Consider the following 54,634-nt stretch of genomic DNA (forward strand, 5'->3'; position numbering starts at 1 on the left):
GATTGTGAAAACAATACCGCCTGACGAGGCGCATTCTGGACTGTGACGGAATCAACAACCGCGTTCGTCGTCTGGTAGCCTTGAACAACAGGGCTGGTATTGCTTCCATCCACGCCGCCACCATCGAGGATCAGGCCGTAAATCCGCATATCCTGTGCAGCCGATGCGAATTGCACCAACGGGCCAGACAAAGAAGACGTAGCCTTGATGGTCGCTGCGTTCAGCGCTGAATAGAATGCAGTACCTGCTGGAACAATCAGCGTCGATCCGACCATGCAGGCCGTGACTGACGGCGGAACAAGGACCGATGGAGTGCCGGAAGACGATGCGGCCGATAGGGCTGCGTTGATCGCCGTCGCGTCGTCTGTCGCCCCGTCGCATTTTGCGCCAAAATCCCGGATGGAAAGCACTTCGTGCAGCTTGGCAGCAAGTGCCTGGGCAGACGTGCCCCCTTGCGCTGTTGCCACCGCTGCATTGAGATCAGTGCTGGTCAGTTCGCCGCCCTGGACCTGTAGGCCACTGGCCTGACCGTTGACTGCATCCACCTTTGTTCCGATTGCCGCAGCAACGGTGGGAGATGACACGATATCGGCGGGATTGTCGGTCTCCTTGTATGATTTCCAGGGGGGAATGGAGTTGGACGGCGCAGCGCTCGCCGGGACAGCGAGGCAGGCCAATGCTGTCAGAATGACACGCTTCATGAGCGGATCGCCTCGCGGAAGTGGGCGACGTTTGCGACCGGATCAGCCGCGCCGAGCGCCGAGTTGTAAAACTGCTTGTGGTATTGGCTCAGGCCGTTGGCATCGTCGAAGCGGGGCAGGTCAGCACGGAGATCCTTTAAGTCGCTGACGATCAATTCCTTTAGTTGCTTGAGTTCCGCCGCGGGCTCGTCCTGCCGCGCCTCCGACTTATCTTGCCGCGCTTCAACTTTACTTACGCGGGCACGCATAGCTTCGCGTTCGCGCTCAAATTCGGCACGCGTGACGTATTCATCAGTGCTCATGTTGCCTCCGAATCAAAAATGGCTGGCTGAATGATCGGGGGCCGCCCGCCAAGGCGAACGATCCGCGCTGATGGGCGCCATGTCACAAACGATTACTCCGCTGCGCCGCTTGGTGTCGTGTCAGCGGTGAAGGTGCTTCCGATCGGATATTTGCAGTCAGGATCGGTAATGACCGCCTGACCCGAGGGAGGCGCCCATTTCGATACCCCATCCCACAGGATGTTGTTGAGCACGTAGCCCACTGGCCCTTCATGCGTAGCCTCGGTGAGATAGACCGCATAGTTCTGCGCAGCCGACATCATGAATACTCCTGGATCTCAGCAAATCCGGGGCTGCCATTGCCGCCGGCTAGGGCCGCTCTGCCTGTAATGTCGCCGGTGCCCCCACCGCCTGCGGCATAGCCTGTTGCATTGCCACCTGTTGCGCCCGCAATGTTGGAGCCTCCCCCGCCCCAAGGGGACGAGCCGCCGAAGCCCGGCATGACTACGAGCGCCGTTCCCCACATCTGACCATTGGTGCCCACCGAACCGCCGCTCTGCGAAAGGCTTCTACCGGCATTGATTATCGGTATGGCACCCGAAGGGCCGGTCGTTGAAATGCCCGCACCCGTTGATGACGTGATCTGGTTTGTGCCTCCAAAACCGCCGCCTGCTACGGCAATCAGGGAGCCAAAACTCGTCGTGCCTCCCGGATTGCCGCCGTTCACAACGCCCAGGCCGCCAGATCCAATCGTGATCGCGACACCCGCCGAGAAGCCTGAGGTCAGGATGACCTTCGCAAAACTGCCAGAGGCACCGCCAGAACCTACCGATATCTGAGAGGAGCTGTTCGCGGGCGATCCACCGCCACTACCGCCGCCGCCAGCGAGGGTTAAAATGATCTGCTTCGTGCCAGGCGTTGGCATATAAAACCCGGACGCAGTGAACATCTGCGTGCCGAGCCAGCGACCGGAGGTTACCGGCGTGAATAGGTTTTGCCACGCTGCGTTGGGTGCGCCAGGTGTCGTTAGGTTATTATCGGCCGTCGAGATCCAGTAAGTACCAACGGTTGTGGGGTCAGCAACGATGGATTGTGCGGGATAGCCATTGACGGCGTCCGCGAAGTCACCGTCCCATTGACCCACTAGACCCAACTTACGCGTGGCCAGCAGCATTTGATTGTATGCGGTCTTACTCGGGATCAGACCAGCAGCCTGGACAAGATTGATCGCCTCCATCATTTGCATGTTGAAATAATCGGAGTCGAGCAAAGTCGCATCACGCCCTGCTACGGGGTCACCACGATCAAAATACCCCGGTGTTCCCGCTGCCAGGGGTGCAGGCAGGATGGTCACCGCATCGTTGGTGTCAATCTGATACATGCGTGTCCCCAATCATTGAATATCAACCCCGAAATCCATGAGCGCGTTCACGTTGCTCTGTGCAAACTGGACTATCGTGTGGGCGGGAGATCTTCTTCTGATCTCGCATTCGAAAGCGAGATTGCCCCAGCTCATGAGGCGTTCGCCGATCCTTGCGACACCTGCACGCGCATAGACCGGCGTGTATCCCGGCCTGATAACCCGCCACACGAAGGCCCAGACCCTCCCGTTGATCGCGTCACCGATGCGCGCTGATGAAGCGCGAGCAGGCTTGAACTCCATGATGGTAATCGCAAATCCCATTCCCGCGGCCAGATCGACGAAGTCTTGACGGGAGATAACCCTGCGTCCGACCCAGCGGGCTTGGGCCATTGCTTGCCTCTGGGCGAAAGTAAGAGCGTCGTTATTAGCGTCGCTGCAAAATCTGCCCAGGATTTCTTCGTAATCGGACAGGAGAGCGACAGACGTTCCTGGCGCGATCTCCCTGGAGAGGCTCGCAACGTCACTTTCAAGCGTTGCCCTGCCAATAGCGATTGCCTGAATAAAGCTGGCCAGGTTGGACGAACGATCCTTAGGCCATGCTGCCCCCTGGGGAAGCAGCTGCTCGATCATTTCCTCACGGATCGCGTCAGCGCCTCTATTCATGCCGTCACCCATGTGATCGTACCAAGCTGAGCGATCTCGTTCGACTGGAGGATAATGTCTGTGCTGGGCGAAACGAGATCGTTCGTTGCTCCATTCACCGAGGCGATCGCGGCTTCGATTGCTTCCCGATAGAGGGTCGCCCCCATTCCTGCGTTGAGGAAGAGTGCCGCGAGCGCGATCGTTACTTTCGCCCGCGCCGCGACATTGTCCGGGCGCAACTGGATTGTGACATTCTGAGTGGCGACGGTGCCAGCATAGAGTGTTGGCTGAGCCGTCACTGGACGCTTCGAGTCGACCCGTGACTGAGCGAGCTGGACCTGGGCGGGTGTTGGAACTGCGCCGGATGCCATCATGATGAAGACGGCAAGCGTGCCGCCGCCAACGGCGCTTGGAACGACGCTTACGAAGGCAGCACCCCCTTCCTTGGACCATTCGATGTAGTCATCGACGGTTCCAGCACCTCCGGGAGTGCGGATGGACGCGATGATACGCGCGCGCCAGCTTTCGACATCCTCGATCGCAGCCCCGCCTGCAATGCCGTACTGGTCGGCGGTCACGGAGAGAACACCGGCGATCGGAGAGACCAGTTGGGCAGCTATATTTGCGTCGAGATTGCCGCCTGTCCCTACAGCGGTCGCCGTCACGGCGACACTGATTGAGGCGCCAGGGGCAATCGTAACGGTCGTGTCAACCTGCCACTGGACGGACCCATCGATGGTGATCAGCGTACCGGCAGGGACTGATACGGCCTGAGTGACAGCGCTTGATACGGCGAAGATGAAAGAGCCGATCGCGGCCGTTGCCCCGAGACGGGGAACGCCCCACATCACGGCATGCTGAGGCAAGAGACCTCCGGCGCTTGCCGTGGTGACCATGAGTTCGAGGCCGATATCACGAACGTAAAGATAGACCTGATACAGGTCGAGGGCATTAGCGATCGAGATCGCCTGCTCGAGCGTCTGGGGTGCCGTTGCATCCAGCCGCACGGTCGTCCCGTCCGATGCGCTAAAAGTCTGTTGCGCCAGAGCAGACGCGAAGCGCTGGGCCAGAGTTGAGGGTGTAGGGATAGGGAGCGTCATAGCGTCGTGACCGGAGCGTTGACGCTCAGCCCCGAGGCAGAGGCAGTGACAAGTAAAATGCCGCGCGACTTGTCGTACCAGCTGGCTGAGGTCTGAATATCGATGCCATGATAATCGGCGATCGACGCAACGGCCTCATCGGTATAGCTCTCGGCCGCAACGCGCGTCGCTTCCGAAGCGCGCGCTCTGGACAAAAGCCACGCCCTTGAACCGTAGCGTTGGCCGGACTCGAGCAGAATATCTCCGACCCATCCGCGACGTGAGAAGAGGGGGGCTTGCGTCCCTGGCAGTGCGGTCTGCATCTCCGGAACAATGTCATCGGGGGCCGCAAGACGATCCGAGCATAACGCGATCAAAAGGGGGGTGGCGGGCGTGCGATCAATGGCAATACGGCCGCGCCCGTCCCCGGTAGCGTCGATCACCAGATCGATGCCGCCCGATACGGGATTGATACCGAGTTTCATGCTGGAAAAGGATGCGGCCGACATGTGACAAGACTGCCGTGCCGAGAGCTACACAAAGAGGCTGAAGGATTTCAGCACGTCCTATTGCTGAGGCGTTCCGCTCGTTCCGGAACCGGCCTGCACACCCTTATGGACGTGGTTTTGCAGACTTACCGTTCCCGCGACGACATCGCCCTTGGCAGTGATCTTGCCATCCGTCTGGATATCGAGCGGCGTGTAGATCCGGTCTTGAGTGACATCAAACACCGTAGTGCCCCCGATACGGACCTGCAACTCACTTGCGCAATCGACCCTGACGATCTTGCCGCCCTGAAAATAGAGCTTCTGCCCCATGGAATCATAGAGACAGACCTCACCCTCGGCGAGATTGCCCATGCGGGCAACTGAAGGGTTCGCTGGCGGCAGGGCCACAAGATCGGCCGGGTCGCTGCCATTGGCGACGACATGGGTCACAGCCCCGTCATGGGGGGCATGGGCTGCGAGACCAAAGGGGTGATGTACGGGCACGCTCGATCGCGTCACGCCGTAATGCGTGTCGAGCGTCACGGTCTGATCGCCGCCCGTATCATCGATATCGGCGATCACGCCGCGTGAGAACAGACTGCGCAGAGCCATGTGAAAGGCCGCAAGCATCAGCTTCGTCCTATGAGGGATCGCGCGGTGAGATGTGAGGATTTGCGGGCACCGGCACGGGTGTGATCCTCATCCCCCTTGAGATTATAGGCATCGGGCGCCACGACCGAGATCCGCGTCTCATAGCCCTGGTCGGAAGCCACCCACGTTACGGCACCGATCAGCATGTCCTGGGTGAGGCCACTATAGAGATCTGTCACCGAGACGAGCTGATTGGGCAGCCAGAGATCGCCTTTGCTGTTGCGAAGACCTGGCACGATATAGACATGGGCCGTTGAGCCCGCCCGCGTCGTGCGACCACGCCATTCTGCCTGATCCTGCAAGGTCCAAGGGTCAGCATCCTCGCGGGGCTTCGTCGCCTTGCGCTGCTTATGACGCGTGCCGGCATGAAAAGCGAGCGGCGGCCCGACCTCGTCGCTCAGGCCCTGCGCGGTGCTGTCCAGTGGGGGATTCGTCGTTTGCTGGGTGGCCACCGAGCCGCCGCTTTGCGTCTTGGCCATCCATACCCGGGGGCGATAGCGCTGAACCTCAGGATCGACCCAATGTCCGTAGCGCGTCGTGCTGGCGAGTTCGACTTTGCGGTGCGAGGGTGCGGCCGGCGGTTGTGACGGGGCTGCAGAAAGCGGCGCAGCATTCGCATCAAGCGTGGTTTTGGCGGGTCTTAACTGGCTCTTGAACTGGCCTTTGACCCAGACATCGGAGTGGCGATTACGCGAGGAAATCCGCACCTCAATGCCGCGCACATTGCCTGGAAAGCTCAGACTGTCACTGGCCCTTGTCGTGCCAGCCTGTGTCAGCACGATCTTGCCAATTCCATCGGATGTCACGAGCACGCCGCGCTGCCTGGCATGATGCTCGATTGCATCCATTACCGTGTCGCCCGGCTCCAACGCCACCAGGGTAAAGGGCGCTCCCGTCTCGATCTGCTGATCCAGGGTGATCTTGTAGGGATTGGTCAGATGGCCCACCAGACTTTCGAGACGGATCTGCCGATACTCCCCCGGCCCCGTTGGGTTGGCCGAGCAATCCACGAGATCGCCTGTCACGTCTCTTCCGCTGATGATGGCCTCTGCCGTATGCTCGTCGGCCGTCAGGTTGATATCGTCCACCCATCCTTTGAGCACCACCTGGCCATTGATCGAGATTTCCACCGGGTCACGAGGATGGATAGCCGTAATTTCAGGCGTACCTCCGCCGAGCAAGGCGGCAGAGCGCACCTCGTCCAGGTAACGAATGCGAAAAAATCCGGCGATATCAGCGAGGTCTCGCCCCACTTCGCAGCTGGTCCAAGTTGCGAGGGTGCGCCCTGCGATCTTTACCGTCATGGGACGATGGGAGACGGTCTTGGTATCGCTCATCAGCTCAGGTCCAAAACTTGCAACGCGCCAGGACCGGCGAGGGCCGGGTGGATCAGATTGTTGCGCGCCACCATGTCATCGAACGTGGTCTGGACATTGGCGGGTGTGTCGCCAGCGAGCGCATAGGCCAGCGTCCAGGCACTCATGGGACGTGTCGTCGCAATCGATATGACGGGAGGCAGTCTTCCGATCGTGGTCGAGAAATCGGCGAGGATGGCAAGTCGCAGATCCCGAAGCGCGCCCCACATGGCCGACATGGGAAGCGGAGCGCCTGCGGCGGCGGCATTGCCCATATCCGCACCCAGAGCATCGACGGCCGCAATGAGAATATCGCGTGCGGAAAGGGCATCGGGCTGGCTGACATAGGAGACTGATGTCGAAGCGGCCACGGCCTGGGCGAGCGTGACCATACGTGCCACCACACCCAGGGCCAGAACGGAAGCGGGTGCCTGACTGGTCTGGGACATGTTAAGGGCAACCGCCCCGATCTTCGATGCACCCTGCAGAAGGATAGTGACGATCGTAGCCGGCGCGACGGTGAGCGTCACACCGTTCGCGACGATCGAGGCCGGGGCTATGGCCGCTGTCTGAGCCGGCATGGCCACCGAGGCTATGGCAGCGGGAACCACGGCAAATGCCGTCGACACAGCATCGGCGTAGCTCGTATCGTCATTGACCAAAGGCGGAGAAACACTATTGGCGAGCGTCGCCTGTGCGGTCGCGGTTGCGTCTTGCAGGGGTTGGGGCGCATTCCCCAGCAAGCCATCCCAGACCCCGGATATCTGGCTGATCAGCGATCCTACAGCGCCCGACAGCGCAAGAGGGATAGCCAGCACTGACAGAACACCCTGACAGGCGAGGATACCTTCATCGACCAGCCCATCGGCCTGGCTCATCAGATTGGTGAGCGTATCCGTGATCGACGTGAAGAGCCCGGATGCGCCCGATGTCTCCGGGTCTCGATAGAATGAGGCGGTAAACCGTGCAACGCGGATCTCGCGATCGGAGAAGGAGATCTCGGGCGGCTGCTCGGCCAGGCGAACGCGCAGGCGACCATACCACGGATGCACTAGTGTGGCCGGGCCCGCAGCCAGGAATGCCTGGCGCAGACGCTGGGCGCGGATGACATAATCATCGCCGATGATCAGGCCGGTGATCTGGATCGGCCCCTCGATCGCCCCGAAATCCTGAAAGCGCTGAATGTCGCGCCCGGGAAAAAGCCAGCGAACCACGCGTCGGCCGCCGGCTTCACGTACATCGGGCATGAAGAACGTGACGCCCCGGAACGAGGCCGTGGTGAGAATGCGTCCCAGCGCCGAGCCGGCAAGCCCCGCAATGCCGCCCAGGCTGGAGAGCGTGGAAGCGCCGATCTCGCCGAGACCGGCCGTGGAGAGAGAGCCACTCATGGTCTATCCATCATACGACCGGTGCCTGCCACCTTGGTGACCTGAACCTTTGGATGGGGCTCGGCTTTTACTTTGACGCCGCGATCTGTCGTCACGTGAAGCTGTATGGGTGGCATCATATTCGCCCCACCCACCATAGCGACTTGCTTGCCTGTCGATCCCGGCGTGCCGTGTGATCCCAGATGCAAGAGCCAGCTTGCCCAGGACTCGAGCCATCCACCGAATGAGATGAAGGCTTTTTTGATCGCGTCCCAATGCTTGTAGGTTTCATAGGCCACAAAGCCGAGTACAGCGACGCCGGCAAGAATGCCCACCGACAAGGCAGCAAACGCGCCAACCGAGATCTCCAGCGCGCCGGCTACCGCACCGATCACGAACCGCAAAGGTGACAGCACAGCCCCAATCAGGCCAAAACCCGCCTTGAGCGGGATCAGAACCGCCCCACACGCCGCCATGACGGCGGCAAAAGCGATGAGGCCGCTCGTGATCCCAAGGATCACCGGCAGCACGCCAGGCGTGTGCTTTTGCATCCATTCCATTACATCGATTACACCGTGCAGCCCGATCGTAAGCATATGCAGCGTCGGCACAAAGCCTTCGCCGATGATGCGCAGAACCTGGCTTAGCGCCTCTTCGAACGCCGTTAATTCGCTCAGGGTCGAATGCTGGCCCGTGTTGAAATCATGGTCGATAACGCTTTGATCAGCGCCCGCCACCTTCTGCCGGATCGAGAAATACTGATCCATGTGCTTGAGAATGGCCGTGACGAATGCGCGATCTTCCTGATTGTTGAAGAGGGTGCCCAGGGCCTTCGCGTCAGTGCCGCCGTGAGTGATGCGGTTGACCTGCTGAAGCACGGCGATCATGGGATCGATGCCCTTTGCGCGGGCATTTTGTTCTGTGCCAAAGAGATCAACGCCGAACTCTGCGAAGCGCTTTGCGGTATGCGGGCTCGTAATGGCCTGAAGGAAGGCACGCGTATTGGTGACGGCTTCGCCTTCTGTGCCCGTTGACTTACGAGCAACCGCTAAAAGCGCTGCCAGATCATCAACCCCCGACCGGCCTTTAACACCGAGCATCCCGGCCTGAGCCGCAACCTGAGGCAGCAAGGGCGCCAGCTTTTCGAAGGGCAAATCCGCCTGCTTGCCCGCAATGGCTACCGAGGCAAGAGCCCCTCCTAGTGCCTTGTCGCTGACGCCCAGGTTTTCCTGCAATGCAAAGGTGCTTTTCGCTACAGCTTCGGGCGCGGCGTTATAGGCAGTGGCGATATGGGCAACTGTGGGCAGGACCGCATCGAGCTTGACGCCTGTATAGCCTTCACGACTGAAGAAGCCTGCCGCATCGGCCAGATCCACACCACGCTGGGACGTGGCGCGTGCCAGCTGGTTGATCTGCATCCCGTAGCTTGCTGCGAATTTCTGGTTCGCGTCACCATCATACCCAAGGCCGATGCCGATATGGGTGAGTGTGTTGTCGAATTCGGCTGCCGCGTGGACCGGCTCAATCAGCCCAAAGCCCGCGGCTGCGGCGCCGAAGGCCCGGCCCATGCCTTCCTCGACCGAGCGATGCACATTCTCCAGGGAGTGATGAACATTCCCGAGATAAGCCCTCGATCCAGTTGGTCCCGACGAAAATCCACCTCCGCCGTTGCTCGATGCGCCATAGCCTGAGTTCAGCGTACCCTGGACCGCGCGCATGGCTGACATTGCCTGCTCAGCGGCACGTTGGGCGTTTTGACCCATGCGGTTCAGAGCATCGCCCGCCTCTGTCGCGCCGCTAGCGGTAGCGGCGAGGCTTTCATCGAAAACCCGGGTGTTCCCCTCTGCCGAAGCCATGGAGGCATCGGTGCGTCTGAGCGCTTCATCGAGCGCACGTGTGGCCTTGGCGGCACGCTCGACCGGCTCATGCAGTCTGTTAAACCCGTGCGCCTGGTTCCCTTCAGCAAATGCCTGATCGACACGATCGGCCGCGCCTGCCAATGCCCCCATGGCTTCGGCCGTTGCTGTCGCGCTAGCATCCGTGCGCGATAGCCCCTCGCCCAATGCACTTGTCGCCCCCATGGCAGCTTGCATGGACGCCTCGGCCCGGCCGATCGTTTCTGAGAAGGTATTGGTGGCGCGTGTGGTCTGCTCAATTGGCTCCCACATCTTGTCGAAAGGGTCGGTTCCTCCGACGCGGCTGAGCGCCTGGTCGATCCGCGCCAGCATGCCGATGATCTTGTCGATCGGCCCGGAAATGCCGTCTGCCAGGTCGATCCGGAACTGAGTGTGCAGGGAGTCCGACATCAGTTCCGGGCCTCATTCTCTTTTCTGATACGCTCGCCGAGCGCGTTGGCCGCGTTATTCCAGAACAGCGCCCGCCTTGGGCTCATGCGGCACAGGCTTGCCTCGTCGAAATGGAGCGTGTGCGCCAGAGCCGCCAGAATTACCGGCCAGTCTTCTGGCCACGCCGTGTAAAAACGCCAAGCACCTCGACCAGGGTCAGGTAATCAGCATGGGACAAGGCGCGGATGAACAATTCACCCTTCATATCCTCAAGCCCGGTCATACGCTTGAGAAGGAACAGCTGCCGCCCCGACGCGCCTTCAGCATCGACGGCATCGATCATGTCGCCGCCACGCAGACGGCGGCAGGTGATCTCGCGGATCTGCTCGATATCCTCGTGCTCACCGGAGCGACGTGTGATTCCGGCCGGCTCATCGAGTGCGATCGTCACCGTTCCATCCGTGTTCCAGCGCGCGCCTTCTGGCAGCTTCGGGCGCATATCGACGGTAACGGGCTTGTCGGCGCGTTCGCTGGCATCGAGCACCTGAGGCGTCACATGGGCGTGTTCGTGATGCACAGAGGGGCGGGTCGGGTCGAAATCCATCAGCTTGCGTCCAGTTCGATGTAGGAGGAGAAATTCCAGACGACGGGTGCTTTGCCGCCGTCATCGCTGAGCACGGGCGCATCCAGAATGAAGGCGTCCGGCGAGGTGTAGAGCTGGCCGGTATCGGCCTGCCACTGAAGCTCCTGCTCTTCCCCAGGCATCAGGGATGAGAGCTTCATGCCTTTGGCGATGAGCAGGGTCGCGCGGACTTCGCCAGCCTGGAATTCAGCGCTGCGAAATGCCTGATACCCGGCCACCTGCGTCACATTCCTGATGCCCGACAGCCGGATCGAGGAGCCCTTGACCACATTATATTGTGTGCCCGCCCACCAGAGGCGGACGATGCCGACGGTTGCAGCCATGGTCGTTTACCCCTGAACCTGAAGAATATTGGCATCAATGATCAGCGCGCCGATCGGCTTGATCGGCAGCACGGCATTGAGCCGGTTGCGATCGGTGGCATCGATGCTGAACGAGGCGAGGGCCGCGAGCGTGTCCACATCCTCGATCCAGCCATTGGTCTCGTAGAGCTTGCAGCGTGCCGCCCAGGCCCCAAGCATGGTCTTGGGCGTCACCACGTTGGGTACGTTCGCCGAGACGGCATTGTTCTGGGCCAGCTTGGCACGTGGATAGGTCGTGACGACGTAATCGTTGAAGTCGTAGCGAACGCGGCTCGCGATTGCGGGCACCATGATGTCCTGCGGCAGGCCTGTGGGAACACCTGTGGCCGCGTTCTGATAGGTGGTCACGACGCGTTCGAGCGAGACCGTACCGTCAGAGCCGATCGTAAACGTGCTGATACCAGAGCCCAGGAGCACATTGCGCTGCGCCGGGATGAACGCATCGAGACCCTGCGGCCCCATGCCGGCGACTGCGTCCAGCGTGAGACCGCGCAGCTGCACGGAGGGGTCAATATTGAGCGACATGCAGCACTGGCCGGCAAAAGCGCCGGCGATCGCGGCCTGCGTCCACATCGGATTCTGCGCCCCGATCACATTAAGCAGCATCGAATTGAGCTGGGCCGTTACCGCCAGCAGGCTGCCATAGCTGCCGCGCAGGGCGGCATAGACGCGGGCATCCTGCTTGACCATCGCGCCATAACGACGCTGCGCCTCCTGGGCGAGTGTCTGAAGATTGGGCGTGTCATAGAGCAGTGTGACGATGTCCGTGTACCAGGTCGCCGAGATCAGCCCGAGAGCGGCAGAGATGCTTGGTGCCCCCGCACCACCACTGGCGGCCGTGATCGTGACTGTGGCGCCGGCGACGGAATCGCTGACATAGGGCGAGTCCCGTACATCGATGTCGTCGCCATACTGACTTTCTTCGAGTGCCGTCAGGGTGACACTGTTCGCAACCGTGCTCTTGCCGTCCGACGAGAGCGTGGCAGACGCGATCAGGCCGGTCTGAGCAAGTACCGACGAGGTTGTTCCTGCCCCATAGGCGGAGAGAAAGTTCGCAGCCATGATTGCGGGCGTATCGCCGGATGACACTCCAAAGGTGATGCGCTGACCGCCCACATAAAGCGCACGCGTTCCGGAAGCGGTAGCTGGCCCGTTGAAGACGATCGTTGCCGCTGACGCCTGCGCACCAGCGCCGGGAGGAAGAGCAAGAACATCCATCGCGACACCCGGGCAGGCGGCAGTGAATGCGGCGATCGCGATCGAGGCGGAAGAACCGATCCCCATCGTGGTTTGCATCTGGCTGGCAGACACGTTCTGATAGAGCGTGGCCGCTGCCAGTCCCTGCTGGATGGCGATGAACAAAACCCGGACCGGCATTGCGAAAACAGTGTCGGGGGGCGTGAACTGCACCTCGGTAAAGGCGCCCGGAACATTGTAGATGCCGGGGATCTGCGTGAATGCGCTCACGAGCCGCTATCCTTCTTGGCTGGGCTTGAGGCCGCGCTCGCTGCGGATGCGGCCGGGCTGGGTGTCGTCGAGGCACTGTTCGACGGGGCGGTGGTCGAACTGGCCGTTGAACCGGCGGCCGGTGTGGCGCTGGACTCTGACGGCGTCGGGTCTGCCTTGATCTCGACGATATCGCCGGCAGCGATCAGCCGCGCCCAGAACGGGTCGGTCGGATCGACCGAGAATTGCGCAGGAACCGGCTTGCCGCTCAGATCCTTGACCACACGATCCTTGGCCGTGCTGACGTTCATGGGGCTCATTCTTCTCTCACGGTGATGGTTGTGGTGCCGAGATCGGTCTGGTCGCTGATCAGCTGCTCCTGCAGGCGCAGGAAATCATTGAGCGTTGCCGTGACAGTCGGCAGATCGAGCGCGACGTCGGGGATCGTGATTTCGAGCACGACCGTTGCCTTGCCGTCCTGATTCCAGTCAGCCAGCTCGGTGCTGCTTACCTGCGTTACGCGGCACGTGCCGATATCCTCGATCGTAAAGCCTTGGAGCGCTGCGATCGCATATTCCTGCAAGCCCATCATGCCGGGCAGGTAGGCGCCCGATCCGATCTGCGCGCCCAGATAGCGCTGCTCGGGCTTGTCGAATGAGACCATCAGGATCAGCGGAAAGGATAGCGTGCCGCGGAAGGTGCCGGCGTTATCGCTCTCCGGCGACCAGTGCGACCAGCCCAGGCCGATCAGGTTCTTTGTTCTCGTGATGTCTTTCCAGGTGGCCTGCGACACCTTTGCCGGAATGACCGCATGGGAGAACCAGGCCGGATCGAAAAAAGCCTTGAGCTGTGCCTGGATTGCCTGAAAAGCCGCGCCTGTTACGCCGCCCGAGATGATCGCCTGGAATGCCTGGATTTCTGTCGCGTCGGGCGCAGGGTTCATCACCAGCATCGCACGGTCCTTTCGCGTCCCTGGAATTCCGCCCAGTTCGGGCTTGTGTTGGGCAGAAGCTCGCCATCCAGCGTCACGGAGCCGTCCTGGACCTTGCGAAGCCAGGAGAGCGCAGCCTGATAGGCATCCTTGACCTTCTCGGCGCTTGTCGTGCCGCCCATCTGGCAGAGCATGAAGCGCGCAATCGCGCAGCAGCTCTGCGTCAGGGCCAGAGGAGGCGTTGCGACGGGTGTCACGTAGCGACGACGCAGATAGCTGTCGATCATGTCCGAAGCGTCATTGATCGCGATCGTGACCAGGGGCGTATTGACCTGATCCATCGCCTGCCCGTCCGGCGTGGAGATCTGGATAATCTCCACTTCCCCGTATCGGGCAATCAGATCATCTGGCGTGGCATAGGCCATGATCGCGCGCGCTCCTTTGCTCAGCCGATCTCGACAACCGTCAGCTTGCTCTCATTACGGAGCAGGTCGATTTGGTTCGGCGAGAAGCGGCCTTCGTCATGGATGGCAAAAGCAGGGTGCGCGACACCCGCACGGCGGAAGCCCGGCTCCTGGCAGGTGATCACAAGATCGCCGGCAAAAAGAGGGCGGGAGCGGCCTTCAGGAAGAAGGATGCGCCCGACTACCTTGCGTTCACCGTGGGGATGTCCATGACCGATGGTCAGCGTATGTCCGTCTCCGCCGAATTCATGGGTCTGCGTGTCGCGCAGAGAGTCGTGAAACCCTCCCGCTGCACCGGCACCGCCGATGATCCTCGCCCCGCCTTCATCAGCGGGAGGATGGCTTTCGGCCTCCTGATGCATCGGCACGGGAGTTTCGGCGCCGGGAGCATTCGCGCCCTGGATGGGAGCTTCCTGATCAGGGGTCTTGTCATGGGCGTCCGACTGGACGCGCGTGGGTGTCTTGGCCATGGGATTATCCGTTCAGCTGGGAAAGACGCTCGGCGACCATCAGATCGGCGGCACCGATCCACGGGTTCGTACCGGTCGCGAAGTTGTTGCCCGCCGAAAGCGGTGCCAACTGCGCCTTGAGCAGCGTGCGTCCAGCCTGTTCGAGGTTGCTCGGCACCATGAGCAGATCCGGCACGATCCCGTAGGGGGTGCCATCCGCACGACACAGTGAGGCCATGGCGGCCTTGGCATCGCCGAAGCTCTGAATGGTCAGCGGACGGGTCGAGCGATAGGCGAACTGCCAGAACCCGACACCTGCTGCGCAACGACCATCCACGCCCCACTGGAATTCGCGGTTCTCGAACACATTGTCCGAGTCCAGCCGTGTGCGTGCCGTCACCGTAAACGGGCTGCGGTTCTGGAAGATGATCGGCTTGAGCGCGCGCGTCGTGCAAAGCAGATACCAGGCGGCACCGCCCGTCTCACCTTCGAGAGGAGTGCCCATGTTGGAATAGGTGAAGAGCTGTCCCTTCGCATTCACCGCCTGATGATCGGTGTCGAAGAAATACTGCCCATCAAGACAGGTCGTCTTCGTGCCGTTCTCCAGCGCTCCGAAGCACAGCTGGTCGGGGAGCTCAGCCGCATCCAGCGCGAGCTGCTCGATATAGGGCATGAACACGCCCCAGCGATCATCCGCAATATCCTCGCGCTTGATGGCGATGGTTTCTTCATAGGTCTCGTTGCGAATGGCATATTGCTGCATCGTCGAGAGCTGATGGATCTCACGTGAGCCGATCCATTTGCGCATTCCCGGCATTTCCGGGAGACGAGGATAGAAATTCTCGCCGGCTTCCGAAGGGACCACCTGGGCAAAGCGGCTGTAGCGCGAGGGCGCCGTGCCGATCGCCTTGTTGAAGGCAAGACTGACTGCGGTCGAAAGCGCAGCAATATTAGGGCCTGTGATTTGCATGGCTTTCTGGTCCTTAGATCGTCACGAAGGGCATGCCGCGTTCGTCGAAACCAACGAGAACACCGATCTTGAGACGCGTGGCGGCGACAGCCGGGGTGTTGCCCGATGCGGGCGAAGATCCGTCGCTGAGTGAGACCGTCTGATCGTCGATCGCATAGACGGACGCGCCGTAATTTGCCCAGGAGGGGGCTTCATCGAATGGGAGCGCCCAGGTGCCGCGATCGATCTCAACCGGGCCGGGACCATAATTCGGGCTGACGACGTTCTGGTTCGCTATATTGTTCTGCTGCTGGCTCGCCAGCCCAATATTGGCAACCACCGTAAGACCGGCAGGTGCCGCAACACCGGCAGGAATGACGGTACCATCCGACAGCAGCGCGGTGATCGAACCGCGATAGACGACATATCCGGCAGCGACCTCATATCCGAATACGGGGCCGCGCGCGACCATGAGGCGCACAAGGGAGCGATCGGCTTCAAGCGCCATGACGATCCCCCATCGCTTTCTTCAGGTCGGCGGCATCGATGCCAAAACCGGCGGCGAGGCTTTCGAAGACTTCACCCCCCGAGGCATTCGCCTGGGCGGAGTGCATCGTGACGCTACCCTTGTTGAGGTGCGTGCGCGGCCAGGATGCCACGATATTGGCGGCGAGCTTTGCATCGCTACTGTGCAGCGTGACGATGCTCTCCTTCATCTCCTGGGTGATCACGACGCCCTCGGCTGCAGCCTTGTCGAACATCTGCGATGCCTGATCCTGCGAGCGCTCTTTCTGGATTGTCTCCAGCTGGGCCTTGAGAGCCGAGACAGCCGCGCTATCGCCGCCGATCTTGCTGGTCAGGGCGGCGACAAGCGCGGCCTGATCCGTATTGGCAGGCACGCCCACGACACCGGCGATGGTGGAATGCAACGTGGTGCGCGAGCCCGCTGCCTTGAGGGCGGCGCGCAGTTCATCGTCCGTCGCGTCAGGGGCGAGCCCCAGAAGCGCGCGGATCTCTTCGGGGTCCATGCTCGTCTCCGATGTCTGTGAGCTGTGCAATGTGGTGAGGGTGAGATTGGGCGTGTTGGTGAGCGCCACGCGCAGGATGCGCTGGACACGGCCCGAGGGAGCGCTGTCGATCACGGGCGAGACGCCGCGATACTCGAGCTCGCTCATCATGTGGCGACCGGCCTTGTTGAATTGCGGCTTCGCCCAGATGCCATCAGCCCGCGCTTCCATGGCTGAGATCCAGCCGACGGCCGGGGCGTGCTCACCCCGCGCGCCCTTGAGGTCTGTGGCGTGGTTTACATCGATTGCGATCTTTCCATCTGCCAGGGACGCCTGGATCACGGCCTGCGCGTCATCAAGCACAAACGGACCAACCCCGTTGCGACCGGTGAAGCGACCGGCAGGCAGGACGTGCATCCACTCAGGCACCTGGCCCGGTGGAGGCGCGTTCAGCGCGGGTGTGATCTGGACGGTCTTTGTCATGGCGCACAGAATGCGCTGCGCGCGATCCCGAAACGATGCTGAAGGATTTCAGCACCAAAGGCCGATCGGTATCGGAAACTCGGGGAGATGAGGCGGCTTTGGATGCCTCTTCGTATAACGCCCTTCAGGAGAGCCTTGGGGCGTTTTGGCCCCACTCGGACGATAGCAGAAGGTGAGCGGGCTGCTACCCCGTTTTAAACCGTTTTAGACGCGTCTTAAAACGGCAATGGATCACCCGGAGACAGCCTCGCGGAAAAAACGCTGGAGCGTGCTGACGATCACCTCCCGATCCTCGCTTGAGAAGCCCAGATAGGGTCGCGCCGGAATACTGACAGATTGGCGCTTGATACCATGACCGCCCATCACGAAAAACAGAGCCTGCGCATTCTTCGCGCGAATGATGCCGCCGAACTGGTGGATGGTCGAGTAGGGTAACGGCGAACCGATGACGATCGCATGCCCCTCGACTACTGAAGTGATGGTCCGCCGAAGCTCTCCCGTTTCATTCAGGATACCGGGCCCTTTTTTGTTTTCGGCATAAAGCGGGTTGAGCGGCGCGTAATCCGCCCATTTCAGCCCCTTCGGGTCGGTGCCGGTGTCGAAGCGTTGTCGAACATTTCGTTCCAAGGGCAGTGCAGCAGCCGCCAGGACCGGCTGGGGATCGCGCCCGATCGCAGCGATCCGCGTCAGCGCCTCGCGCATCGGCTGGAACGATCCTGTGATGGTAATGCTCGCCATGGTGGAACTCGGCCTTTCTTTCGGCTATAACGATCTTGGGCGACGCGCTGAGACACGGTGATATTCTGCCTGCCGTAGGACCGGCCTCTCTTGCAGGAGCCGGGATCGCTTTGAGGGGTTCCCTGGCAGGCCCCTCCAGCGCGTCGTCTATTCCCCGCCCTCTTCCATATCGGATTTCGCCGTCACCTCGGCGCCAAGCAAATCCTCGACCGATCCGTCGAGGATCGTCATGCGCTTGAGCGCGCGCCGTATGGCGACCTGTTCCGTGCGATGGAACGACACCAGATAGGTCTCGCTGCCGTCCTGAGTGGTTTTCAGGGCTGCTCGGTAATCCTTCCCGTCACGTCGGAAAAACACGACACGGCGCGCGCCGTCCTGCGCGATGATATGGGGGGCTGCCAGGATATCGGGCAGTTTGCCGTATTCCTCGGCCGAGATCTCAGGATGACGCAGGTTCTGCTTGGTCAGCGTCTCTTCCGAAAGCAGGACATGTGATGTCGCCGCCCCCAATGCCTGGCGCGCCTTCTCAGGCACCGTTCCTACCTCGGCACGGCCGACAGGCATACGCATGAAAGCATCGATTGCATTGCGCTGGGAAACCCGCCGCTGCTCTGGCGAGAGCGGGTTGGGCCGCGCCAGATCCGGACGTGCCTCTTCGGGTTGCGGCGCCAGGGGATGGGCCGCATCTTGCGGAAACTTGACTAGCCCTTCCGGCACGAGCACCGGCGCTGGACGCCCCACACGTGCCGCCTCGTTATCCTCCCACGCCTTGCCGGGGTTGTAGCCAAAGCCGGGATCGATCCCGACCGGCACCTGGTGCACCTGGCCAGTATGGGGATTGATCCAGGGCGTCATCTCGATCTTGGGAGAGTCGGAGACGGTCCACCCATTACGTTCCAGCTCGTCAGGGGCCACCACCTCCACATCGCAATGGCAACGCCAGCCATTGGGCGGGAAATGCGTATTCCACCAGGGATCATCATTGCGCAGGATCATCCCGTCCCAGGCCATGTGCTGCACGCGCGGATGGGGACAGGTGTGATGCCTGTAGCGCCAATAAGGGAAAAGCTGCCGCGCGACGGGCTGGGACATCCGGCGATAGCGGCCGGCTGAATAGGCCGTGGCCATATTGGTGTCGTAGATGATCCGAGCCCGCCAGCCGGGTTCGCCATTGTACTTCCAGCCATGGCGCTCGGCGATCGCCTCAAACTCCTTCTGGAACGTCTTGAAGACGATCTCGCCCTTGATCGCCTTGTCAACGGCGGCGCGCAGATCCTTCAGAAGCCCCTCGGCCGCCGCTCCCGCCACCATGAAGCCACGTGCATGGGCCTCATGCCACAGATCGGTCCAGCGCGCCGTAGAGACGTTCTCCTTGCCCCTAAAATAGGCAAGCGCATCATTGGGTGGGAGCCTGACCGCCTTCAGGGTGGCATCGTCATCGGCCATGGATCAGGCGCGGCCTTTTGCCGGCTGCGCCATCATATGATCGAGGATCGTCGACTCACCCGCGAGCTCGGCCACGAGCATGGCCTTGGCCATGACTTCGGCCAGTTCGTCGCTGGGGAGCTTGAGATCTTTCAGCATGGCATCCAGCTCCTCGAAGCTCTCTGCCTTGCCAAATGCCTCACGTGCAGGCGCGCTCATCGCTTCCATGGCATGGGCGGCCGCTTTCGCATTGCTCTCTGAAAGTGCTGTCACCATGCCCGGTCCCTGTGCCTGCGTGAAGCGATGCACCATACGCCCAATCGCTTCGTGGTCCAGAGCGCTGTGCCGCGTCGCCTGGGTCTGGACCGGTCGCGCACTGGCGGTGACAGACTTGCCCTCTGCATCGGTGGACAGATCGCGGATGGTGGCAGGAGGCGCTGTTCCGGGCCGATCCTCAGCCGGATCGATACGCGCGCCCAGATCATGGGGCGGCGTCGGAGGTGGCGTAGGCGCGCGACCGCCCACGATCTCATCGCCTTCTTCTGGATCTGTAAGGCCCAAACGCTGACGCAGATCGGACGCCTTGACCTTGAGATCCTGCGGACCGAGCCACTGCAAGGCTGTAGTGACGATATCCATCGGCACTTCATCAGGGCGGCCGATCGAGATCTTGGGATAGGCCTTCTGCGGCCCGAACGTCATGGCGATCATGGGCTCGATCATCTGCATATTGACCGTGCGCGATGCTAGTCGGGCATCGGCCCGCTCGATATCTTCCTGGACCAGGCGGTGGATTGCACCCGAAGCGTGCGCACCCTGCTTGCTGTCCGCCGTGCCCGTTTGGCCAATGACTGCCTTGCTCATCTGGGCATCGAGGTATTCACAACGACGCTGGTGGATGTCATTCGCCCCGGCGCCGTTCTTCGGCTCAAGGATCTCCAGGAGCATGCTCTCGGGGATGATGGCAGCCGCACCCCCTGCAATATCGAAGACTGCGCGCTTGAGCACGCTTCTCTCCTCAAAGCTCGCTCCCGCACCGTATTTGCCAATGCGAATTGGAAGGCCATAAGCCTGGACGAACAAGGCCCAGTCACGCGAGGCAAAGGCTTTATACATCGACGCCCAGGCGACGGCCCGCGTCAGTCCGCTGCGCAAAGGCAGGCCTGACCAGCTCGGATGCTTGTGGACGACGAACTTGCGCGGATCGAGGGCAACAAACCCGATCTGGTCCACGCCTCCAGGCACCACGGCCGGCATGGGAGCAGAATTGAATTCGCGGATCATGATCGTGCTGCCGTCCTGATTCGAAACATCGAACCAGCGCTGGGGACGGAACACAGCATCGACGATCCTGTTCTCCCCCGGATTGAGCGCCCAAGTCAGTTCATGAACGCTCCAGCCCTTGCCGATCGCGTCAAGCATATCGAACAGCATGTGCGCCACGAGCTCATCGCGCAGCCAGGCCTCAATGAATTCCTTGTGCTTCTCATGCTCGGGGTCGGAGCTCGCGGCCGAGACCGTGATCGGCAGCTGGGCGACCGTGCGCTTTCTCGTATTCAGCACGCCCAGATAATGCAGATCGCGCTCCTCGAGCGTTTCGGCAATGGTCTGCCAGGCAAGCGAATCCCCCTGATCGGCGGCGCGCATGGCCGCACCCATCATCTCTGGATCGAGGCCGATGATGGGCGTGCTGATGATGGCCGGGCGGTTGCCAAAGACATCCGGTCCCGCCACAGGCTCGCTGAGCCTGGCCGGCTGGATCGGATTGCCCCACTGGTCGAGCAGCTTCATCGTTTCAGCCTTTCGTGCAGCGTCGCATCGAGGTGCGCGCAGCGTGCCAGTCGGTCAGGTAGCGACGCAGCTGCGGATAGCGATCTCTGGGAAGGGTTGCGAGTTCGGCCAGCAGTGCTTCGTCATCCTGGCGGCTATAGGCCACAAGCATCGTGCAGGTTTGCAAGGGTGCGGAAGGCGTGCAGGCGCTGAGGGCAACGCATGCGCACCACAGACCCAGAAGAAGAGCGCGCATCAGAATGTTCCGTCCTGCAGGCTACGCTCCAGTGCGTCGGGGTCGGCCTGCACCTGGATCTGGGCCGCATCCATGGCGTGCTGCGTGTTGGCCGCTTGCTCGGTGTCCCGAGCATCTTCCTTGGCCTCTTTTGTCGCCTGCGCGCCGCGTGCCAGGTGGATGACATAGACCCCGAAACCGAGGATGGCGGCCGCGATCGCACTGAGCGCAATGATGGATGCTGAATTCAAAAGACCCTCCCTCTGAGGCCAAGAGCGTCCTCACGTTGCCCCAGGCGCTCGGCCTCGATCTCGCGCTCGATCGGCCATGCATTCGGATTGACCTTCCCGTCGAGCGAACCTGGCCGGGATGGCACGCGCTCAAACGCGTATTCGATGATATCGGCGCGGCTTGCAGCATAGGCCATGCAGGCTGCTACCGCCGCGTCACCGTGACGATTACCTGTCTTGCTCGCCGTGCGGCTGTCAGGGATGCGCGGCACGCCTCGCACGATCTGAATGCTGCGCAGATCATCCACGGTGTCGCGGTCTTTGGGCAGGCTGAAACTGTCGTCTTCCAGCGCCGCCTTCATTGGCGGCATGTTCTCGCGATACCAGCTCTCGGAAAGCATGACGGCCTCGACCCGCGCACCGTAGCGTTGCACAGTGACCTCGGACAGATACTGGCCATTGCCGCGCGCATCCATCTTGCCGCCCCGAAAGCGCGGCAGGCGATCGAGCACGAAAAACAGGATCTGGCGCTGCTGGTCGAAGGGCACATTGCGCAGTTCGATCGTGAACGGCGTGCGGCGCTTCATGCCGGCATCGATCGCAAGCGGCCAGATGACAGTGAGATCGCCCGATCGCCCGAAATCCTCTCCGAAGACGTGTGGCGTGTTCTGATCGAGCGCATCGAGCAGCGGCAGGAGAGCCTCGACACACCATCTCGCGCATTCGCCTGAGCGGATCATCTCAGGCTGAAGTGCGAACTGGGCGTCACACTGCCAGCGGGCAACCCCTGCATTGCGATCCGTACGGGCTTCGAGAAGAGCGAGCGGAAGATAGGTGCCACTCGAAGGAGAGGGAATGACGTGCAGTTCCTCGTCGGCATCGTCCCCGAATTCGTCCAGAATTTCGGCTTTCCATGCTTCTTCGCCTTCCTGCGTCCAGGTAATACCCTGTTTGGCTGCGATCTTGCGATAGAGACCCTGCGCCACCGCATCCTCGAAACTGATGCGCATGAGGTGATATTTTTTGCGTCCCGAACGCACTTCCTCGACGAGCGAATTGAAAGGGTTTGTATCCCCCTTATGCGTCGAGAGGATGACGATTTTCGCCCCCCAGATGCGCAGGGCGAGAGCCGCCTTGATGACCGCCCTGAGATCATCCACAAACGCGGCTTCATCCAGAATAACCAGCCCCTGCTTGGACCGGAATGCGCGGGCTACAGATGGGAGCGCCAGGATCTTGTGCCCTGAAGCGAACTCGATGCGAAATGCCTTGATGGACTGTTCGGGCCTTTCATCATTGACGAACAGCTCTTCCGAAACCTCTACCGCCGCCGAAAGCAGGATCTTCGCGTGATCCGCGCAATCATCGATAAATTGCCGGGTCATCTCCTTTTCATAGCCCATGTAGAAGACATCCATTCCGCCCCCTGAAGGCGCGGACGCTGCTACAGTAACCGCCAGCCAGCTGAGCACCCATGAGATACCGATACGGCGCGATTTCTCGATGACCGTGATGTTGTGCGACAGCACTTCCTCGATCACTCGGGACTGATAGGGCAGCAGAGGGGAGTTTTCTGGCTTCACTTCGACGTTCCCAGAATTTGCTGTCGGATGAACGCCATGTTCTCGGCGCTGAAACCTTTCTCGCGTGCGACAGCGGCCAGGCCCGCTTCAGCCTGTTTCTTGAAGCGCGCTTCTACCCTGGCTTCGATCTTCGCCGTGTATTCCGCATCCGCCTTGGCTGATTTGGTCAGGTGATCCATGGCTTTTGCGAGAAGCATGATGCCCTCGGGGCTGCCGTTCAGAGCTGCCTTGCCGTCCTCATCGATCTCACCGTCCCCGTTCTGGGCGAGAAAGAGTTCAGTGATCGTGGTGTGCAGCAGCTCGATATTGAGCTGGGCCGCGCGTGACGCCGGCTCATCGCCCAGCTGGCGCACCAGAGCTTCGGCGATATTGCGGGAATGCCGCAGCTTGGCTCCCAGCCTCTCCATACCCTTGACGTGCCGCCCAAGGGTCGAGCGGCTGATCGTAACGACATCGAGCTCCCGCAACGCTGCGAGGATCTCGTCGATCGTGTAGCCCTCACCGCGCAGGCGGCCGATCTCGTCACGGATCTCCAAAGGGAGCTTGTCCACAGAGGAAGGTCGGCTTGCGGTATAGCCCGTGCGTCTTTTCGGCTTAGGCGCACCGTCGCCCTTCGGTTTGGGTGGTTGTGGCCGCTTCGCCATGGGTCAGAGCGGCTTGCGCGCGGCGACGCCGTGGACGACGCGCACGCAGTCACGGACTTCCAGCCCTTCAGCAGTGAGGGTCACGACCCAGAGCTCGCCACCAGTGGGGCGCGCCAGCTTCTCGATCTGCACGCAAGAGGCGCGCTCCAAGAGCAGAAGATCGTTTCGCAGATCCTCAGCATTCACGGGACGCCCCATGCCGTGGATCATGCGCAGGATCAGCTGCTCATTGAGCGTGCGGGTCTCCATCTGCGCAACCGCGTCCAGGACGAACCAGCGACGATCTTCTTCGAGGGCACGTTTAACGGCGTTCATGAAACGTCTTTCTTTTCCATATGACCTCGGACGATCACCACCACGAGGTCGCTGTAGCATTTGAGGTTGTGGGTCAGCCCCTCGATCGCGCGGGCGGTGCGATCGTCGGAATCCCGCCGCGCCTGAAATTCCTGCTCGAAAAGCCGGTCACGCTTCGCCATTTCTTCAGTGATGCGATCATTCTGCTCGATCACGCGGCGCTCGAAATGCTCAATGCGGCGACGGTTACCGAACACGACGACATTGGCGACGATCGAGAAGCCGATCGCCAAAAGGGCGAAAGTAAGGAGAATGATCACGAGTGTCGGACTGCTCGCTGCCCCCGCAGCAGCACCCGCCGCAGCGGCCTGAACGACTGATCCGGCGGGCGTCTGAGGGGTCATCTATCGATCTGACCGTCAGGCGGTCGGAGTAGCGGGCGAAGGAGAGTCAGAGCTGGTCAAACGGGCATTCGGAAAGAAGCCAGTCGCCAGATCGAAGATCGCGGCCTTCAGATGCGTCTGAACGACAGCAAGGTCGGGGATCACGATCCCGGCGTCTTTCGCGAGACCCAGGAATTCATTCTGCGCCTCGACATAGACCGGATTGTCGTCGCGGAACTTGTTGTAGCTCTCAGCCAGCTGGTCGATGCCACCGTCGATTTTGGTGATGGCGCTTCGAACGGCGGTCTGGGCGATGTCCTGGTATTTCGTGGCCTTGCCCGCGATGATCGAGCCCAGAAGAGGCTGCGCCACGGAAAGGATGGTCGAGGAAAGCGACGAGAGAAGAGATTTCCAGTTCATGGAAGGGCTCCGGGGATTTTATCAGCGCGCCGTCCACGCCTATCAATCAAATCCATGCCGCCACGCGTCCGCGACGGTATGACCGTCACGCGATCGCGCGTTGGGGTTCGAGGAGTTCAAGAGCGCGTGTCAGACGGGCATCGAGCCGCGTCAGCCAGCCAGAACCGAAAATGTTGAAGCTCTCAAAACTGCGATAGGCCAGTTCCTGACGACCAGCCAGGGCATAGACAACCATGCGCATCACCGCCCCCTGCTGCACCACAGCGTCGAGCGTTACCGGGCCGATCTTGCCGTCCGGCGTGACGCCGAGATCTTTCTGCAGGCGCTCGGCATAAGGGGCACGCATCCAGGGCGCGAGCGTCTGGGGCGTTACTGCCGCAAGGGCCGCGAGCGTTTCAGGGCCGATATTGCCGTCGATCTCATCCTTGAGCATGCCAATGATCTGCTGAAGCTGATTGGATGCGCGACGCACGCCGGAATTGAAGCAGAAATCGGCGAGCATCAGATCGATGCCGCCCGGCAGATCGTCGCCCGCGACCGGACGCCAGTAGAGCGCCGAATAAATGGCGCGGAATGTGGCGTCGGAGATCGTTTTCATGGTTTCGGCCGTGACGAGCTTGGCGTCACCGCACCACTGGACCATGACGGGCGCGGAAATCCCACGCATCGTGCCGACCAAGCGACCGACACGCAGCTGCCCACTCGTCCAGTTCCCGGCATCACTGGGCGATGCTTGATAAAGCCCCTCGCAGGAGGAGGTGAACTGGGCGATGAGGGGGAAGTTGTTTCGCATGCCCCCGTTTTATGGGGGGGCGAGATCATGGGAGAGGCTGAAGGATTTCAGCACGTCTACCCGTCAGAACAGGTCAGGCTGCCTTGCATCCACCAAACGCGGGCGGATTGCCTTTTGCCCATTATAGGGCTTTTTCAAAGAAAGAAAGACAGCGCGGTTAGAGACGCCCGCACGGGCGGCAATATCATTGCTGGAGAGGCCAAGCGCGAGGTAGCACCTGATGCGCCAATCCCTGCACGTGGGCACATGCCATTCCGTGCCGCCATATTCCTTGCACAGAGCGCGGGCGATATCCTCGCCATACAGAAGCTCTATCCGGCTTCCTTCTGCCCGATAGGGCACCTTCAGCCGCTGCCCTGCCGTTTGCTCGATGAACGTCAAGGCGATGTCATCGCCAACGGCACGTGCAAGGAACTCGATCTGGGCAGGAGCAGGAACGGTCATCAGCGCACCTTCAAAGCTTCATAAAAATTCTTGGCGTGTGCGCTGCATGCATCCTGCGACACTTCGCCATGCTCAGCCATAACGGTGAGGATGGCCTGCATTTCACCAATCCTGATTTCGAGTGTGCCACGATTGTCGTCCAGCCCTGATGCCAGGGCCGCACTTATCCGGCGCCTGAGAGCCAGCGTGGCCATTTCGAGGGTTTCGAGATGCGCGCGTTCGATCCGAGTAAGGGTCTCGCTCATGGGTGCATTGCCCTAAGACGACGGACAATTTCCGCGATGCGCTCAGCCTTATCATGCGCCTCGACGGCACCGAAGTTCCACGAGCTGCCCGTGCCCCGGCAGGCGCCGAGCGCGTATGATGCAACGCAGAGCACAGCGTCCAGCCCCTCAGCAACATCCGCTTCTAGTTCTCGGATGCGCACCTCCAGGGCATGGATTCTCTGTTCTGTTACGCGCCGATCATGGAGCGACTTGCGCCTCACCACATGAGTCTCACTCGTGCCCATAAGCTGTTTTGGTGTCGGCCGCGATCCGTCCGGCCTTCCGCCCTGACCACTGATTAGCCAAAAGGCACGCCTGTCGCGTCTGCGCTTGAAGAACATCATGCCTGCTTTTCCTTTTCGCGACGGAGCCAATCCTTCAGCCCCTCGATCACTCTGGTCGCTTGCGCAGCGTCCAGGAATTCGGGAGCAGATACGCCTTGAGGGTTGGCAGCGGTCTTTGTCTGGCGTTGAACGAAAGAGCGAAGGGCAGCCAGCTTGTCCGAGGAACGGCAATACGGTTCGAGATCACCCCATATACCATAGATCATGCGCACCTGCCCCTTGATGCTTTCAGGGGTACGGCGCTTTCCCGGCTTCGGCTTCCAGCCCAGGCGTTTGAACTCCGCTAAGACCGCTTCAAGACCGGATATAGACATGTCCTTGGCGTGATAGGAGCCGCCCACACGCTGGAGGATGTCCCGATAGCTATCTTCGTCAAGGCCAAGTTCCTTCTGGGCGATGTGCAACTTGGCGTAAATCACGTTCCGGCCGGGATTGGCCGAAACGTGCTGCACGAAATGAGGGCGGCGGGTCATGTCGGATCTCCCGGATGATCGCCGCCAGGCGAAAGCGTCTCAGGCAATGGGCCATCCGCTGGGGTCGCGCTCATGAGCGACATGACGCAGATAGGCGCATCGTGATCGATACGGCCGATCGCGCAGGCGGCCTCAATTGGCGATGCGCCGGATTTGACCATTTCCGTGATGAGTTCGGAGGTTTGCGCTAAACGCGCATTCGCGGCGTTCACGGCGAGCAGAATCACAGTCCCGCCGAATGCAACAAATGCCACGGTCGCCACAGTGGATGAAAATTCTGAGATCTTGTCGAAAACGCTCATAATACGCCCTCAAACCCTTGAGAAATCGACGACGAGCTGTTCACGCTGGTGATCCAGATCGGGGCGGACATGGCACGTGACGGCGGACTTGGAGGAAATCACAACCAGAGAGTCCTCCAGAGCACGTCTCGCTTCCGGCCATTGCGGGTGATCGATCACCATCGATTTCAGCTTCAGGATTGAACCGACATTCGGCTGGCCGGTTCTTTTGTCCGTGTCGAACGCCCGCATGACGATTGCGCGCAGATCCCCACTCGCCTGCTCGGTCAGATCATCCAGGATCTTGCCAATCAGTGCCTGGGCAATCGTGATCTCAGGAGTGACACGATAATAATCCCGCTCCTCGAGCTTAATCTCGGTATGGGCGTCATAGGTGCGGATCGTCATACCGCCCCGCGTTCCGCCGGAGCGCAAGCCGTATTCCTGCGCGAGCAGATCACGGTATGCCTGCATTTCCTCGAAGATCTGCTTCTTCTTGTCCTTGGTGAATTCAGCGAGCTCACGGAAATGGTCCCGGATCTTCTCGGCCACTTCGTGCTGGAGCACCGTGGAAGCACGGATGCAGTTGACTGGAACCTGACGCCCCGAGGCATCCGGGATCGTTTTGACGGGGGCTTTGTTGAGCGTGTTCATGATGGGAATTCCTTGTTTAGTGACGGGTGGCATTGTGGTGGTCATCGGTATAAGGGGATGCCCATTGAGCGGCCGCAGCAACGGTGAAGACGAGCGCAACGGAGGCGGCAGCGATATTGAGTGAGGCCTCGATTGCCTCGCGGTCGGCGAGCGCTGTTGATCCGGCCAGATCGCGCAGCCTGCTGATCTCCGGGGCCAGCGCGTCGATGAGCGCCACAACAGGCTTTTGCTGACCAGCGATCTGACGGCATCGCGTCTCGATCTCATCGAGCCACGGCGCCGGATCGATCAGAACATGCCCGCTCATATCCAAAGCCCTCCCACTACTGTTTTGATGGGGGTGCTTGCCGGCACGGATGAGAGGAACGAGACAACAATCCGTGCTTGTTCCTGATCACCCTGATTGCGTTTGATCATGGCGCGGATACGGTCTGCCGTTTCCATGGCAGACCGACCCGGCGGCTGCTTCACGAGCGTCGAGATGGCGTGCTTGCGCAGGAGTTCAGACACGTCGTCTTGCGCGAATGACGTGCCGCTGCATGCCTTTTTCCAGAGCTGGAGAAAGTCAGTCTTTCCGCTCATGACACCACCCCGATCACTGGAATGAGCGTGAGACCATCACGCGTTACTTCATGAGGCCGAAAGGTCCGATTAAGACGGTCCTTCGCCGACAAGATATTGGCGGCATTCACCACGCTCTGGTGACGGGCACCTGCCTGGGTCAGATACTTGGCCAGAGCCCGCATTTCGGCGGCAGTGATCGTTCCCTTAAGGGCGAGCATATCCGTCCCGAGACGGACAAGCTCCTGCCCCATCCCAGGTCCGGGCGGAGCGTTCGGAATATCAAGCTTGCGCATGATTATTCTCCAGACCTTCCGCGATACGCACCGCGGGCAGATCGTCAGGAAAAGAGTCGAAGAATTCAGCCACGACTGCGCGGCGCGCAGAGGTGCCGGAAAACGCATCGGGAGAGCGGCGGACGATCATCGCAAGCTCCGAGGCATTGGCATTCGGAGCATTGCTGCGGATCATTTGCCGGATGGCGATTGCGGTGCCTTCCAAGCGCTCCTGCTGCTCGAAGATCGTGCCCTCGGCGCAGGATTTGAGGCGGGCGAGCATGGCGTCGCGCGGGGAGAGGATCATGGCGTGCCGACCTCTCTAATGGCGGAAGCCCACTGGCGGGTAATGTTTTCAAGGTAAGCGTCGCCCGCCGCCGCTGCGCTGGAAGCCGCTTCATCCAATACCTTTGCGCACTGCTCTCGGACATTCGAAGCGACCAGGGCTCGATACTCCGGGAGGTTCAAAGCAGGTTCGAGGCTAGCCATGCGCAGCTCGAGCTTTTCTACCCTGCGCCTGATCGAGACGACATTGGCGGGCTGGGTATAGACGAGGGTGCCGATCGCCAGGAGAACGCCGGTATCCCAACCGTCAAACTTGGGAGTTAAGTCAGCCCAATGGCCGGTTACACGACCAACCGGCTTTACTTCCCCTTCGTCTCGGTGACGCTGCTCTGCCGCGCCAAATTCCCTCACTTCCTCGAAGATACGATGCACGACCTGCATGGCGGCATTCGGTCCACGCACGCCATGCGTAAGAAGCCGGCCCATCTCCATCTCAATTTCTTCCCGTGAGCGGAATGCCGGGCGCTCCGACTTCTCTTCGTGGGTCATGCTTCTTCTCCGTGCGCATGCCGGGCGCGATCGGCCGAGGTCTGCGTTTCAGGTTGGGAATTAAGCTCATCGAGCAGCCGGAGATTGGCCTGCAATTTGCGGCATCGGATCCATGCCATCAGCTGTTCCAAGCCGATCAGGACGACCGCTATGCTTATGAGGTAGAGCACCATCAGCCCGCATACGGCGTCGATCATTGCACGTCTCCCGGCTCGGGAAAGCGCAAGCGGGTGGCCGCGATCGCCACACTGCGCAGAGCCTCCAGTTCGGCGATCATTCGCAGCCGTTCAGGTGTTTTGTGCAGACCGAACGGCATAGTACGATGAAAGGACAGCGCCCGATTGACAGCGGCAAGCTTGTCACGCGCGGGCAAGTGTTCGATCGGCGTCATCATGCCGCGATCTCCTCTACCGGAAGGAGCGTGGGGAACCAGCCGCGCAGGGCACCCATGCGGCTGGTTCCGTTGCGGGCGAGCATTGCGTCATCCACGACCAACTGCAGGCGATCGTGCTTGCGCTCGGTCAGATTGGCGAACACATGGTCGAGCACGCCTAGCGCGCCCCAGCGAACAAAACGGCTATGAAGCTGACGCTCGGTACCGTAGATCCGGGGGGCCGCGCCCCAGAGCAGATTATGCCTGAGAACATGAACGATGCCGCTCAGCACCAGCTGGTCGTTCTGTCGCGGGTTGCCACCCCGGATGACCGGGAACCAGCCCGAGACAGATTGTATCTGCTCCTCGCTCAGCATGGTCAGGCTTTCGGGGCATTTCGTCTGCTCCAGCAGCACTGGAACGCGCTTCAGATTGCGCACTACAGTGGCGCCAGCCGAGGTCAGGCGGTAGCAATCCCCCGTCGCTTCGATAAGCGCACGATTGAGCAGTGCCTCCCGGATCGGGAAGCAGCCACTGATCGTGACTGTTCCATCCTCCTCGATTGTCCACATCGTGGCTCGCACTCCTGCGCGGAATACGACACGAGCGTGTTCGTTCATGAGCCAGAGCACGAGGCGCTGACGGGGTGTGAACCTCTCACGTTTTCCCTTCATGACCATGCCTCCTCGAGGGCTTCACGCACGTCACCGATCGTCAGATCGTCTGCAAGGCTGTTGACGAAATCACGCACCACCTTGCGGGCTTCGGGCGCGATATCGACCTTGACCTGCACGCGGTCGGTCAGGGCGAAATAGCGCTCCTTGACCTCTTCATTCGTGCGGGCGGGTGGCTGGATCGTCTTGTCTTTGCTCATCGCCGGTTACTCCCGGTTCGCGAGCGAGGGCAGCTCGCTCTGTGTGAGGCTCTTCCATGCTTTTTCGATGTCCGTGACACAGATCATCTCGCGCGATTCCGACGCGGCGAGCATGAAGGCGTATTTCAGGGTCTTGTTCATTGAGCGCAGGCCACCGGCCTGGCTCCCGATATAGCGGCAGAGCTTGCGCAGGCTCATCTCGGTGATCCCCCAGGCATCGAGGATCTGGTAGATGTCCGAAGACTGAGGCCGAGGCCGGTTCTTGCGCATACCGACACGCGAGAAGATCTGCGCATGGGACGACTGACGCCCCATACCCTCGATCCGCCCTTTCAGAGGCTCGTTGCCCATGAAGACCAGGCCGATCTGCCCCCGGTCATAGATCGTGCGCAAAAGATCGATCGATTCCGTGGTGAGGTTTTGCGCCTCATCCACGATGATAAGCCCCCCCGTTCCGGTCACGCGCTGGATCAGGCTGGCCATCATGCGCGGCCCGCGCCGCACATTGGCTTCGAGCGTCTCGGTCAACTCACGCAGGATGGCGGTCGGAGAGCGCATCGAGCTGTCCGCCGTCATCATCCAGACATTCGATGTGGTCCGGGCATATTCCCTGGCTGTTTCGGTCTTGCCGACACCGGCATTGCCGGTAATCAGACCGATATCAGGCCCTGACTGGGCGTATTCGAACACCGTGCGAAACCCGAGAGCACTTGGCGTCTCGATGAAGTTCGGCGCTTTGGGCATGGCCTTGCGCATGCGCGTCTGGGTGCGCTGGCTTTCGAGATACTGCTCGGCCTTTTCGTCGATATTGTCCATGCGTCCGGCGTAGTTGCCTGTCAGGTAAGCAGACAGCGTGCTCTTGGCGATGCCGCTTGCAAGAGCAGCCTGGGAGAGCGTCAGCCCCTCGGCGTCGATATACGCTTTAAGCTTCTTTGCCGTGTCAGAGGGTGAGTTCCCCCGTTCGCCGCCCAAGGGGGCGTCGTTGATCATCGTATCAGACATGTTTTATTGACCTTTTAGAGAGTGATTACTGGCCGGGCTGAAAATCCACTTTCAGTCCGGGTCCACGCCTCATCGTCGTTGTAAAAACTGAAGCAATCGGCCGTTCTCTTCGGCTTCGAGCTGCTCCTGAGCCTCGATCTCGTCGTAATCCACCGCCAGTGCCGCATTGCCGGATGCGGCTGGGAAATAGGGGCGGACCACTTTTGCCTCGATCGTCTCTGTGGGCTCGTCGGCCGGTGCTGTCGTCATGGCAGCAAGATCGGATAGCGAGAGCGTCTTCTCCGCTGCCACCTGCTCCTTTGCTGCCCTTATCCACCGGCGTCTGGCGCGACCGTGCTCCTGTGCGGCGTTCTTGTCCGAGAAGCCCGTCGCCTGAACGCAAGGGGCGGCGCAGACATAGGTGCCGTCCGTCCGATACACGTGCATATCGGCCTGCAACGCCTGAGGGTCGAAGCGCACCACACAGGTCTGACCGCGCAGCGCCAGCAGATCCTCATGCCAGAAGCGGTTGCCTTCCAGAATGATCTGACCGTTCTTACGATCGCAGCGGATCGCCTCGGCTGCCATCAGCCAGAGCCGAGCCTGTTCGGCAGTCGCCTTGGTGATTGGCGACTTCTCGTAAGATTCTTTGAATGCCTGGATGAAGGACATCTTCCCCCGGCAGACATCGGAACGTCGCCCCTCCTTGGCGTTGTGACGCGCAATCTCGGCACCGATTACCTCGATGAACTCCTCGATCGGCACGGCCTTCGAACCGTAATTCTCAGGCTTCGCGGTCGGGTTGTTGCCGCAATAGGCCCCTGCGAAACGCGGATGCTTTGCTGCGCCCTGAGCGAGATCGCGCCATGCTCGTTCAATTGGCTTGGACTGGCCCGAATAAGGTGTCGTCCAATGCACTTCGACCCCAAGCTGCACCATGATGCCGACTGGCTCTTCCTCGCGATGCTTCCAGCGGTAGCGGTTCTGCGTGCCGCCCGTCAGCCATTTGGACGCGAAGTTGCGGCCGTTATCGAGATAGCAGAGCTGCGGAATGCCCCATTCCTCGATCATGTCACCAAAGGCGAGCCGGACGGTTTCCGTATTCTCGGATTTGTCCACACGCCATGACAGGATCATGCCGGAGTAGAGATCCTGAAAGCCCACCATGACCGGACGGCCGATCGTTCCGTCTTGCCAGCGCACGAACACGTCCCATTTGTGCCCGTCCGCATTCACCGCCTGCATGGCATGGAAGATCGAGCGAACGCGCTTCTGGACCGGGAAAAGACGCTTGAGAGCCTCTGTTCCTTCGCGCTCCAGTGTCACCAGCTCAGGCGGCAGGCTCTGGATGCGACGCAGCAGGGTTTTGGCTGAGGGAATAGTCCAGCCGTTCTCCTTGGCTACGTCCTTTGCGCGGTCGTAGCAGTCGGTCCAATTGGGCTTTTCCAGGCGCAGGTAGTCCGTCTTCAGCATTTCCCAGACCTCAGGAGCGCATTCGGCCTGTGTGCCGAACGCCTTATGACGAGGGGCGAGTGCGGGAAGCCAGTCGCAGCGGTTGAGTCCGCGAAGATCGCGATACCAGTTATTGATGGTTGTATGGCCGACCTTGGCATGGGTCGCGACCATCATGACGGCATGCGTCTTACGTGTTCCCGAGGCGACAAGCGTCTCGACCGCATGGATGACCTCGAGCGCGCGCTTTGCCTTGGCCTTTTGGGCGTCCGGCAGGGAGTCATAGCGACGCCATAGATCCTTACGCTCGCGCTTCTGGCCTTCTGCCTGTTCAGGCATAGCGTGAGCAGCGATCGCCAGCTTGGCGCGAGCAGGCAACGGTAGGACATACGGCGTGAACTCGAAGCCGCCCCCATTGCCCTGCCGCCTGCGCCATGTCTGACCCTCCCGCTCAGGAGCGAGCCAGTTTTCAGCGTTGGCGCGAAGCTGAAGCGCTCTTTTTGTGGTCGGAACGCCCGGCAATCCCATCCCGGCCAGTTCGGCCAGGGTGAACCAGGCATGACCTGTCTCAGCGAGGTTCATGCCACCCTCCTGTCGCCAAAGGCGGCGCGGGAAAGCGATTGCCAACCCCGCGCCACCCGTTCCACCTTGGACTTGGCCACAACCAAGGAGGAAACCATGTTCGAAGACACCCCTGACGTTCCATGGATGGAGATCCAGAATATCAAGGTCCACCAGGATGGTATTTTATGGGGTGTAAGGGCGGAGTTCATTTGCACTGACTCCGACCCTGAGGTTCTGGAGCTGAAAGGTCAGGTTGCAATGCGGCTGAGTAACCTGCAAGCCAACTCGCCAATGGAGACTGCTGACCTGATTCGTCGGCGGGTTGCATCGCTGCTATTGCGATCTGCAGAAGGAATTGAAGCTGACGAGTAGACACCTCCACAGTGTCTTTTGTCGCGATCGGCCGCTCCTGATAGCAGGAGATGCCGAACAGCTCGCTTTCGCTGACCTTCAGGCCAAATACGTCCATTTGCCTTGAGCGGCTGCCCTGGCTCTCATCCACCGTGAGCTGGGGCAGCCTCTTTCTATTTGTGCTCATCACCACCGTCCCCCACGTCCCGCCGAGGCCCTGATTTCACGCTCGCGGCGGGCGACTTCACGCTTGTGTTCTGACAGAGCTGCAAGCTCGATCGCGGGCAGGTACCGGCGGTCGATCACTGACCACCCGAAACCTTCCGCAAAGAACTCCAACAACCGACGATCCCTCGTTGCGGAAAGCAGCGCATCGAAACGCGACACCGAGATCTCATGGCTATCCCGCGCCGTGCTGGCATAGGCATTCAGCACATTGAGCGACATCGCCTTGCCCATATGACTGGACATCGCGTCGGCCACTTCCTGCCTTGTCTGACCGCAGCTATCGAGCGAGATCGAGATCGCGCGGGAGAACCGGCCAGACCACGAGTTGGCGCGAAGTAGGAAGGGATCGAACGCCATCACGGCTTCGGGCGGATTCCAGTCGAGAAGCGAGAGCTGCTCGCGTGCATGAATTTTCCTGCTCATGCTGCTTCCCTCCGGACTGCGCCCGGCAGGTGTGGCGAAAGGAAGCCGACGATCGCATCACGCTGATAGGTCGATCCCTTCTCCCACGCCGCCTCGAAGGCAACAGCGGGCATCTGGGCAGCGGCGTGCTCGACGATCTGCTGCTGCTCTTCCGGGTCGCACTTGCGCCAGAAGGCAAGAAACTTCTCAAATTTACCGGCAGGCTCCGGCGCAGGTCTGCCTTCGATCTGGCGCGTAATGTCCAGGACGTTGCGCACGTCAGGATAATGCACCGCGAAGTCAGCAACCTTGCGCTGCATGTCTGGCGTCAGTTTGCCGAGTGCCATGAGCTGCGCGCCAGACGTGGCGAGCCATGTTGCCGAAACCTGACGGCGCACATCTTCCGGAATGAGGCCATGCAGCTGCACCGCCGTCTCGACCGTGCGTCGCGACAATCCGAGCTTTTCAGCGGTGGCTTCCGAGAACGCAGGGATCAAACCGCAAAGCTCTGCGCTTTGATCGGACTTCCTGTCACCGCCTGCTTTTGTCTCCGGGTGGAGTGCCTCATAAACAGCCTTGCGGCGGGCAAGGAAGGTAGCGCGATCGAGCGGCGTCAGCTCACGCCGGATCAGATTTTCATCGATCTCCAGCAGTTCGGCTTCCGTCTCGGAAACCTTGCGAACGGTGCAGTCTGCTGTCTCTTTGCCGATGAGACGCAATGCTTCAAAACGATGACCACCCGCGATCAGGGCATACTTGTCAGAGCGTCCGATCTTCCGGACCCAAAGCGGCGTATCCTGCCCCCGTTCCTTCATCGAAGCCGCAAGCAACTCCACCCAAGCCGAATCAACGGTACGCAGGCGATCGCCGACTTCAATCTGCGAAAGGGGGATCTGCTCGACGTTCATGCTGCCGCTCCGTTTCTACGGAGATCGGTCGCACGCAAAGCCGTATTGGTTCTGGCCATTCGAGTGGAAACAGGAGTGCCGTCAGCATGATACCGATCGGGAAACGCGATCTCGGGCTTGAGCCCCAGCTCTTCACAAATGCGTTGCTCCAACACGATCGAGTGGCCCGGTTGGCTGATCACGGTGGCAACCGTGTTCTGGTGTTTGCCCAGTTTTCGGCTCAGCGCGGCCATTGTGCCGTACTTTTTGCGGATCGCAGCACGGATGTCTTCCGCGTGCATTCCGCATGGCTTCTGTGCCATAAGGATACTCCTTCAAAACAGCCGGGCTGCCACCCGGCTTCATTTTTCACTCCGAAACGCGTGAACGAGACGAGAGAGAACGACGTGAGAATACGCGAAAGAGAACTCTATGCAATCTCTTTTGAGCACTTCTCAGTTCTCAAAAGGGTATTTTCTGTGGATAACTCTGCGAAACCCTCATCTGATAAGGGTTTTTGATGACTGGCTCTGCTCCGATCCCAAACTTCTCAGATCTCAAAGAGAACTGGGAAGTGTCCGATGTCGCTGATCGTCTCAAAGAGGCCGTCCGCGCGTCAGGGGGCAATAAGGCAGTCTCGCTGAAGTCGGGTGTCCCATTGAGCACTTTGAATGGCTATCTAGCTGCTCGAAGAGAGATGGGAGCATTGCCTGCCGCCAAGCTTGCTAGAACATGTGGCATATCGCTTGACTGGCTGCTCTTCGGTGAGGGGGAAACTTGCGCCCCCACGCCTGTGGCAGAACCCGCTCGCGCTGACGTCGCCATGATCCGCTACTATCCTGACATTCAGGCTAGCGCTGGCTATGGCATGCTGGGGTGCGATCAGCCACGTTGCGAAGAAATCGCTCTTCCTTCAGGAATATTAGAAGATCTGCGCCTGCCTGCCAAAGATGCCATAATGATTTGCGTATCGGGTGACAGTATGTCTCCCACACTTATGCCTCATGACCGCATCATAGTGGATGCGAGAATGTCCGATTACCTATCAGGTATTTACGTTTTCGTTTCTGACGGGACTGTTCTAGTCAAGCGCATCTCTCTTGGCCCAGATGGATATGCGGATATCATCTCGGACAATGATCGTTACCCTTCGAAGGCCGTTCAGAAAGACCGCTTCCACTGGGGAAAACCACAGACTAGCGACGCCATCACCATCATAGGCCGCGTCATCTACAAAATGCAGAGGATGTCATGAAGCTGCTGCCGCTTTTTTCTCTAGCCTGCCTCTCGGTGTGCCCGGCGTTCGCCACTGAAGATGGCTTTCCCAAGATACCCCACGTGCCGCAGAAACCGTATCTAGAGGAGGCAAGCAATTATCTAAGCATGTGCCCGCCATCTGAAAACCGGAAAGAATGTCTCGATATGCAGGAGGAATTCGAGCAGGAATATGTAAACGCCTATGCTGGAGACTACTTGGCGCAAACAAACGTAGCCTACTTATTATGGAAAGCCCCTCACGGGGGCTTCATCCGCAATGTGGCCCAAGCCTGCGCTTGGCGTTTAGTAATTTCGACTTCTGCGTCACCTTATATCAGCGATATCGATGCCTCGAAGACGAAAGCAATATGCTCAGAAGTCGATCAAGCAAATTTGCAGGCGGTCGTATCGAGAGGCAAAGCTATTAGATCGGTGATCAGCTCACACAGGGTGAAGCCTATCCCTGTTCCAATGATCAACTATGACCCTAAGAAGGACAAGGATGAGACGTCAGCGTTCTGAGGTCCATCGCTAATCTTTAAGGCCGCCGCGCATCCAGCTCCAGCTTTTGAACGGCTTTAGAACGCGCTTGAGTTTGGCACTAACGCAGTTCCAATTTTCTTGTCTCTGTGCCTTATAACCGAGCCGCCTCGGTTATTCCCCAAAGTTAGTGCCGACCTGCTCCCGCGTTGCTACCGCACTCGTATGAGGCAAAGTCCGCAAGCAATTTAATCCCGCGATATCCCGGAAAATCCCGTTTTATCCCGCCTTCCCAGATTATCCATTCTCCCTGTCTCCTAACATCCGGAAAGGGGCTTGCCCCTTTCATCCCCGCTTTGATGCCTTCGAGGCGGGATGCGACATCCTTAAGTCGCGGATTTTCAGAGGGCGGCCGCCTTTTAGCGCGTTTCAGGGCAGAGCCCTGCTTCCTCCCCGAGATGATCAACTCTGTGCAAAACAGGCCCTCATTTCGAGGCTCGCCTTGAATTTACCCCCCGGAAGACCTAATTTATCTGATCAAATTGCGGGCGGGGATTGTCTCATGCCCATCCATGCCCCGTGCAGGGCCTTGGAACACTGTTGTTCCTGGGCGCTACGCGAGGGCTGAACTCGTTTTGGGGAATGCGCTGTGCAGAAGATTCCGATGACCGGTGAAGGTTTGACCCGTCTAGAAGATGAACTGCGTCGGCTGAAAAGCGAAGATCGTCCGGCCGTCATCCGCGCCATTGCCGAAGCACGCGCTCATGGCGATCTCTCGGAAAACGCCGAATATCATGCTGCACGCGATCGTCAGTCCTTCATTGAGGGGCGCGTTCTCGAACTCGAGGAACTGATTTCGACGGCTGAAGTCATCGACCCCTCGCAGCTCTCAGGTGACACCGTGAAATTCGGTGCTCATATCGAACTGGTCGATGAGGAAACGGACAAGGAGAGCAGCTATCAGATCGTGGGCGTCCACGAGGCCGATATCAAGCTGGGCCGCCTTTCTGTCTCCTCGCCGCTCGCCAAGGCGCTTATCGGCAAGTCGGTAGGTGACAGCGTGACCGTACCGACCCCGGGTGGCGACAAGAGCTACGAGATTCTGGCCGTCACTTTCAAATAAACGGATCAGCATCAGCACGGGCTGGCGTCTGGCGGTTTCGGACGGCCAGCCCCAAAGCAAGAAAAGAAGACCGTGTCCGAAAGCCTCACCCTCACCTTCGCCGATATCCTTGCCGCTCATGAGCGGATTGCCCCCCATATTGTGCGCACGCCCAGCATTCGCTGCGCGGCCCTGTGCAAGATGACGGGTGCCGATATCTGGCTGAAGCTCGAGAATTTGCAGGCTGTCGCCTCGTTCAAGGAACGCGGTGCCGCCAACAAGCTGGCGCTGCTTAGCGATGAGGAAAAGAAACGCGGCGTGATTGCGGTCTCGGCGGGCAATCATTCTCAGGGCGTGGCCCGTCATGCCAGCCTGCTTGGCATTGACGCCACCATCGTCATGCCGCGCCATACGCCCTCGGCCAAGGTCGAGCGCACACGTGGCTGGGGCGCTCATGTCGTGACCGAGGGCGAGGATTTTGCCGAAGCCTCAATGGTGGCTGAGGGAATTCGCAAGGAGAACGGCCTCGTTCTGGTTCACCCGTTCAATGATGTAGCCGTCATGGCGGGTCAGGGCACCTTTGCCATCGAGTTGATCGAGGACAGCCCTGTGCTCGATTATCTGGTTCTGCCGATTGGCGGTGGCGGGTTGATCAGTGGTTCAGCCATTGCGGCAGCAGCGCTGAGCCCCAACACAAAGATCATCGGCGTACAGGTCGAGAGTCATGCCTCGCTCTCCGCCTTCCCCGAGGCGGCCGTGCAGGCACGTGGTGGCTCTACCATTGCCGAAGGTATTGCGGTCATGCAGATCGGCAATACCTGCCTCGAGACGGTCAGCCCGCTCCTTGACCGTGTTCTGGTCGTCACTGAGCTTCAGGTGGAATCAGCCATTGCCCATCTGGCCGAACAGGCCAAACAGGTCTCCGAGGGCGCTGGCGCGGCGGCTCTGGCAGCAGTGATGGCCTATCCCGAGCTCTTCAAGGGCAAGCGGGTGGCCTTGCCGATCACGGGTGGCAATATCGGGACACGCATTTTCGCCAACACGCTGCTACGCGCCCTGCGTCGCGATGGACGTCTGCTGTCGCTCACCCTGCAGATCCCTGATCGTCCCGGCGTGCTGGCTGACATCTCCACGCGCATCGGTAATGCTGGTGGCAATATCATCGAGGTCTCGCATCAGCGCCTCTTCGCCGCTCCTTCTGTGCAGACGGCGGAGCTGGAGATCATGATCGAAGCGCGCGATGGGGCTCATGCTGACCAGATCGAGGCCGATCTGCGCAGCCATTATCATCTGACCCGCGGCTGATTGCAGCACCTTACCTGTGTTGGTGGTCCGAACAGAGCCGGTCTACCATCCAGTCAAACCCTTCGGTCTGGTCATAGCCCTCCGGCAGGGCATAGAGGGCCTTAAGGACAACACGGTCATATCGGGTCATCCCACCTGAGGGGCCTTGCAAGACCGGTCCCTGTGTCAGCTGCAGAATACTCGCCTCATCATAGCCCTCGCGCAGATGGGGAGCTGTGAAACCCATAAGGGCAATTAGGTCGCCAAGCCCGGACCAAGACTCGTTTCTGAGCCGGTCAGGGTCTACGATAATGACCGCTATGGACAGATCCCGTCGCGGCGTATCGTTGAGAAAACTGGGCGCAGTGCTGACAGCGACATAGATAACACCTGTCGGGCCTTGAAAAGCCTCATATGGCTCGTCATTGACAGAACGAATGGCAGAGGCAGCCAGCCAGCGTATCGCCCGCGGCTTCAGGAATTCCTGTCGCTCCTTGCGCGAGGCCAGAACCTTTCTGTCACGATAGACGGGCGATGATTCATAGCCGATGAACATGTCCGGATTATCCGCCTCGATCTTTTGCGCCAACCGGTCCGATTGATCGGTAAAGAACACAAAGAGCTGCTTGTCCCGACAATCCATCCTGACCGTGAGACCGACAGACTGGCCCACGCGTTGCAGATGCGCAAAAATCAGATCGGTGAATGTGGCTCCAAGCCGTGAATATCGACACAGATAGACTGATGCCATCGCGGGATGAAATCGAATTGCCGATCGCGAAACTCTGTTTCGAGATGGCCCTGAAGAGCGTCGCGATTGAGGCCCTAAATTTTGTAGTTTTCCTGTGCGGCCCCCGAAAGGCCACCGAAAGCAGACAGACCCATGAGTATCAGGGCCAGTATCTGCCACCCTCTCCTGTATCTGACGAATCGCACTATCGGCATCCCCCGAGCAACAAGCGGGATACAATTCAATAGAAGAGCGGAACGGGGGACTAAATAATCGGCCATCTGCGCTCGTAATGATCAGCACGAGCCGGCCATCGTCACCCAGCCGGACAGATCGTCCGGCAAGGTGAGGTCGGGGTTCAGTCCTTCAGGAAACCTTCACGTTTGAGCACTTCAATTGCAGCGCGGATACGGTGACCATAGGTGTGCTCCTCCATCGTGCGCGCCTGAGCACGGCGGGCCATCTCGATGCAGAGCGGCGTGTCATTGATGTAGCGCGCCACCAGACGATCGAAGTCGATCTTGTTCGAGAAGGTAGGAATTTCCTCTGCCGTGAAATAGCGGCGCAGTTCGTAGGTATCCTCGTGGAATACCTGAAAAGCACCGGCAGCGGCAGCCTCAAAGGTACGCGGACCGGGCGTCGAGGGCGAAATCATGAAGCGCTTGTTCTCGAAATGGAGAGAGCGGCCCAGATTCAGCACGAGCTTGGAGCGACGATACAATTCGATAAGCTGAGCCTTCTCGATACGAGCATCCGAGAACCCGATACCGAACTCACCCCAACCCGGACCGATGATCTTCACGTTCAGGTTGCGCAAGGTTGGCATCAGGTTGCGCACGATATCCTTGCGGCTCGTGAACGCGACGCCACAGAAAAGAACATCAATGGTTTTCTCGATGTCCGTCTCGATCGGCGCATAGTGCAGCTTGCGGCTGGCCGCGAGCGGCAGATGGTAGACGAGTTCGCGCTGGTAAAAATTATGCCCCCAGCGATCGCAGGAGAATATCACATCGAAATCATCGGTGATGCGATAATTGGCATCCTGCTCGTAGGGATCTTCGGTTGCCCAGAATACGGTTATGGCGCCGATCTTCTTGGCTTCACGGCAGACTTCACCAAAATAGGTGCTTTCCGGCAGGTATGAACCAATTGCGAAGACGATCGTCGGCTGGATGCGCTCGATAGACGCTGCAGCTCCGCTGATATGCACAGCAATGACATTCTCTTCCCCAAAGCACTCAGCCCAACCATCCATGATGGACTCTCGGATCTGGGCATTGGCCTGGGATTCGTAACGCCCACCACTGCAAACGAGCACACGCTGGGTTTTGCCAGCAGCCTTTGATCCCGCGGTTTTCTTCTCTGCTGACATGGTCTTTTACGTCCATTCCTCGTTTCGGCTTCGGGGGACCCCGTCACCAATTATCAGACTTGGCTACCTGCCGGTGCCACACTTGCTTCGATGATTGACCCGAGCGTCTGACTGAACCGCGCCGGACTACAGTCACGCTCGATGGCCCGCAGGGCCCCGGCGCGGATCATCTTCCATTTTTCTTCATTCTCGTAGAGTTCCGACAAGGCAAAAGCGAAGGCGATCGGATCCTCGCTTGAAGCGCTGGCCAGTTCCACCCCATCAACCCAGCCCATCTGGCCGGCAAGAAGGCGCGTTGCAACCACCGGCAAGCCATAGGATGCAGCTTCGTGCACCTTGTATGGAAGACCGCCAGCATAACGCGTGGGCGCGACAAAAAGGCGATGCGAGGCATAAAGCGGCCGGAGATCATCGACAGGGCCGAGCCAGTTGACCCGCCTGGAAGAACGCAAGGCCGAGACATCCAGTGCCGGACTGACAAATCCTGCCACGCTCAGGCGGACGTCCTCAGGAAGGTATTCATCAAGTTCTGGAAGCACGTCGTTGATCAGCCAGAACAGGCTGTCGAAGTTCGGAGCATCCTCATCATGAAGAGCCCCCACGAAAAGGATATCCCGACGTCCTTCGAAGCTGCCCGGGCTCGGTCTGACTGACAGGGCATGCCCCAGGACCGAGACATTCTCATATCCCGCTTCACGCGCCAGAGCCGCGTCCTGCGCTGAGACAACAACGATCTGCTGGCAATAATGAGCGGCCTCAAGCTCGCGTGAAACCATTTCATCCAGCGGCAGGAGTTTCTTTTCCGGCGGGTGAAAGCGCGCCTTCTCTATTGTTCTGGGTGCAGCAATGACTTCGGTATCGAGCACGACGCTATCGACCGGTAAATGACGACTCTGCTCCGTCAATACGGGAAGGAGGCGCGTAAGGTTATGCGTGCGCCCGATCCAGATCAGATCGTAATATCCGGCACGCTCCTCGATGAATGCATTGAGATCGCTCAGATCGCTTTGCGCCATGAGCTCGACATCATCGGGAAAATCAGTCGCCAGATCGAGATGAGTTGCCTGCCGTGGAAGCACCGGAAAGACCGTGACCTGCAAACCGAGTCGGCTCATGGCCCAGATAAGATCATTCGAACGGACATACCCCGAACCCAGCGAACGCAGGGGTATCCTGTCCTCTATGAACAGGATGCGTCGTCGCCCGCCACGATGGGAACGAGCGAGCACGGCATTGCGCACATGAGCAGGAAGCTGTTGCCGCAGATATTCCTGATGCTGCCGGCCGAAGATACGGTGATTGATCTTGATCTGCGCCTGCGAGCCCGTATTGCCCGAACTGCCAAATTCCAGGTGCTCGACCACGACGCTTGGATCATACACAATTCGTTTGCCTGAACGGACAATACGAAGGCAGAAATCGGTATCCTCAAAATAGGCGGGACGGTAGGTCGTGTCGTAGCCCTCGAGGGCACGGGCAACGGCGCTGCGCACCATGAGGAAAGCCGCGGAGCAATAATCCACATCGCGAACGAAATTTGCTTCCGGGATCGAGGGATTGTCCTGACGACGATATCCATAGGTGGATCCATCTCGCCAGATAATCGATCCCGCTTCCTGAAGCCACATATTGCTACGGATGAGCTTGGCACCCACCGCCGCCACATCATCCGCGGTGTTCAGGCGCGACAATGCGTTGCGAATTGCATGCGGATAAAGACGCAGATCATTATTGAGGTAGAGAATGAAAGGTGCACGCACCTCGGCGAGGGCGGCGTTGCACCCGTCCAGATAGCCTATGTTGTAGCGATAACGCAGCACCTGCACGCCATGCACAACATGCTCGATGCGCGCCGTCTCATCACTCGATGCAGAATCGACAAGGATGACCTGCAACGCTCCTGCATAGTTCGATCGCAAGGACGCAAGGGCCTGCATGGTCAGGGCATATTTGTCATGCAGAACCATGATGACCGAGAGCTGAGGCTCGCCTTCATGACCAAAATCCGGAGCGTGACGGGTCAGAATACGCTGCTCCAGCGCCGCTGTTGCCTCAAACAGATGGCGTGTCTGCTCTTCCGTCGGAGGTGCAATATCGCTCTGCTCTCCATATTTCAGGCGCTGCGCAACCCAGCAGGCGAATACGGTGTCATAGAGTCTGGCGTTGAGCAGAGCGCGAATATCGGGTTTTTCGCCAAACGTTTGCAGATTGATACCCTCTGCCGGACGACGACCTTCTCTCGCGCCAAACTGGACGAAATGCTGGTAACCGTTGCGAAACGCCCCGTTTTCGATGCTTGGCAGAACATCGGCATGAACCCGCAGGTAATACTGTTCATCGAAGAAGGCCTGGGGGTTGAACTGGCGTGGCGTCTGGTTGGTCAGATAATGATGGAGTGCTGACAGATACCTTCCAGCGCCGGTTTCGCGGTCAACTTCCGGATAGCGCTCTCGATACCAGATCGGGTCGAAATACCATGAAACACGATGATGATCCGCAATCGACGGCGTGTTCAGAGCCACAGCGGCGAAGAGGCCACAGCCTTCGCCTCCGTTGTTCATTGGCTCCGTGCACAGGCGCGCGACGGCTTCGGGGTCGAGAAACCAGTGACCGCAAAGCCCCTCGGCATCGCCCGTCTCAAGGAAATGGTCGTAGCCATTGAGATAAAGACCACTGGCGAGGGCCTCATTGATTACCTCGCCATTGCGGGCGCGATAGAACGTCTCGGAAAACAGCCAATGCGGCGCGTGGGTTGTGTAACCAGCTTCGCAATAATGATCGAAACCCGAGGCCAGTTCGCCACGACAGATCTCGGCATAGAGTTCCGGATAGGCCTGACGGTACCACCCTTCATCGAAATAACGATTTGGGGAAAAACCGTAGGATTTGCCTATCTTTTCGTAATGCTCGGCAGCATCACGCAAGCCATTGGCGGCGATCTCGGCTGCTGCCTCGGGATGAAGGCCCAGATACCAGTCTTCATCGACCAGACGCCACTTCGCGATGCGTGCATGCTTCATGAGAGAGCCGCTCCCGGATGTCAGACAGCAGGCTCGGACGCATAGCGGGCCTCGATGCACTCATTGACACGGGTGACCACAGCCTCGCTGACCTCCTTGTGTTCGACAGAGGCAATAATGCCGTCTGTCACCGTCACAACCACATCCAGCGGCTTGATACCCACCACCTCACCGATGGTATTGACCAGGCAGAGGCGATAACGACCGGCCATTTCAGCAGCATAGCCGGAGGATATGGAGAGCCACCCCTCGAAGCCGACACAAAGCGGGGCATCGAGAAAGATCGTTTTTACGTCATGACGAACGAAGCGGTTAAGCGCGAAGAAAAACACCTCGTCGCTGGTCTCACTCGCCAGGACGACTGACATGCTGCCGGCGCGCTCGATCTGACGCAGAAAGCCCCATCCTCGAATGAAGAGATTGCCATCATCGGTCAGCAGTGGAGCCGGATCACCGATCAGGCCGCTCAGTGAGTCAATATAATGCTGGAAGTCATTCGTGCTGCGATGAAGGGCACCCTCCCTGTGCAGACGACTCAGCTTGATGCCGCGCAGATGACCGTCAGCATGTGAGACACGGTCGAAATCAGCCATGATCTGGCCATTCGACGGGCGCTCAACCTGGATTTCGTTGATCTTGCCGTCCTTCACCGCGATCTCGACCGAGGTCACCATGAAGGCACCCGAGCCGTTGACGATATTGACCAGCGCGACACGGAAGCGTCCCTCGCACCACTTGCCACGCAAGGCCGCCTGACCGGCGAAGCCTGAACGACGCGGGGCATTGGGATAGATCGACAGCACATCCCCGCGTGCCTCACGGATGCATGGCAGGAAGATCATGGGCGTATCATCATCGCCGATCAGAACAGCGTACATCGACCCGGCTGAACTGACACCCGGCAGGACATGCCAGCCCCGGATGTGGAATTCGTACGAACCGGCAAAATCCTCCGGCTCGTTATCCGCGAGCACGAAATGGCACACGTCATCGATATAATATTCTGCCCCCTGGATCGAATACCAGTCCGTCACGGGCTCTGGCAGTTCGACCGACAGATCGCGAATGGTTGGCGGATCGAAGATATGACGTGGCGGTGCCTGGTGACGCCATGAGGCATGCGGCAGCAGATGGACCTGACCGGCATCAATCTGCATTTCAGCCGTTCCAAGCTCACGAACCGGAGCCGCCTCGCGATAAACATCGCGCATGTTATCGGCGTAGGTTTCGGCCTGGGTCCACAATGCCGGCGAGATATTCCCCATGATTTCACGGCGGATACCTTCGGAGGAACGAAGCAGCTCGAGCCGCTCCAGTACCATGTTCGCCCGGCCGATCGGCACCTTGAAACCGTTCACACCATCTTTCACCCGGTCCCCCAGTGCCCCGACATCGGTCACGATGGGAATAAGGCCGTTCTGCCAGGCTTCGGAAAGCGAAATGCAGTAAGTTTCGGGCCAGATGGACAGATTCAGCGCCACATCAGCCACCTGCAAGGCGGCGATATCACCTGCCGAATAGCGTCCGTATACCTTCACATTGGGGCGCGGTTTGCCATTGATGACCGCGTCATATTCCGGATGGATATAGCCGAAGATATGGAATTCGAAATGATCGGGATGGGCAATCTCGATCAGATTGAGAATGGTATCGGCACCCTTGGTGCGCAGGAAATTGCCGACAATCGCCACCTTGAGGGTGGCGTTCACCCAGCGGTTCATATGCCTTGGGCACGATGGGGATCGTGTTCTCGGGAGAAGGGATACCGAGAATCAGGCTGCTCTTCTGATTCAGGATCGGATAGATCTCGTGCGTCAGATTGCGCGAGTGCTCGGTGCCGAACAGGATCAGATCGACAGAATGGAGCATCTTGGCGATGAATGCGCGTCGCGTCTGTTCACCACCATATTCGATGTTCTCGGCCACCTTGAGAATGATATCGCTGGCCACGACCGATTTCACCTCGTCTTCGACATAGCGAAGATCCTGGTTCAGCAGGTTGTAGCGAGACGAGATCAGCCAGAAATCATGGGCCGAGAATACCACACCTGCACCGCAAGCCTTTGCAATGATCGGCAGTGACAGGGCGTGATGTCCAAGGTGCTGGAAATGAACGATGTCGAAGTTGTACTGGCTGATGGCATTGGAAAATGCCATTTCTTCCGGACCGTCGCACATGGCGTCCATCCAGCCCACTTCCGGCACATCGTAACGCTCGACCTCCTGCCCGTTGGCTGTGGTCAGTCGGCAATGCGTGCCACGACGCAGCCAGTAGAAAAACTCGATTTCTCGCCCAAGCATCGAGCACAGGGTTTGCTGATAAACCTCGACACCGCCCCAGGCAGCTTCGTGAATGGTTGAATGAGTGCACATCAGCACACGCAGACGTCGGCGACGGGGTGCCAGTTCTGTCCCCGGCTTTGCACGACCAAAATTCGCCTTGGTCACTTCAGCCATGTAACGGAGGCGATGCTCGTAGAGATGTCCTTCCTGGACTGATTTCTGACCAGCGAGAGCGACATTACGACGGAGATCGCGATTGTTCAGCAAAGCCGCTACCGCGCTCACAACACCATCGACATCGCGCGCGAGGAACGTGCCCTCGATCTCCGCAAAGTACTTCGTGTCCATGCTCTCAGGGGCCTCGACCACCTGCGCAGCTCCAGCAAGGGCAAGTTCGTAGAAGCGCGGACCGGGTGCGGTCGCCTGGCTTATGTCACCATGACTGGCATAATCGCGGAACATGGTGAGCGTGACGGCACTCGCATTGGCAAAGTCGATAAATGCCTCGTGGCTGACCGGACGCTGAATGGCCAACTCAGCCAGATCAGCGGGAAGCGGAGGCAGATATTCATTGCCAGGGCAGATGAGCTTGAGGCGCGCCTGAGGAAAGGCTGCAATGATACGACGGAGTGTTTCCACCCGGTTGGGCCACATCGTGCCCGCGAAAAAGATGTCGTAGTCGAGCGCTTCAGCGTCCTTGACATCACGATGGTGAATTGTGCGGCTGGCGCCAAGCGGCAGATAAAAACCCTTGCCGCGATAATGTTCAGCGCAGGAAGGGTCGTTGGTAAATACGTAATCAAAGAGACCCGAATTCTCGACATTGAAATCCCTCATGAAGGGATCTTCAAACGTCCAGAGAATCATCGTCTTGAAAGCAGGACGGATGCGCCGCATGAGCTGGGTATTGATGCGCTGACCATCAATACAGATCAACGTATCATGTTCGCCTGACGCAGCTGCGGCAGCGAGAGACATGTTGTCGGCAAGCAGGATCTGGTCATGCCCGAACAGGGCGCGGGCAGCGCGCTCGACCGCGAGGGTCAGATACGAATTGGGGTTATGGGTATAATTTGTATTGTAGATAACAGCCATGAATACCCCACCTGCACATCGCACCAACAAACGGGGCAATCCCCGCTCATCCATTGATCTGCCTTTAGCCTAATCAGCGATCCGGCAAAAGTGTTCGTCCACGAATTAATAGTGAAGTTGAATGTCAGTTTAACAAGAAATAATAAAAGGGCTGCCGAAGCAGCCCTTTCATAGTGTTTCTGCTGTTTTGCGGCAGATTACGCCTCGGTATTACGACGACGGATCGCCGCACCGAGGATGTCACCGAGCGATGCACCGCTGTCGGACGAACCGTATTCGTTGATCGCAGCCTTGTCTTCCTCGACCTCACGGCCGCGGATGGTCAGAGCCAGCTTGCGCGAAGCACGATCGACGGACACGACCTTCGCATCGACCTTCTCGCCAACCGCGAAGCGCTCGGGGCGCTGCTCGGCCTTGTCACGAGCCAGTTCGGCGCGACGGATGAAGCCGGTCAGGACATCGTCCACCTTCACTTCGATGCCGTTGGTCTGAACCGACGTCACGAGGCAGGTCACGATGTCGCCCTTGTGGACGCGCGACAGGGTATCGGCTGCAGGGTCTTCCTGAAGCTGCTTGATACCGAGCGAGATGCGCTCCTTCTCGGGATCCACATCGAGCACCTTGGCCTGAACGACCTGACCCTTCTCGAACTTCGCCATGGCTGCTTCGCCGGCTTCGTCCCAGGAAAGATCGGACATGTGCACCATGCCGTCGATATCGGCAGAGAGACCCACGAACAGACCGAATTCGGTGATGTTGCGGATTTCGCCTTCGATGGTCGAACCGACCTTGTGCTCTTCGGCGAACTGCTCCCACGGGTTGCGCTGAACCTGCTTCAGGCCGAGCGAGATACGACGCTTGGCGCTGTCCACGTCGAGAACCATGACGTCGACTTCCTGCGAGGTCGCGACAAGCTTGCCCGGATGGACGTTCTTCTTCGTCCAGGACATCTCGGAAACGTGTACCAGACCTTCAACGCCGGGCTCGAGCTCAACGAATGCACCGTAATCGGTGATGTTCGTGACGCGACCGGAGTAGCGGGCACCCGGCGGATACTTGATCGCCACGTTCTCCCACGGATCAGCCTCAAGCTGCTTCATGCCTAGCGAGATACGCTGCGTGTCGGAGTTGAAGCGGATGACCTGAACGCGAACCGGCATGCCGATCTGCAGGGCTTCGGACGGGTGGTTGATACGCTTCCAGGCAATGTCGGTGACATGCAGGAGGCCATCGACGCCGCCGAGGTCAACGAACGCACCGTAATCGGTGATGTTCTTGACGACGCCATCAAGGATCATGCCTTCCTTCAGGCCCTGGATCAGCTCGGAGCGCTGCTCTGCACGGGTCTCTTCAAGAACGGCACGACGCGAGACAACGATGTTGCCACGAGCGCGATCCATCTTGAGGATCTGGAAAGGCTGGGGCTGGCCCATGAGCGGAGCAACATCGCGCACAGGGCGGATATCGACCTGGCTGCCCGGAAGGAACGCCATGGCGCCGCCGAGATCAACCGTGAAGCCGCCCTTGACGCGACCATAGATCGTGCCGTTGACACGCTGGTTGTTCGCGAATGCACGCTCGAGCGAGGTCCATGCCTCTTCACGACGGGCCTTCTCGCGCGACAGCACGATGGAGCCGTCACGGTCTTCGTAGCGCTCAACATAAAGCTCGATCACGTCGCCCGGACGCACGTCAGGCGCAGTGCCCGGCGGTCCGAATTCCTTGAGCGAGACGCGACCTTCGCTCTTGAGGCCGACATCGACAATCGCATACTCGTCCGTCAGACGGATAACGCGACCGGTGACAACCGAGCCGTCAAAGCCCGTGTCCTGGCCGAGGGTCTCGTCGAGAAGAGCAGCAAAGTCTTCGACGGTATTGGTGGCTGAAGCCATGTGTTTTCGTAATCCTGGGCCGATCGTGAAGACCGGGCCAATGTCTGCGCCCGACATCTTGGCCGGACGGCTTGCTCGATGATCCTGGGCCACCCATGAGCCTTCAGGGAAAGATCGCCCGCAAGGCGCGGGAGAACGGATAGCGCAGGTGGCGTTACGCTGCCCGTGGTCAGACACCCGCAGCAGGGTGCTTGTCAACAAAAACCTGTGTTTCCGGGCCTAAATCGGGTGCGAGGTCTCGACTCCGGGTCAAATCGCAAGTGCTGCCGATCATGCCATTCAGTCATGCGCGCGTGTGAAGTCGAACACCCGCAGGCGCAGGGGGGCCGCCGCGCCGCAATACGCCCCGGCGGTAACATGAGTGCGATGACAGCGCTAGAAAGAGCCCCGTATGCACAAGGCGCCTGATGCGCCACCAGCCATCATTCATCTGCCGGGAACAGGGTTGGAGGATAAAGCACCCTACCCGCCCCGGCCAGATTGCAGATTTCCGGTTCAGTCCGGAAAACGAGACCTGACGATCGACAGGGCATGGGCCAGAACGGCCCCGGCATCCATGTCATCTGTTTCAATCAGAACGGCATCATCAGCCTGACGGAGTGGAGAAACCGGGCGCTCCGCATCCTTCTGATCGCGTGCGCTGATTTCTGCCGTCAGGGCAGAAAGCGCGCTTTCATCACGGGCACCTGTCCCATGAAGCTGCTGGTAGCGACGCAGGGCGCGGACCCCGGCGCTGGCAGTGACAAAAAACTTGAGGTCGGCATCGGGGAAAACCACCGTGCCAATATCGCGCCCATCAATCACCGCACCGCTGGCTGTCGCAAACTCGCGCTGACGCCGCAGCAGGGCGGAGCGTACAGGAGGCTGCGTGGCTACCGAACTTGCGCCACGATCGATTTCCGGCACACGCAGATCATCACGCAGCAGATCCTCGGGCTGGAGCGCCTGCGCCGTCTGCTCGCCGCTATCGGTAGCCGGGTCGAGACCCTTGAGGATCATCTGACGGGCGACAGCGCGGTAGAGGAGCCCTGTATCCAGATGAGGCAGCCCCAGCGCCGCAGCGAGTGATTTGGCCAACGTCCCCTTGCCCGCCGCAGCCGGGCCATCAACAGCAATGATAAGGCGCATCAAAGCGCAGCCCCGAGCGCTGTCATGAGCGAGACGAAGCCTGGGAAACTCGTATTGATGAAGCCAGTGTCATCCACCATCACGGGCTTCTCCGCAGCCAGGCCGAACACGATGGCACTCATGGCCAGACGATGGTCCATGCGTGTCTCAACCAGACCGCCCCCAAGCCCTTCGGCGCTGCCGCGTCCCTCGATGATCATGTCATCGCCCTCAACACGAACAGTCGCGCCATTGGCCTTGAGCAGCGCCACAGTGGCAGAAAGGCGGTCGCTCTCCTTCACGCGCAGTTCTTCAAGACCGCGCAGGCGCGATGTGCCGGTGGCAAACGCACAGGCCACAGCCAGCACCGGATATTCGTCAATCATGGAGGGCGCGCGATTGGCCGGCACATCCACACCATGCAGGGCAGAGGCACGCACCACGAGATCACCGACGGGCTCGCCACCCTCGATGCGCTCATTCTCGATCTCGAGCGATGCACCCATCTCACGCAACGTGATGAACAGCCCTGTGCGCAGCGGGTTCAGCCCGATACCGGGCAGTCGGACTTCCGAGCCAGGAACGAGGCAGGCCGCCACGATGGGGAACGCCGCAGATGACGGATCAGCCGGCACGACAACATCGCGGGCCGCAAGACGTGCAGGTCCCTGCAGGGTGATGATACGACCACCTGTCGGGGTCAGCCCGACCTCAACCTCGACGCCGAAATGGCGCAGCATATTTTCGGTGTGATCGCGCGTCGCCACGGGCTCTTCCACCTTTGTCCTGCCCGTCGCATTAAGCCCGGCCAGCAGAATGGCGGATTTAACCTGCGCCGAGGCAACCGGCAGGCAATAGGCAATCGGTGCGGCCTCACCCGTGCCGATGATGGCCATCGGAAGCTTCTCGCCATGTCTGGTGGCAAAACAGGCCCCGTTGGCCGAGAGCGGCTGCGTGACGCGGCGCATGGGACGGCTGCGAAGGCTGGCATCGCCCGTCATGAAGCTGGTGATGGCGTGGCTGGACAGGATACCTGACAAAAGGCGGGCAGCCGTGCCGGAATTACCCATATCCAGAACATCGTCCGGTTCATTCAGCGCACCGACACCCTTGCCCTCAATGACCCAGCGATCCGTCTCTCGGGTGATTGTCGCGCCAAGGGCGCGCATGGCATCAGCCGTGCGCAGCACATCCTCACCTTCCAGCAGGCCGGTTACGACAGTGCACCCGCTGGCAAGGGACGCCAGCATCAGGGCGCGATGACTGATCGACTTGTCGCCGGGCACACGAATCGAACCCCGAAGCGGGCCGGGATTGCGCACTACGGAAAGAGGAATGACGGGGGCGGAGGGATGATGTTCCATGATAGCGTTCATTCCGATGCGAGCCCCCTTCCTGTCAATTGCCGAGACCGGATTCATGTCAGGTTTTGAGATCAAAATCCCCGCTGGCATTTGACATTGTGGGCACAAGCTGGCATGGCCCCGTGCTTCGCGGCACAAGCCGTTTCCCTTTTCAACCGGTTCAGGATCGACAGGTAGTCATCATGGCAAAACCAGAACTCGGTCTGAAACGCGTCTGCGTCTCCTGCGGTACACGTTTTTACGACCTGAATCGCGCTCCCGCGATTTGCCCGAAATGCGGCGCAGAACAGCCCAGCGATCTGCCCCAGCCCAAGCGCGGCGGCGACATCCCTGCGGATCAGACAAAGAACGCTCCCAAGAGCGACGAGGATGACATTGATGTCGATCTCGACGCCGATGAAGATGGCGATGACGATGTGATGGAAGACGCATCGGATCTCGATGATGACGATGATGATCTCGGATCCGAGATCGAAGTCACCACCGACAACGACGATAACGAAAATTGATTTCTATGGGAAAAGCCGGTCTGACCGGCTTTTTTCTTTTATGCATGGCCCCCTCCTTCTCCCACGCCGAGACGGCTGATCGACTGAGCCGCGCACTTGGTGCCGAGCCCAGTGCGACGAAGGTATTACAGGCCTATTGCGGACATCTGATGCCAGGCGTTGCAATCACAGCCATTGCGTTGCCGACACATGCCCAGCTTCCCCCTGCCCCGTTCAAGACGCATTTTTCACTCGGTGCTCATGAGCATGTTCGGCTGCGCCATGTCAGCTTACGCTGCGGCACCCATGTCCTTTCCGATGCCTGGAACTGGTATGTGCCTGAGCGCCTGGAACCCGCCATGAACAGATTGCTCGACACCACCACCCTGCCTTTCGGCCATGTGGTGGGAGCGCTGCATTTTCACCGGGTAGCGCTAGAGAGCGAGCGCAACAATCTCCCTCCCGATATCCTGCTGCGCAATACCGCCATGCTGACGCGTGGGGCTGACGGGCTGCCATTCTCCCTGGTGGTCGAAAACTACCTGGCCTCGGGGTTCGCCGGGGTCGCGTCGGGATCCGACCAGCCACCCCCCTGAAATCTATTGACGGTCTGTTTCAACGCCGTACCCCTCATGACAGCCCGCGTGCCTGACGCCACTGAGCCACCAGAGCACACCACCGCTCCCGCGTTTCGGGATCAATGCGGTCATCTTCCTTCATGATCGTCGCGCTCTGCTCCACATAATCTACCGATTGCATGGCAAAGCGCCGCTCGACCGCTTCCTGGGCCATGGTCACTCCAGGCAGACGGGAAAGTCGCCTCATACCGCGGCGCGTATCTTCGGCGAGAGGCTGGGCAGGCTTTGGACCGCCCGCTTCGAAACGGGTTGTGAACAGGTTGAAGATGGCAGGGTTGTTATAGCGAAAATGCTTTATCCTGAGCACTCCCGAACCGTCGTTTTCGCCGCGGGCAAACTTCCACACATATTCTTCCAGCGAGCGCACATGATAGTGGCAGATCATGGCATTGACCGTTGGGCGAGCTGCAAAATTGATATCATGATCGCCCAGATCCCCGTTCCGGTGGCGCTCCCCGTCGATTGTCAGGAACGGGATGAGACGCTTATCCTGCGCCGAGGGATGATGAGCCGATGCCCCGCAGAAATGGCTGGTACGAAATACTGATTTGACGAGCGGATGACGCTCGGTCTCGACAAAGCGCTCTGATGAAAGCCCAGGCGCCCAGGTCAGGTGACCGTTCGAGGTGAATACGCGCCAGGATATGGCAATGGCTTCGGCGCCCTCATGCTCGCGGGCATCGAGAAGCGGAGGCAGGCTGTAATCCACATGGGCGCCAGGCAATACCATTTCGTCAAGGTCAATGACGAGACACCAGCGATAATCCAGCAATTCCGGCACGATAGTCAGAGCGTGATAATAGGCTTTATCCTGCAT

At 59.7% G+C, this 54,634-nt stretch carries 68 protein-coding genes (1 of these 68 cut by a window edge); 7 read left to right on the top strand and 61 right to left on the bottom strand.

Translation table 11 applies throughout. From position 1 onward, the window contains the following. From ED655_RS11945 to ED655_RS12180, 49 genes are all read right to left on the bottom strand, one after another. Positions 1–701: glycoside hydrolase family 55 protein (locus ED655_RS11945; protein WP_240993644.1), on the bottom strand; the 701-nt coding region annotated here is incomplete at its 3' end. Beyond that, a complete protein-coding gene (locus ED655_RS11950) occupies positions 698–1,003 on the bottom strand; it encodes a hypothetical protein (protein WP_122050345.1) in 306 nt (101 codons plus the stop codon). The genes ED655_RS11945 and ED655_RS11950, both read right to left, overlap by 4 nt. 92 nt (positions 1,004–1,095) lie before the next feature. Then, positions 1,096–1,305 carry a hypothetical protein gene (locus ED655_RS11955; RefSeq protein WP_162993504.1) on the bottom strand — a complete coding sequence of 70 codons (210 nt, stop codon included), beginning with the start codon at positions 1,303–1,305 and terminating at the stop codon, positions 1,096–1,098. Further along, complete coding sequence (locus ED655_RS11960; RefSeq protein ID WP_122050347.1) at positions 1,302–2,363, bottom strand: hypothetical protein; 1,062 nt, start codon at positions 2,361–2,363, stop codon at positions 1,302–1,304. Before ED655_RS11960 ends, ED655_RS11955 begins: the two co-directional genes overlap by 4 nt. A gap of 12 nt (positions 2,364–2,375) precedes the next feature. Then, positions 2,376–3,020, bottom strand: coding sequence for a YmfQ family protein (locus ED655_RS11965; RefSeq protein ID WP_122050348.1), 645 nt, complete (start codon positions 3,018–3,020; stop codon positions 2,376–2,378). Continuing rightward, positions 3,005–4,087: a baseplate J/gp47 family protein gene (locus tag ED655_RS11970; RefSeq protein ID WP_122050349.1), complete on the bottom strand. Its 1,083-nt coding sequence runs from the start codon at positions 4,085–4,087 to the stop codon at positions 3,005–3,007. Before ED655_RS11970 ends, ED655_RS11965 begins: the two co-directional genes overlap by 16 nt. Next, positions 4,084–4,575 (bottom strand): phage GP46 family protein, encoded by a 492-nt coding sequence (locus tag ED655_RS11975; protein ID WP_122050350.1) that lies wholly within the window; start codon positions 4,573–4,575, stop codon positions 4,084–4,086. The genes ED655_RS11970 and ED655_RS11975 overlap by 4 nt, the downstream gene beginning before the upstream one ends. A gap of 57 nt (positions 4,576–4,632) precedes the next feature. Then, positions 4,633–5,184 (bottom strand): phage baseplate assembly protein domain-containing protein, encoded by a 552-nt coding sequence (locus ED655_RS11980; protein WP_122050351.1) that lies wholly within the window; start codon positions 5,182–5,184, stop codon positions 4,633–4,635. Next, positions 5,184–6,542, bottom strand: a complete 1,359-nt coding sequence (locus ED655_RS11985) for a phage baseplate assembly protein (protein ID WP_122050352.1) — start codon at positions 6,540–6,542, stop codon at positions 5,184–5,186. The genes ED655_RS11980 and ED655_RS11985 overlap by 1 nt, the downstream gene beginning before the upstream one ends. Then, complete coding sequence (locus ED655_RS11990; protein ID WP_122050353.1) at positions 6,542–7,948, bottom strand: DNA circularization N-terminal domain-containing protein; 1,407 nt, start codon at positions 7,946–7,948, stop codon at positions 6,542–6,544. The genes ED655_RS11985 and ED655_RS11990 overlap by 1 nt, the downstream gene beginning before the upstream one ends. Then, a complete protein-coding gene (locus tag ED655_RS11995) occupies positions 7,945–10,233 on the bottom strand; it encodes a phage tail tape measure protein (RefSeq protein WP_122050354.1) in 2,289 nt (762 codons plus the stop codon). Before ED655_RS11995 ends, ED655_RS11990 begins: the two co-directional genes overlap by 4 nt. A gap of 139 nt (positions 10,234–10,372) precedes the next feature. Beyond that, positions 10,373–10,816 carry a hypothetical protein gene (locus ED655_RS12000; protein WP_122050355.1) on the bottom strand — a complete coding sequence of 148 codons (444 nt, stop codon included), beginning with the start codon at positions 10,814–10,816 and terminating at the stop codon, positions 10,373–10,375. Then, a complete protein-coding gene (locus tag ED655_RS12005; RefSeq protein ID WP_122050356.1) occupies positions 10,816–11,178 on the bottom strand; it encodes a phage tail tube protein in 363 nt (120 codons plus the stop codon). Before ED655_RS12005 ends, ED655_RS12000 begins: the two co-directional genes overlap by 1 nt. 6 nt (positions 11,179–11,184) lie before the next feature. Further along, positions 11,185–12,684, bottom strand: a complete 1,500-nt coding sequence (locus ED655_RS12010; RefSeq protein WP_122050357.1) for a phage tail protein — start codon at positions 12,682–12,684, stop codon at positions 11,185–11,187. Then, entirely contained in the window at positions 12,681–12,983 is a 303-nt protein-coding gene (locus ED655_RS12015; protein ID WP_162993505.1) for a hypothetical protein, read from the bottom strand. The genes ED655_RS12010 and ED655_RS12015 overlap by 4 nt, the downstream gene beginning before the upstream one ends. Continuing rightward, positions 12,980–13,615, bottom strand: a complete 636-nt coding sequence (locus tag ED655_RS12020) for a hypothetical protein (RefSeq protein WP_122050359.1) — start codon at positions 13,613–13,615, stop codon at positions 12,980–12,982. The genes ED655_RS12015 and ED655_RS12020 overlap by 4 nt, the downstream gene beginning before the upstream one ends. After that, positions 13,606–14,019, bottom strand: a complete 414-nt coding sequence (locus ED655_RS12025) for a gp436 family protein (RefSeq protein ID WP_122050360.1) — start codon at positions 14,017–14,019, stop codon at positions 13,606–13,608. The genes ED655_RS12020 and ED655_RS12025 overlap by 10 nt, the downstream gene beginning before the upstream one ends. Before the next feature lie 20 nt (positions 14,020–14,039). Further along, the gene (locus tag ED655_RS12030) at positions 14,040–14,528 is read right to left on the bottom strand and encodes an HI1506-related protein (RefSeq protein WP_122050361.1); all 489 of its coding nucleotides are present in this window, start codon (positions 14,526–14,528) and stop codon (positions 14,040–14,042) included. Positions 14,529–14,532: 4 nt separating this feature from the next. Next, positions 14,533–15,477: a Mu-like prophage major head subunit gpT family protein gene (locus ED655_RS12035; RefSeq protein WP_122050362.1), complete on the bottom strand. Its 945-nt coding sequence runs from the start codon at positions 15,475–15,477 to the stop codon at positions 14,533–14,535. A 13-nt stretch (positions 15,478–15,490) separates the two neighbouring features. Then, positions 15,491–15,964 carry a hypothetical protein gene (locus tag ED655_RS12040; protein WP_122050363.1) on the bottom strand — a complete coding sequence of 158 codons (474 nt, stop codon included), beginning with the start codon at positions 15,962–15,964 and terminating at the stop codon, positions 15,491–15,493. Continuing rightward, entirely contained in the window at positions 15,954–16,946 is a 993-nt protein-coding gene (locus tag ED655_RS12045) for a phage protease (RefSeq protein ID WP_122050364.1), read from the bottom strand. Before ED655_RS12045 ends, ED655_RS12040 begins: the two co-directional genes overlap by 11 nt. A gap of 231 nt (positions 16,947–17,177) precedes the next feature. After that, a complete protein-coding gene (locus ED655_RS12050) occupies positions 17,178–17,648 on the bottom strand; it encodes a phage virion morphogenesis protein (RefSeq protein WP_240993645.1) in 471 nt (156 codons plus the stop codon). Between the two features lie 183 nt (positions 17,649–17,831). After that, positions 17,832–19,130 (bottom strand): phage head morphogenesis protein, encoded by a 1,299-nt coding sequence (locus ED655_RS12055; protein ID WP_122050366.1) that lies wholly within the window; start codon positions 19,128–19,130, stop codon positions 17,832–17,834. A 3-nt stretch (positions 19,131–19,133) separates the two neighbouring features. Then, positions 19,134–20,900, bottom strand: coding sequence for a DUF935 domain-containing protein (locus tag ED655_RS12060; protein WP_122050367.1), 1,767 nt, complete (start codon positions 20,898–20,900; stop codon positions 19,134–19,136). 4 nt (positions 20,901–20,904) lie between these two features. Continuing rightward, positions 20,905–21,135 (bottom strand): hypothetical protein, encoded by a 231-nt coding sequence (locus ED655_RS12065; RefSeq protein WP_122050368.1) that lies wholly within the window; start codon positions 21,133–21,135, stop codon positions 20,905–20,907. Beyond that, a complete protein-coding gene (locus ED655_RS12070) occupies positions 21,135–21,365 on the bottom strand; it encodes a hypothetical protein (protein ID WP_122050369.1) in 231 nt (76 codons plus the stop codon). The genes ED655_RS12065 and ED655_RS12070 overlap by 1 nt, the downstream gene beginning before the upstream one ends. Beyond that, complete coding sequence (locus ED655_RS12075; protein WP_240993646.1) at positions 21,362–22,927, bottom strand: hypothetical protein; 1,566 nt, start codon at positions 22,925–22,927, stop codon at positions 21,362–21,364. The genes ED655_RS12070 and ED655_RS12075 overlap by 4 nt, the downstream gene beginning before the upstream one ends. Further along, on the bottom strand, positions 22,924–23,571 hold the full coding sequence (locus tag ED655_RS12080; protein ID WP_122050370.1) for a DUF3486 family protein: 648 nt from the start codon (positions 23,569–23,571) through the stop codon (positions 22,924–22,926). The genes ED655_RS12075 and ED655_RS12080 overlap by 4 nt, the downstream gene beginning before the upstream one ends. Before the next feature lie 3 nt (positions 23,572–23,574). Further along, positions 23,575–23,886, bottom strand: a complete 312-nt coding sequence (locus ED655_RS12085) for a hypothetical protein (RefSeq protein ID WP_122050371.1) — start codon at positions 23,884–23,886, stop codon at positions 23,575–23,577. After that, positions 23,883–24,269, bottom strand: a complete 387-nt coding sequence (locus ED655_RS12090; RefSeq protein ID WP_122050372.1) for a hypothetical protein — start codon at positions 24,267–24,269, stop codon at positions 23,883–23,885. The genes ED655_RS12085 and ED655_RS12090 overlap by 4 nt, the downstream gene beginning before the upstream one ends. A 15-nt stretch (positions 24,270–24,284) precedes the next feature. Continuing rightward, the gene (locus ED655_RS12095; protein WP_122050373.1) at positions 24,285–24,668 is read right to left on the bottom strand and encodes a hypothetical protein; all 384 of its coding nucleotides are present in this window, start codon (positions 24,666–24,668) and stop codon (positions 24,285–24,287) included. 85 nt (positions 24,669–24,753) lie between these two features. Then, complete coding sequence (locus ED655_RS12100; protein WP_122050374.1) at positions 24,754–25,461, bottom strand: glycosyl hydrolase 108 family protein; 708 nt, start codon at positions 25,459–25,461, stop codon at positions 24,754–24,756. A gap of 63 nt (positions 25,462–25,524) precedes the next feature. Beyond that, a complete protein-coding gene (locus ED655_RS12105) occupies positions 25,525–25,905 on the bottom strand; it encodes a hypothetical protein (RefSeq protein ID WP_122050375.1) in 381 nt (126 codons plus the stop codon). Continuing rightward, on the bottom strand, positions 25,905–26,150 hold the full coding sequence (locus ED655_RS12110; protein ID WP_122050376.1) for a hypothetical protein: 246 nt from the start codon (positions 26,148–26,150) through the stop codon (positions 25,905–25,907). The genes ED655_RS12105 and ED655_RS12110 overlap by 1 nt, the downstream gene beginning before the upstream one ends. After that, positions 26,147–26,515, bottom strand: a complete 369-nt coding sequence (locus ED655_RS12115; protein WP_122050377.1) for a hypothetical protein — start codon at positions 26,513–26,515, stop codon at positions 26,147–26,149. Before ED655_RS12115 ends, ED655_RS12110 begins: the two co-directional genes overlap by 4 nt. Further along, positions 26,512–26,988 (bottom strand): gp16 family protein, encoded by a 477-nt coding sequence (locus ED655_RS12120; protein WP_122050378.1) that lies wholly within the window; start codon positions 26,986–26,988, stop codon positions 26,512–26,514. The genes ED655_RS12115 and ED655_RS12120 overlap by 4 nt, the downstream gene beginning before the upstream one ends. After that, entirely contained in the window at positions 26,985–27,290 is a 306-nt protein-coding gene (locus tag ED655_RS12125) for a hypothetical protein (protein ID WP_122050379.1), read from the bottom strand. Before ED655_RS12125 ends, ED655_RS12120 begins: the two co-directional genes overlap by 4 nt. 9 nt (positions 27,291–27,299) lie before the next feature. Then, positions 27,300–27,923 (bottom strand): DUF3164 family protein, encoded by a 624-nt coding sequence (locus ED655_RS12130; RefSeq protein WP_162993506.1) that lies wholly within the window; start codon positions 27,921–27,923, stop codon positions 27,300–27,302. Positions 27,924–27,939: 16 nt separating this feature from the next. Then, entirely contained in the window at positions 27,940–28,230 is a 291-nt protein-coding gene (locus tag ED655_RS15615; RefSeq protein WP_162993507.1) for a hypothetical protein, read from the bottom strand. Further along, positions 28,227–28,505 (bottom strand): hypothetical protein, encoded by a 279-nt coding sequence (locus ED655_RS12135; protein WP_122050381.1) that lies wholly within the window; start codon positions 28,503–28,505, stop codon positions 28,227–28,229. The genes ED655_RS15615 and ED655_RS12135 overlap by 4 nt, the downstream gene beginning before the upstream one ends. Continuing rightward, the gene (locus tag ED655_RS12140) at positions 28,502–28,780 is read right to left on the bottom strand and encodes a hypothetical protein (RefSeq protein ID WP_122050382.1); all 279 of its coding nucleotides are present in this window, start codon (positions 28,778–28,780) and stop codon (positions 28,502–28,504) included. Before ED655_RS12140 ends, ED655_RS12135 begins: the two co-directional genes overlap by 4 nt. Then, positions 28,767–29,066 carry a hypothetical protein gene (locus tag ED655_RS12145; protein ID WP_122050383.1) on the bottom strand — a complete coding sequence of 100 codons (300 nt, stop codon included), beginning with the start codon at positions 29,064–29,066 and terminating at the stop codon, positions 28,767–28,769. Before ED655_RS12145 ends, ED655_RS12140 begins: the two co-directional genes overlap by 14 nt. After that, entirely contained in the window at positions 29,063–29,593 is a 531-nt protein-coding gene (locus tag ED655_RS12150; RefSeq protein WP_122050384.1) for a hypothetical protein, read from the bottom strand. Before ED655_RS12150 ends, ED655_RS12145 begins: the two co-directional genes overlap by 4 nt. After that, the gene (locus ED655_RS12155) at positions 29,590–29,790 is read right to left on the bottom strand and encodes a hypothetical protein (RefSeq protein WP_122050385.1); all 201 of its coding nucleotides are present in this window, start codon (positions 29,788–29,790) and stop codon (positions 29,590–29,592) included. Before ED655_RS12155 ends, ED655_RS12150 begins: the two co-directional genes overlap by 4 nt. Continuing rightward, a complete protein-coding gene (locus ED655_RS12160; protein WP_122050386.1) occupies positions 29,787–29,987 on the bottom strand; it encodes a hypothetical protein in 201 nt (66 codons plus the stop codon). The genes ED655_RS12155 and ED655_RS12160 overlap by 4 nt, the downstream gene beginning before the upstream one ends. After that, positions 29,984–30,640 (bottom strand): transposase, encoded by a 657-nt coding sequence (locus ED655_RS12165; protein WP_162993508.1) that lies wholly within the window; start codon positions 30,638–30,640, stop codon positions 29,984–29,986. The genes ED655_RS12160 and ED655_RS12165 overlap by 4 nt, the downstream gene beginning before the upstream one ends. Further along, on the bottom strand, positions 30,637–30,840 hold the full coding sequence (locus tag ED655_RS12170) for a hypothetical protein (RefSeq protein ID WP_122050388.1): 204 nt from the start codon (positions 30,838–30,840) through the stop codon (positions 30,637–30,639). Before ED655_RS12170 ends, ED655_RS12165 begins: the two co-directional genes overlap by 4 nt. A gap of 6 nt (positions 30,841–30,846) precedes the next feature. Next, complete coding sequence (locus ED655_RS12175) at positions 30,847–31,842, bottom strand: AAA family ATPase (protein WP_122050389.1); 996 nt, start codon at positions 31,840–31,842, stop codon at positions 30,847–30,849. Between the two features lie 69 nt (positions 31,843–31,911). After that, the gene (locus ED655_RS12180; protein ID WP_122050390.1) at positions 31,912–33,855 is read right to left on the bottom strand and encodes a transposase domain-containing protein; all 1,944 of its coding nucleotides are present in this window, start codon (positions 33,853–33,855) and stop codon (positions 31,912–31,914) included. A 96-nt stretch (positions 33,856–33,951) separates the two neighbouring features. Here ED655_RS12180 and ED655_RS12185 point away from each other — a divergent pair, with 96 nt between their 5' ends. Next, a complete protein-coding gene (locus tag ED655_RS12185) occupies positions 33,952–34,209 on the top strand; it encodes a hypothetical protein (protein ID WP_162993509.1) in 258 nt (85 codons plus the stop codon). A 165-nt stretch (positions 34,210–34,374) separates the two neighbouring features. Here the strand turns inward: ED655_RS12185 and ED655_RS12190 are convergent, their stop codons facing one another. Genes ED655_RS12190 through ED655_RS12200 form a run of 3 tightly spaced genes read right to left on the bottom strand, consistent with a single transcriptional unit; the run spans position 34,375 to position 36,028 of the window. Beyond that, positions 34,375–34,839, bottom strand: a complete 465-nt coding sequence (locus ED655_RS12190; protein ID WP_122050392.1) for a hypothetical protein — start codon at positions 34,837–34,839, stop codon at positions 34,375–34,377. Next, positions 34,836–35,726, bottom strand: a complete 891-nt coding sequence (locus tag ED655_RS12195) for a ParB/RepB/Spo0J family partition protein (RefSeq protein WP_122050393.1) — start codon at positions 35,724–35,726, stop codon at positions 34,836–34,838. Before ED655_RS12195 ends, ED655_RS12190 begins: the two co-directional genes overlap by 4 nt. Next, positions 35,723–36,028, bottom strand: a complete 306-nt coding sequence (locus ED655_RS12200; RefSeq protein ID WP_122050394.1) for a helix-turn-helix domain-containing protein — start codon at positions 36,026–36,028, stop codon at positions 35,723–35,725. The genes ED655_RS12195 and ED655_RS12200 overlap by 4 nt, the downstream gene beginning before the upstream one ends. Before the next feature lie 197 nt (positions 36,029–36,225). On the opposite strand from ED655_RS12200, the gene ED655_RS12205 reads away from it, so the two are divergent. From ED655_RS12205 to ED655_RS12220, 4 genes are all read left to right on the top strand, one after another. After that, on the top strand, positions 36,226–36,960 hold the full coding sequence (locus ED655_RS12205) for a LexA family transcriptional regulator (protein WP_122050395.1): 735 nt from the start codon (positions 36,226–36,228) through the stop codon (positions 36,958–36,960). Then, entirely contained in the window at positions 36,957–37,484 is a 528-nt protein-coding gene (locus ED655_RS12210; RefSeq protein ID WP_122050396.1) for a hypothetical protein, read from the top strand. The genes ED655_RS12205 and ED655_RS12210 overlap by 4 nt, the downstream gene beginning before the upstream one ends. Before the next feature lie 607 nt (positions 37,485–38,091). Next, complete coding sequence (greA, locus tag ED655_RS12215) at positions 38,092–38,565, top strand: transcription elongation factor GreA (RefSeq protein WP_031240013.1); 474 nt, start codon at positions 38,092–38,094, stop codon at positions 38,563–38,565. 72 nt (positions 38,566–38,637) lie between these two features. After that, on the top strand, positions 38,638–39,849 hold the full coding sequence (locus tag ED655_RS12220; protein WP_122050397.1) for a threonine ammonia-lyase: 1,212 nt from the start codon (positions 38,638–38,640) through the stop codon (positions 39,847–39,849). Between the two features lie 10 nt (positions 39,850–39,859). On the opposite strand, the gene ED655_RS12225 is transcribed toward ED655_RS12220, so the two are convergent. The 8 genes from ED655_RS12225 to aroA form a co-directional block, all read right to left on the bottom strand. Further along, positions 39,860–40,579, bottom strand: a complete 720-nt coding sequence (locus tag ED655_RS12225) for a hypothetical protein (RefSeq protein WP_122050398.1) — start codon at positions 40,577–40,579, stop codon at positions 39,860–39,862. A gap of 337 nt (positions 40,580–40,916) precedes the next feature. Further along, positions 40,917–41,930, bottom strand: a complete 1,014-nt coding sequence (locus ED655_RS12230; protein WP_122050399.1) for a CgeB family protein — start codon at positions 41,928–41,930, stop codon at positions 40,917–40,919. A 53-nt stretch (positions 41,931–41,983) separates the two neighbouring features. Then, complete coding sequence (locus ED655_RS12235) at positions 41,984–44,950, bottom strand: glycosyltransferase (protein ID WP_122050400.1); 2,967 nt, start codon at positions 44,948–44,950, stop codon at positions 41,984–41,986. Between the two features lie 20 nt (positions 44,951–44,970). Further along, a complete protein-coding gene (locus ED655_RS15925) occupies positions 44,971–46,635 on the bottom strand; it encodes a glycosyltransferase (protein WP_240993650.1) in 1,665 nt (554 codons plus the stop codon). After that, positions 46,520–48,328 (bottom strand): glycosyltransferase family protein, encoded by a 1,809-nt coding sequence (locus ED655_RS15930; protein WP_240993647.1) that lies wholly within the window; start codon positions 48,326–48,328, stop codon positions 46,520–46,522. Before ED655_RS15930 ends, ED655_RS15925 begins: the two co-directional genes overlap by 116 nt. Positions 48,329–48,525: 197 nt before the next feature. Beyond that, complete coding sequence (gene rpsA / locus ED655_RS12245; protein ID WP_122050401.1) at positions 48,526–50,220, bottom strand: 30S ribosomal protein S1; 1,695 nt, start codon at positions 50,218–50,220, stop codon at positions 48,526–48,528. Between the two features lie 495 nt (positions 50,221–50,715). Beyond that, complete coding sequence (cmk, locus tag ED655_RS12250) at positions 50,716–51,348, bottom strand: (d)CMP kinase (protein ID WP_122050402.1); 633 nt, start codon at positions 51,346–51,348, stop codon at positions 50,716–50,718. Then, positions 51,348–52,691, bottom strand: a complete 1,344-nt coding sequence (aroA, locus tag ED655_RS12255) for a 3-phosphoshikimate 1-carboxyvinyltransferase (RefSeq protein WP_240993648.1) — start codon at positions 52,689–52,691, stop codon at positions 51,348–51,350. Before aroA ends, cmk begins: the two co-directional genes overlap by 1 nt. Positions 52,692–52,873: 182 nt before the next feature. On the opposite strand from aroA, the gene ED655_RS12260 reads away from it, so the two are divergent. Next, the gene (locus ED655_RS12260; RefSeq protein ID WP_122050424.1) at positions 52,874–53,200 is read left to right on the top strand and encodes an FYDLN acid domain-containing protein; all 327 of its coding nucleotides are present in this window, start codon (positions 52,874–52,876) and stop codon (positions 53,198–53,200) included. Between the two features lie 44 nt (positions 53,201–53,244). Next, the gene (locus ED655_RS12265; RefSeq protein WP_162993510.1) at positions 53,245–53,775 is read left to right on the top strand and encodes a hypothetical protein; all 531 of its coding nucleotides are present in this window, start codon (positions 53,245–53,247) and stop codon (positions 53,773–53,775) included. A gap of 34 nt (positions 53,776–53,809) precedes the next feature. On the opposite strand, the gene ED655_RS12270 is transcribed toward ED655_RS12265, so the two are convergent. Further along, positions 53,810–54,634: the final stretch of a glycosyltransferase family 2 protein gene (locus ED655_RS12270; protein WP_162993511.1), read on the bottom strand. The gene runs 1,065 nt beyond the window's last position; only the last 825 of its 1,890 coding nucleotides appear in the window; the start codon falls outside the window, past its right edge; it ends in the stop codon at positions 53,810–53,812.

Source organism: Asaia bogorensis, from assembly GCF_900465345.1.
Classification (GTDB): domain Bacteria; phylum Pseudomonadota; class Alphaproteobacteria; order Acetobacterales; family Acetobacteraceae; genus Asaia; species Asaia bogorensis_A.

Bases quoted from the DNA above. Each gene is read 5' to 3' on its own strand.
- ED655_RS15930 (WP_240993647.1), bottom strand. From the start codon at position 48,328: ATGGCTGTTATCTACAATACAAATTATACCCATAACCCCAATTCGTAT.
- ED655_RS12020 (WP_122050359.1), bottom strand. From the start codon at position 13,615: ATGCTGGTGATGAACCCTGCGCCCGACGCGACAGAAATCCAGGCATTC.
- ED655_RS12210 (WP_122050396.1), top strand. From the start codon at position 36,957: ATGAAGCTGCTGCCGCTTTTTTCTCTAGCCTGCCTCTCGGTGTGCCCG.
- cmk (WP_122050402.1), bottom strand. From the start codon at position 51,348: ATGCGCCTTATCATTGCTGTTGATGGCCCGGCTGCGGCGGGCAAGGGG.
- ED655_RS12105 (WP_122050375.1), bottom strand. From the start codon at position 25,905: ATGACCGTTCCTGCTCCTGCCCAGATCGAGTTCCTTGCACGTGCCGTT.
- ED655_RS12175 (WP_122050389.1), bottom strand. From the start codon at position 31,842: ATGTCTGATACGATGATCAACGACGCCCCCTTGGGCGGCGAACGGGGG.
- ED655_RS11990 (WP_122050353.1), bottom strand. From the start codon at position 7,948: ATGAGTGGCTCTCTCTCCACGGCCGGTCTCGGCGAGATCGGCGCTTCC.
- ED655_RS11995 (WP_122050354.1), bottom strand. From the start codon at position 10,233: ATGTCGGACTCCCTGCACACTCAGTTCCGGATCGACCTGGCAGACGGC.
- ED655_RS12130 (WP_162993506.1), bottom strand. From the start codon at position 27,923: ATGAACACGCTCAACAAAGCCCCCGTCAAAACGATCCCGGATGCCTCG.
- ED655_RS12135 (WP_122050381.1), bottom strand. From the start codon at position 28,505: ATGAGCGGAAAGACTGACTTTCTCCAGCTCTGGAAAAAGGCATGCAGC.
- ED655_RS12155 (WP_122050385.1), bottom strand. From the start codon at position 29,790: ATGATCGACGCCGTATGCGGGCTGATGGTGCTCTACCTCATAAGCATA.
- ED655_RS12110 (WP_122050376.1), bottom strand. From the start codon at position 26,150: ATGAGCGAGACCCTTACTCGGATCGAACGCGCGCATCTCGAAACCCTC.
- ED655_RS12060 (WP_122050367.1), bottom strand. From the start codon at position 20,900: ATGAAGCTGCTCGACCAGTGGGGCAATCCGATCCAGCCGGCCAGGCTC.
- ED655_RS12025 (WP_122050360.1), bottom strand. From the start codon at position 14,019: ATGGCCTATGCCACGCCAGATGATCTGATTGCCCGATACGGGGAAGTG.
- ED655_RS12195 (WP_122050393.1), bottom strand. From the start codon at position 35,726: ATGAACGTCGAGCAGATCCCCCTTTCGCAGATTGAAGTCGGCGATCGC.
- ED655_RS12200 (WP_122050394.1), bottom strand. From the start codon at position 36,028: ATGGCACAGAAGCCATGCGGAATGCACGCGGAAGACATCCGTGCTGCG.
- ED655_RS12125 (WP_122050379.1), bottom strand. From the start codon at position 27,290: ATGAGCGTTTTCGACAAGATCTCAGAATTTTCATCCACTGTGGCGACC.
- ED655_RS12040 (WP_122050363.1), bottom strand. From the start codon at position 15,964: ATGGCGCTTGAAGCCGATCGCTCCCTTGTGCGCCTCATGGTCGCGCGC.
- ED655_RS12170 (WP_122050388.1), bottom strand. From the start codon at position 30,840: ATGAGCAAAGACAAGACGATCCAGCCACCCGCCCGCACGAATGAAGAG.
- ED655_RS12065 (WP_122050368.1), bottom strand. From the start codon at position 21,135: ATGCGCGCTCTTCTTCTGGGTCTGTGGTGCGCATGCGTTGCCCTCAGC.
- ED655_RS11980 (WP_122050351.1), bottom strand. From the start codon at position 5,184: ATGCTTGCGGCCTTTCACATGGCTCTGCGCAGTCTGTTCTCACGCGGC.
- ED655_RS12230 (WP_122050399.1), bottom strand. From the start codon at position 41,930: ATGTCAGCAGAGAAGAAAACCGCGGGATCAAAGGCTGCTGGCAAAACC.
- ED655_RS12000 (WP_122050355.1), bottom strand. From the start codon at position 10,816: ATGGATTTCGACCCGACCCGCCCCTCTGTGCATCACGAACACGCCCAT.
- ED655_RS12045 (WP_122050364.1), bottom strand. From the start codon at position 16,946: ATGACAAAGACCGTCCAGATCACACCCGCGCTGAACGCGCCTCCACCG.
- ED655_RS12015 (WP_162993505.1), bottom strand. From the start codon at position 12,983: ATGAGCCCCATGAACGTCAGCACGGCCAAGGATCGTGTGGTCAAGGAT.
- ED655_RS12055 (WP_122050366.1), bottom strand. From the start codon at position 19,130: ATGGCCGATGACGATGCCACCCTGAAGGCGGTCAGGCTCCCACCCAAT.
- ED655_RS12090 (WP_122050372.1), bottom strand. From the start codon at position 24,269: ATGACCCCTCAGACGCCCGCCGGATCAGTCGTTCAGGCCGCTGCGGCG.
- ED655_RS12235 (WP_122050400.1), bottom strand. From the start codon at position 44,950: ATGAAGCATGCACGCATCGCGAAGTGGCGTCTGGTCGATGAAGACTGG.
- ED655_RS12080 (WP_122050370.1), bottom strand. From the start codon at position 23,571: ATGGCGAAGCGGCCACAACCACCCAAACCGAAGGGCGACGGTGCGCCT.
- ED655_RS12225 (WP_122050398.1), bottom strand. From the start codon at position 40,579: ATGGCATCAGTCTATCTGTGTCGATATTCACGGCTTGGAGCCACATTC.
- ED655_RS12100 (WP_122050374.1), bottom strand. From the start codon at position 25,461: ATGCGAAACAACTTCCCCCTCATCGCCCAGTTCACCTCCTCCTGCGAG.
- ED655_RS11955 (WP_162993504.1), bottom strand. From the start codon at position 1,305: ATGATGTCGGCTGCGCAGAACTATGCGGTCTATCTCACCGAGGCTACG.
- ED655_RS12030 (WP_122050361.1), bottom strand. From the start codon at position 14,528: ATGGCCAAGACACCCACGCGCGTCCAGTCGGACGCCCATGACAAGACC.
- ED655_RS12005 (WP_122050356.1), bottom strand. From the start codon at position 11,178: ATGGCTGCAACCGTCGGCATCGTCCGCCTCTGGTGGGCGGGCACACAA.
- ED655_RS12085 (WP_122050371.1), bottom strand. From the start codon at position 23,886: ATGAACGCCGTTAAACGTGCCCTCGAAGAAGATCGTCGCTGGTTCGTC.
- ED655_RS15615 (WP_162993507.1), bottom strand. From the start codon at position 28,230: ATGAGCGGGCATGTTCTGATCGATCCGGCGCCGTGGCTCGATGAGATC.
- ED655_RS12265 (WP_162993510.1), top strand. From the start codon at position 53,245: ATGGCCCCCTCCTTCTCCCACGCCGAGACGGCTGATCGACTGAGCCGC.
- ED655_RS12095 (WP_122050373.1), bottom strand. From the start codon at position 24,668: ATGAACTGGAAATCTCTTCTCTCGTCGCTTTCCTCGACCATCCTTTCC.
- ED655_RS11965 (WP_122050348.1), bottom strand. From the start codon at position 3,020: ATGGGTGACGGCATGAATAGAGGCGCTGACGCGATCCGTGAGGAAATG.
- ED655_RS11970 (WP_122050349.1), bottom strand. From the start codon at position 4,087: ATGACGCTCCCTATCCCTACACCCTCAACTCTGGCCCAGCGCTTCGCG.
- ED655_RS12180 (WP_122050390.1), bottom strand. From the start codon at position 33,855: ATGAACCTCGCTGAGACAGGTCATGCCTGGTTCACCCTGGCCGAACTG.
- ED655_RS11950 (WP_122050345.1), bottom strand. From the start codon at position 1,003: ATGAGCACTGATGAATACGTCACGCGTGCCGAATTTGAGCGCGAACGC.
- ED655_RS12120 (WP_122050378.1), bottom strand. From the start codon at position 26,988: ATGACCCGCCGCCCTCATTTCGTGCAGCACGTTTCGGCCAATCCCGGC.
- ED655_RS12190 (WP_122050392.1), bottom strand. From the start codon at position 34,839: ATGAGCAGGAAAATTCATGCACGCGAGCAGCTCTCGCTTCTCGACTGG.
- ED655_RS12205 (WP_122050395.1), top strand. From the start codon at position 36,226: ATGACTGGCTCTGCTCCGATCCCAAACTTCTCAGATCTCAAAGAGAAC.
- ED655_RS12050 (WP_240993645.1), bottom strand. From the start codon at position 17,648: ATGCGCGAGGCGCTGACGCGGATCGCTGCGATCGGGCGCGATCCCCAG.
- rpsA (WP_122050401.1), bottom strand. From the start codon at position 50,220: ATGGCTTCAGCCACCAATACCGTCGAAGACTTTGCTGCTCTTCTCGAC.
- aroA (WP_240993648.1), bottom strand. From the start codon at position 52,691: ATGGAACATCATCCCTCCGCCCCCGTCATTCCTCTTTCCGTAGTGCGC.
- ED655_RS12185 (WP_162993509.1), top strand. From the start codon at position 33,952: ATGTTCGAAGACACCCCTGACGTTCCATGGATGGAGATCCAGAATATC.
- ED655_RS12115 (WP_122050377.1), bottom strand. From the start codon at position 26,515: ATGATGTTCTTCAAGCGCAGACGCGACAGGCGTGCCTTTTGGCTAATC.
- ED655_RS12160 (WP_122050386.1), bottom strand. From the start codon at position 29,987: ATGATGACGCCGATCGAACACTTGCCCGCGCGTGACAAGCTTGCCGCT.
- ED655_RS12260 (WP_122050424.1), top strand. From the start codon at position 52,874: ATGGCAAAACCAGAACTCGGTCTGAAACGCGTCTGCGTCTCCTGCGGT.
- ED655_RS11975 (WP_122050350.1), bottom strand. From the start codon at position 4,575: ATGTCGGCCGCATCCTTTTCCAGCATGAAACTCGGTATCAATCCCGTA.
- ED655_RS12145 (WP_122050383.1), bottom strand. From the start codon at position 29,066: ATGATCCTCTCCCCGCGCGACGCCATGCTCGCCCGCCTCAAATCCTGC.
- ED655_RS12150 (WP_122050384.1), bottom strand. From the start codon at position 29,593: ATGACCCACGAAGAGAAGTCGGAGCGCCCGGCATTCCGCTCACGGGAA.
- ED655_RS12035 (WP_122050362.1), bottom strand. From the start codon at position 15,477: ATGCAAATCACAGGCCCTAATATTGCTGCGCTTTCGACCGCAGTCAGT.
- ED655_RS12140 (WP_122050382.1), bottom strand. From the start codon at position 28,780: ATGCGCAAGCTTGATATTCCGAACGCTCCGCCCGGACCTGGGATGGGG.
- ED655_RS11985 (WP_122050352.1), bottom strand. From the start codon at position 6,542: ATGAGCGATACCAAGACCGTCTCCCATCGTCCCATGACGGTAAAGATC.
- ED655_RS11960 (WP_122050347.1), bottom strand. From the start codon at position 2,363: ATGTATCAGATTGACACCAACGATGCGGTGACCATCCTGCCTGCACCC.
- ED655_RS12165 (WP_162993508.1), bottom strand. From the start codon at position 30,640: ATGAAGGGAAAACGTGAGAGGTTCACACCCCGTCAGCGCCTCGTGCTC.